General features: G+C 51.8%; 37 protein-coding genes, 4 tRNA genes and 2 rRNA genes. 18 read left to right on the top strand and 25 right to left on the bottom strand.

Annotated features, from left to right (window positions below):
• Nucleotides 1-303: 303 nt before the first annotated feature.
• On the top strand, nucleotides 304-954 hold the full coding sequence (gene elbB / locus BZG74_RS14145) for an isoprenoid biosynthesis glyoxalase ElbB (RefSeq protein WP_077773182.1): 651 nt from the start codon (nucleotides 304-306) through the stop codon (nucleotides 952-954).
• Between the two features lie 542 nt (nucleotides 955-1496).
• Here the strand turns inward: elbB and BZG74_RS14140 are convergent.
• From BZG74_RS14140 to recQ, 4 genes are all read right to left on the bottom strand, one after another.
• Nucleotides 1497-1949 carry a GNAT family N-acetyltransferase gene (locus tag BZG74_RS14140; RefSeq protein ID WP_077773181.1) on the bottom strand — a complete coding sequence of 151 codons (453 nt, stop codon included), beginning with the start codon at nucleotides 1947-1949 and terminating at the stop codon, nucleotides 1497-1499.
• 58 nt (nucleotides 1950-2007) lie between these two features.
• Entirely contained in the window at nucleotides 2008-2676 is a 669-nt protein-coding gene (locus BZG74_RS14135; protein ID WP_077773180.1) for a 7-cyano-7-deazaguanine/7-aminomethyl-7-deazaguanine transporter, read from the bottom strand.
• Nucleotides 2677-2788: 112 nt separating this feature from the next.
• Complete coding sequence (locus BZG74_RS14130; protein ID WP_077773179.1) at nucleotides 2789-3091, bottom strand: DUF3630 family protein; 303 nt, start codon at nucleotides 3089-3091, stop codon at nucleotides 2789-2791.
• Nucleotides 3078-4958, bottom strand: a complete 1881-nt coding sequence (recQ, locus tag BZG74_RS14125; RefSeq protein ID WP_077773178.1) for an ATP-dependent DNA helicase RecQ — start codon at nucleotides 4956-4958, stop codon at nucleotides 3078-3080. Before recQ ends, BZG74_RS14130 begins: the two co-directional genes overlap by 14 nt.
• Before the next feature lie 171 nt (nucleotides 4959-5129).
• Here recQ and rarD point away from each other — a divergent pair, with 171 nt between their 5' ends.
• The gene (gene rarD / locus BZG74_RS14120) at nucleotides 5130-6062 is read left to right on the top strand and encodes an EamA family transporter RarD (protein WP_077773183.1); all 933 of its coding nucleotides are present in this window, start codon (nucleotides 5130-5132) and stop codon (nucleotides 6060-6062) included.
• Entirely contained in the window at nucleotides 6059-6703 is a 645-nt protein-coding gene (locus tag BZG74_RS14115) for a LysE family translocator (RefSeq protein WP_077773177.1), read from the top strand. The genes rarD and BZG74_RS14115 overlap by 4 nt, the downstream gene beginning before the upstream one ends.
• A gap of 96 nt (nucleotides 6704-6799) precedes the next feature.
• Here the strand turns inward: BZG74_RS14115 and uvrD are convergent, their stop codons facing one another.
• Nucleotides 6800-8980, bottom strand: coding sequence for a DNA helicase II (gene uvrD, locus BZG74_RS14110; RefSeq protein ID WP_077773176.1), 2181 nt, complete (start codon nucleotides 8978-8980; stop codon nucleotides 6800-6802).
• Nucleotides 8981-9222: 242 nt separating this feature from the next.
• On the opposite strand from uvrD, the gene BZG74_RS14105 reads away from it, so the two are divergent.
• The 4 genes from BZG74_RS14105 to BZG74_RS14090 are packed head-to-tail and all read left to right on the top strand — an operon-like array spanning nucleotide 9223 to nucleotide 11561.
• Nucleotides 9223-9483, top strand: a complete 261-nt coding sequence (locus BZG74_RS14105; protein ID WP_077455769.1) for a BufA1 family periplasmic bufferin-type metallophore — start codon at nucleotides 9223-9225, stop codon at nucleotides 9481-9483.
• Between the two features lie 54 nt (nucleotides 9484-9537).
• Nucleotides 9538-10377, top strand: coding sequence for an MNIO family bufferin maturase (gene bufB / locus BZG74_RS14100; RefSeq protein ID WP_077773175.1), 840 nt, complete (start codon nucleotides 9538-9540; stop codon nucleotides 10375-10377).
• A complete protein-coding gene (locus BZG74_RS14095; RefSeq protein WP_077773174.1) occupies nucleotides 10374-11114 on the top strand; it encodes an HvfC/BufC N-terminal domain-containing protein in 741 nt (246 codons plus the stop codon). Before bufB ends, BZG74_RS14095 begins: the two co-directional genes overlap by 4 nt.
• A gap of 3 nt (nucleotides 11115-11117) precedes the next feature.
• Nucleotides 11118-11561 (top strand): DoxX family protein, encoded by a 444-nt coding sequence (locus tag BZG74_RS14090; RefSeq protein ID WP_077773173.1) that lies wholly within the window; start codon nucleotides 11118-11120, stop codon nucleotides 11559-11561.
• Here the strand turns inward: BZG74_RS14090 and BZG74_RS14085 are convergent.
• The 6 genes from BZG74_RS14085 to lptM are packed head-to-tail and all read right to left on the bottom strand — an operon-like array spanning nucleotide 11558 to nucleotide 16173.
• Entirely contained in the window at nucleotides 11558-12286 is a 729-nt protein-coding gene (locus BZG74_RS14085; RefSeq protein WP_158020665.1) for an HAD-IA family hydrolase, read from the bottom strand. The two genes, BZG74_RS14090 and BZG74_RS14085, sit on opposite strands and share 4 nt — an antisense overlap.
• A 1-nt stretch (nucleotide 12287) precedes the next feature.
• Nucleotides 12288-13259 carry a tyrosine recombinase XerC gene (gene xerC, locus BZG74_RS14080; protein ID WP_077773171.1) on the bottom strand — a complete coding sequence of 324 codons (972 nt, stop codon included), beginning with the start codon at nucleotides 13257-13259 and terminating at the stop codon, nucleotides 12288-12290.
• A complete protein-coding gene (locus BZG74_RS14075) occupies nucleotides 13256-13948 on the bottom strand; it encodes a DUF484 family protein (protein ID WP_077773170.1) in 693 nt (230 codons plus the stop codon). The genes xerC and BZG74_RS14075 overlap by 4 nt, the downstream gene beginning before the upstream one ends.
• Nucleotides 13945-14775 carry a diaminopimelate epimerase gene (dapF, locus tag BZG74_RS14070; protein ID WP_077773169.1) on the bottom strand — a complete coding sequence of 277 codons (831 nt, stop codon included), beginning with the start codon at nucleotides 14773-14775 and terminating at the stop codon, nucleotides 13945-13947. Before dapF ends, BZG74_RS14075 begins: the two co-directional genes overlap by 4 nt.
• A gap of 8 nt (nucleotides 14776-14783) precedes the next feature.
• A complete protein-coding gene (gene lysA, locus BZG74_RS14065) occupies nucleotides 14784-16037 on the bottom strand; it encodes a diaminopimelate decarboxylase (RefSeq protein WP_077773168.1) in 1254 nt (417 codons plus the stop codon).
• Between the two features lie 25 nt (nucleotides 16038-16062).
• A complete protein-coding gene (lptM, locus tag BZG74_RS15875) occupies nucleotides 16063-16173 on the bottom strand; it encodes an LPS translocon maturation chaperone LptM (RefSeq protein ID WP_235605775.1) in 111 nt (36 codons plus the stop codon).
• A 77-nt stretch (nucleotides 16174-16250) separates the two neighbouring features.
• On the opposite strand from lptM, the gene cyaY reads away from it, so the two are divergent.
• Nucleotides 16251-16562 (top strand): iron donor protein CyaY, encoded by a 312-nt coding sequence (gene cyaY / locus BZG74_RS14055; RefSeq protein WP_077773167.1) that lies wholly within the window; start codon nucleotides 16251-16253, stop codon nucleotides 16560-16562.
• A 50-nt stretch (nucleotides 16563-16612) separates the two neighbouring features.
• On the opposite strand, the gene BZG74_RS14050 is transcribed toward cyaY, so the two are convergent.
• Nucleotides 16613-19198, bottom strand: coding sequence for a class I adenylate cyclase (locus tag BZG74_RS14050; protein ID WP_077773166.1), 2586 nt, complete (start codon nucleotides 19196-19198; stop codon nucleotides 16613-16615).
• 389 nt (nucleotides 19199-19587) lie between these two features.
• Between BZG74_RS14050 and hemC the strand changes: the two genes are divergently transcribed.
• From hemC to BZG74_RS14030, 4 genes are read left to right on the top strand one after another with little or no spacing between them, the layout of a single operon-like run.
• Nucleotides 19588-20523: a hydroxymethylbilane synthase gene (hemC, locus tag BZG74_RS14045; protein WP_077773165.1), complete on the top strand. Its 936-nt coding sequence runs from the start codon at nucleotides 19588-19590 to the stop codon at nucleotides 20521-20523.
• Nucleotides 20520-21284: a uroporphyrinogen-III synthase gene (locus BZG74_RS14040; RefSeq protein ID WP_077773164.1), complete on the top strand. Its 765-nt coding sequence runs from the start codon at nucleotides 20520-20522 to the stop codon at nucleotides 21282-21284. Before hemC ends, BZG74_RS14040 begins: the two co-directional genes overlap by 4 nt.
• Nucleotides 21277-22407 (top strand): uroporphyrinogen-III C-methyltransferase, encoded by a 1131-nt coding sequence (locus tag BZG74_RS14035; RefSeq protein WP_077773163.1) that lies wholly within the window; start codon nucleotides 21277-21279, stop codon nucleotides 22405-22407. Before BZG74_RS14040 ends, BZG74_RS14035 begins: the two co-directional genes overlap by 8 nt.
• The gene (locus BZG74_RS14030) at nucleotides 22404-23600 is read left to right on the top strand and encodes a heme biosynthesis HemY N-terminal domain-containing protein (RefSeq protein ID WP_077773162.1); all 1197 of its coding nucleotides are present in this window, start codon (nucleotides 22404-22406) and stop codon (nucleotides 23598-23600) included. Before BZG74_RS14035 ends, BZG74_RS14030 begins: the two co-directional genes overlap by 4 nt.
• Nucleotides 23601-23692: 92 nt before the next feature.
• Here the strand turns inward: BZG74_RS14030 and BZG74_RS14025 are convergent, their stop codons facing one another.
• The 8 genes from BZG74_RS14025 to BZG74_RS13990 all read right to left on the bottom strand — a co-directional run bounded on the left by BZG74_RS14025 (nucleotide 23693) and on the right by BZG74_RS13990 (nucleotide 31022).
• Entirely contained in the window at nucleotides 23693-24490 is a 798-nt protein-coding gene (locus tag BZG74_RS14025; protein ID WP_077773161.1) for an SPOR domain-containing protein, read from the bottom strand.
• A 122-nt stretch (nucleotides 24491-24612) separates the two neighbouring features.
• Nucleotides 24613-25551, bottom strand: a complete 939-nt coding sequence (locus tag BZG74_RS14020) for an ABC transporter permease (protein WP_077773160.1) — start codon at nucleotides 25549-25551, stop codon at nucleotides 24613-24615.
• A 3-nt stretch (nucleotides 25552-25554) separates the two neighbouring features.
• Nucleotides 25555-26532 (bottom strand): ABC transporter permease, encoded by a 978-nt coding sequence (locus tag BZG74_RS14015; RefSeq protein WP_077773159.1) that lies wholly within the window; start codon nucleotides 26530-26532, stop codon nucleotides 25555-25557.
• Between the two features lie 61 nt (nucleotides 26533-26593).
• Nucleotides 26594-28147 carry an ABC transporter substrate-binding protein gene (locus BZG74_RS14010; RefSeq protein WP_077773158.1) on the bottom strand — a complete coding sequence of 518 codons (1554 nt, stop codon included), beginning with the start codon at nucleotides 28145-28147 and terminating at the stop codon, nucleotides 26594-26596.
• Nucleotides 28148-28236: 89 nt separating this feature from the next.
• The gene (locus BZG74_RS14005) at nucleotides 28237-29955 is read right to left on the bottom strand and encodes an ABC transporter ATP-binding protein (RefSeq protein ID WP_077773157.1); all 1719 of its coding nucleotides are present in this window, start codon (nucleotides 29953-29955) and stop codon (nucleotides 28237-28239) included.
• 777 nt (nucleotides 29956-30732) lie between these two features.
• Nucleotides 30733-30809 (bottom strand) — tRNA-Pro (locus tag BZG74_RS14000).
• A 25-nt stretch (nucleotides 30810-30834) separates the two neighbouring features.
• Nucleotides 30835-30910 (bottom strand) — tRNA-His (locus BZG74_RS13995).
• A gap of 35 nt (nucleotides 30911-30945) precedes the next feature.
• A tRNA-Arg gene (locus tag BZG74_RS13990) sits at nucleotides 30946-31022 on the bottom strand.
• A gap of 356 nt (nucleotides 31023-31378) precedes the next feature.
• Between BZG74_RS13990 and BZG74_RS13985 the strand changes: the two genes are divergently transcribed.
• Nucleotides 31379-31780, top strand: a complete 402-nt coding sequence (locus BZG74_RS13985) for a c-type cytochrome (protein ID WP_316243047.1) — start codon at nucleotides 31379-31381, stop codon at nucleotides 31778-31780.
• 47 nt (nucleotides 31781-31827) lie between these two features.
• Here the strand turns inward: BZG74_RS13985 and rep are convergent, their stop codons facing one another.
• Nucleotides 31828-33849: a DNA helicase Rep gene (rep, locus tag BZG74_RS13980; RefSeq protein WP_077773155.1), complete on the bottom strand. Its 2022-nt coding sequence runs from the start codon at nucleotides 33847-33849 to the stop codon at nucleotides 31828-31830.
• A gap of 168 nt (nucleotides 33850-34017) precedes the next feature.
• Between rep and BZG74_RS13975 the strand changes: the two genes are divergently transcribed.
• The 4 genes from BZG74_RS13975 to ubiK all read left to right on the top strand — a co-directional run bounded on the left by BZG74_RS13975 (nucleotide 34018) and on the right by ubiK (nucleotide 39171).
• Complete coding sequence (locus BZG74_RS13975) at nucleotides 34018-34578, top strand: TetR/AcrR family transcriptional regulator (protein ID WP_077773154.1); 561 nt, start codon at nucleotides 34018-34020, stop codon at nucleotides 34576-34578.
• A 21-nt stretch (nucleotides 34579-34599) separates the two neighbouring features.
• The gene (locus BZG74_RS13970; protein WP_077773153.1) at nucleotides 34600-35706 is read left to right on the top strand and encodes an efflux RND transporter periplasmic adaptor subunit; all 1107 of its coding nucleotides are present in this window, start codon (nucleotides 34600-34602) and stop codon (nucleotides 35704-35706) included.
• Between the two features lie 12 nt (nucleotides 35707-35718).
• Nucleotides 35719-38811 carry a multidrug efflux RND transporter permease subunit gene (locus BZG74_RS13965; protein ID WP_077773152.1) on the top strand — a complete coding sequence of 1031 codons (3093 nt, stop codon included), beginning with the start codon at nucleotides 35719-35721 and terminating at the stop codon, nucleotides 38809-38811.
• A 93-nt stretch (nucleotides 38812-38904) separates the two neighbouring features.
• Nucleotides 38905-39171: a ubiquinone biosynthesis accessory factor UbiK gene (gene ubiK / locus BZG74_RS13960; protein ID WP_077773151.1), complete on the top strand. Its 267-nt coding sequence runs from the start codon at nucleotides 38905-38907 to the stop codon at nucleotides 39169-39171.
• A gap of 64 nt (nucleotides 39172-39235) precedes the next feature.
• On the opposite strand, the gene ilvC is transcribed toward ubiK, so the two are convergent.
• The gene (gene ilvC / locus BZG74_RS13955) at nucleotides 39236-40723 is read right to left on the bottom strand and encodes a ketol-acid reductoisomerase (protein ID WP_077773150.1); all 1488 of its coding nucleotides are present in this window, start codon (nucleotides 40721-40723) and stop codon (nucleotides 39236-39238) included.
• Nucleotides 40724-40854: 131 nt separating this feature from the next.
• On the opposite strand from ilvC, the gene ilvY reads away from it, so the two are divergent.
• Nucleotides 40855-41718 carry an HTH-type transcriptional activator IlvY gene (ilvY, locus tag BZG74_RS13950; protein WP_077773149.1) on the top strand — a complete coding sequence of 288 codons (864 nt, stop codon included), beginning with the start codon at nucleotides 40855-40857 and terminating at the stop codon, nucleotides 41716-41718.
• Between the two features lie 77 nt (nucleotides 41719-41795).
• On the opposite strand, the gene BZG74_RS13945 is transcribed toward ilvY, so the two are convergent.
• The 3 genes from BZG74_RS13945 to BZG74_RS13935 all read right to left on the bottom strand — a co-directional run.
• A tRNA-Asp gene (locus BZG74_RS13945) sits at nucleotides 41796-41872 on the bottom strand.
• A gap of 201 nt (nucleotides 41873-42073) precedes the next feature.
• A 5S ribosomal RNA gene (gene rrf, locus BZG74_RS13940) occupies nucleotides 42074-42189 on the bottom strand.
• A gap of 115 nt (nucleotides 42190-42304) precedes the next feature.
• Nucleotides 42305-42472: ribosomal RNA gene (locus BZG74_RS13935) — 23S ribosomal RNA — on the bottom strand; the annotation flags it as partial.

Here is a 42472-nt window from a genome sequence, read left to right as displayed (position 1 = left end):
AACCTAAGAAATGGATTTTTTATTAAATAAAAACATCAACTTAAACAAGAACCCAGGATCTAGATCTTGATCGAAAAAGGATCCTGTGGTGTGGAAAAAGAAATCGCTATCGGTGTCAAAGGTTGCAGAGAAAGTCATCACAAACTGCGGAGATAATCACCAATTTATCTTGCGATCTTGACTACTATTTCGCATAAGCCCTTGGCCAATGCGACACTGTCAAACGCCATTAAGCGTAGACGATGCTTTATGCATTGCCCACTCTGATTGCAATATTGTAAATGCCGATACAAGGAGAGCGTCATGAAAAAGGTTGCTGTGATCTTATCTGGCTGCGGCGTGTTTGACGGTGCCGAGATCCAAGAAACTGTGTTATCCCTGCTTGCCCTTGAGCAAAACGATGCCCAATGGCAGTGCTTTGCCCCAGATATCGATCAGCACCATGTCATTAATCATCGTACTGGCGAGGCGATGAGCGAAACACGTAATGTGCTCACTGAAGCCAGCCGCATTGTACGTGGAGATATTCTTCCGCTGACCGATCTGAACGCCGATGACTTCGACGCCTTACTGGTTCCCGGGGGCTTTGGGGCAGCGAAAAACTTGTCGGATTTTGCCTACAATGGCGATCCGGTTCAGGTGCACCAAGATATGTTTGCGGTGTGTCAGGCCTTTGCCCGTTCCGAGAAGCCTGCTGGCTATATGTGTATTGCCCCTATCATGATCCCGCAGATCTACCCGAAAGGCGTCAAAGGCACCATTGGTAATGAGCCCGATATCGCCGCCGCCTTTAACCGGATGGGCGGTGAGCATATCGAGTGTCCGGTATCGGATTATGTGTTAGACCAACGTCACCATCTGCTTTCCACCCCAGCCTATATGCTCGCGACATCTGTCACTGATGCAGCCGTTGGCATCAATCGGTTGGTAAAAAAATTGGTGGAGCTCGCCTAAGCCACCCTAATCCACAAAGAGACAAAGAAGAGAAAAGAAAAAAGCGACGCCGAGATGGGCGTCGCTATAACAAGTGAGCACAAAATCAAAGCTGTCTTAGTAACAGTTTGCTGGCCCCAATACACTGGAAGCAATGTGAGCAATGTCGTGCCTTCAGCGCTGAGCATGTGGGCTTGGCCCTGAAGACGAGTTAACAATAACCATTCTCATTACCGTTTTCAATACTTAATTGAGAATCTTTTTCATTTGTTGATCTTGTGCGCAGACTCTCTCACTGTCATCAAACTGTCATTGCACCCACAGCCATCACACCAACAACTCGGGTTCGAAAAGCCCTTGCCCAGAAAAGAAAAAAGCGACACCCCAAGAGGTGTCGCCTAGCAAAAATAGGCTAACTTAATCACTGTTTGATAAGCGCCCCGCTAATACACTGGAAGCAATGTGAGCAATGTCGTGCCTTCAGGGTTGAGCATGTGAGCTTGACCCTGAGCGCAAGTTAATAATAACCATTCTCATTATCGCTTATCAAGAAAAAAATACGCTTATTTTCCACTCGCTGTACATTTATTGATCTGCTTCTCAAAATAAAGCCGGTAATCGGCAGGCTGACCTTTTTGCTCCAACGCAACCATCTGATAGCCATGCCGCATCAGCATGCACACCATCGCGGTAAAGCGGTTGCGTGATTTGACCGCAAGCGTTTGATAGCCAGAAGCCGCTACCCACGCTTCTTGAGCCTTGAGTAGCGCTTTCGCCACTCCTTGACCTCGGGCCGCTTTGGTCACCCCGCCCAGCCAGCTATAAAACTGCGTCTTACTGGTGGCATAGCCTATTTTGGCACCGACAGGCTCACCGTTTTGATACGCCACCAATACCAATGCAGTACGTCCCGCTAATCGCGCGTGGCATTGCTCCAAGGATACACCTGCATCCAACTCGGGCACGCTGTTAAGCACCGTTACCGCTTCCTCTAAGTGCCCAGCACGAATTTCCATCTGACCTCCCGCTGACGTAAAAAAAGAGCCGCGATGCGACTCTTTATTCTGCTATTGATTAGGACGTTTGCTGCACCGTCGCCGACGGGGTCACCTGTGTGATACGCCGGATAATCAGGTTGAGCAACACTCCATACATAGGAATAAACAGCCCCAAGCTAATAATCAGCTTAAAGGCATAGTCTACCAAGGCGATTTCGACCCAGTGCTCGGCCATAAAGGCATCTTGGCTTTGGTAAAACGCAATCGCGAAAAAGGCGAGCGTGTCTGACGCATTGCCAAACAGGGTAGAACAACTCGGCGCGACCCACCATTGGCGCTGCTGGCGTAACCGATTAAACACATGAATATCTAAGATCTGGCCGAGCAGATAAGCCATAAAGCTGGCAATCGCAATCCGTGCGACGGTGAGATTAAACGTGCCCATCTCCGCTAACCCTTGATAGCTGCCCTGATAAAACAAGACGGATAACACGTAGGAAATCAGCAGTGAGGGCACCATCACCAGCAATATAATGCGGCGTGCCAATGCCGGACCATAGATCCTGACGGTTAAATCAGTGGCCAAGAAAATAAACGGAAAGGTAAACGCCCCCCAGGTGGTGTGAAAACCCCATACCGTAAAGGGGATCTGCACCAAGTAGTTGCTGGAGGCAATGATCAGTAAGTGAAAAATCACGAGGTAGCCCAGCGCTTTACGCTGCTGAGCAAGAGAAAAGTGGCTCATAGTGCACCTTTTTGTTATTGGGGGCGAGGGAACCCAAAATACTTAGCTACCCGTCTACAGGCAGCGCGAGGTGGCGAATTATACAGCAATCAAGCGACGATGCCAGCGCAATTTAAAGAGGCGGATGACGCGTCCACCAGCGGCGCAAAAAGGTAATCACCTCATCGCCCTCCTCATCCAGCGCTTCTAACCACACGCTCTGGGTGTAATGCGCCGCTTTAAGCATCAAACGCGTGCCTTCAAAATCAATCAGCCAGGTCATAATATCCGCGTCTTGTTGCCACTCCAGCACAGAGGCTTCGAGGGCTTGCAGCAATGGCTGACAGACTTCTTTGCCATTATCCGCATCCAGCTGCGGCTGATAAAACGCCAAGGTGTTGTCGGACGCTATCAATTGCCAATTACTCGGTGCCATAGCCGTACTCGCTCAAACTCAAGTGATCGTCAATCAAGTCCAAAAACGCATCGCCAAATTTTTCGAGCTTACGCTGCCCAACGCCACTGACCGCCAAGAGCTCCGCTTGCGATGACGGCAGCATCTCGGCCATTTCCATTAAGGTTGCGTCGTTAAACACCACATAAGGTGGAATATCTTCTTCGTCAGCAATGGCTTTACGTAACTTACGCAGCTTGGCGAACAGCTTTTTATCGTAATGGCGCTGGCTCAGCTTGTTGGCCTTGGTGCGAGGGCTGAGGCCAATACGCGGTACCGCCAGCTCAAGGGCAATCTCGCTGCGCAGTAATGGTCGCGCTTGTTCAGTTAACTGCAGCACCGAGCTACGGGCAATGTTTTGCACCAGATAACCGAGATGGATCAATTGGCGAATAATGCTTACCCAGTATTCATGGCTCCACTCTCGCCCGATGCCGTAGGTAGAGAGCTTGTCATGGCCATGATCTTTAATGCGCTGATTTTGCATCCCACGCAACACTTCCACCACGTATCCAACCCCGAAGCTTTGGTTAACACGGTACACGCACGACAGCGCTTTTTGTGCTTGTTCGGTGCCATCAAAATGGGTAGGCGGGTCGAGACAAATATCACAGTTGCCACAAGGGGTTTGCCGATGCTCGCCAAAGTAGTTTAGGAGCACCAAACGACGACAGGTTTGTGCCTCGGCAAATGCGCCCATCGCGGTCAGTTTATGGCTTTCGACCTGCTTTTGGGGCCCATCCGGCTTTTCTTCCAAGCAACGATGGAGCCACCCCATGTCGGAGGGGTCATACAACAACACCGCTTCAGCCGGCAGTCCATCTCGCCCTGCTCGGCCGGTTTCTTGGTAGTAAGATTCAATATTGCGCGGCACATCATAGTGCACCACAAAACGGACATTGGGCTTGTTGATCCCCATCCCAAACGCCACGGTCGCCACCACAATGTTGACATCATCACGTTGGAACGCCTCTTGGACTGATCCGCGCGCTTCTGTGGTCATCCCTGCATGGTAAGCGGCGGCGAGCATATTGTTATCACACAGTTTTTGCGTGACTTGCTCAACCCGCTTGCGGCTATTGCAATAGACAATCCCTGATTGGCCGCGTTGACCGCTCAGAAACTGCACCAATTGGGCCAAAGGTTTGTGCTTTTCCAGCAAGGTGTAACGAATGTTAGGACGGTCAAAGCTACCCAGATGCACCAGCGGATCGTGCAGGGCCAGGCGGGATAAAATATCCTCACGCGTGGTGGCATCCGCAGTGGCTGTCAGCGCCATCACCGGCACGTCAGGAAAGTGCTGTTTAAGCTGGCCTAAAGAGGCATATTCGCGACGAAAATCATGGCCCCACTGGGAAATACAGTGCGCTTCGTCGACCGCAACCAACGCCAGTTGCCACTCGGTTAAGCGATGGATAAAGTCACGCCCTAGCGCGCGCTCAGGCGACACATAGAGTAGTTTCACCTCCCCCTGATTTAGCGCACGCAAAGTATCCGCTTGCGCCTCAGGCGTCATCGCTGAGTTTAAGCACGCCGCCGCAACCCCATTGGCATTAAGCTGGTCAACCTGATCTTTCATCAATGAAATCAAAGGTGAAATCACCACAGTCAAGCCGGTGCGCACCAACGCGGGGATCTGATAGCACAGTGACTTCCCTCCCCCAGTCGGCATAATCACCAAGGCATCACGCCCCGCAATCGCCGCATCGATGACCGCTTGCTGACCCTCGCGGAACTGGTGATAACCAAACACCGCTTTGAGTACCTGATGGGCAGGACTCACAGCTGGATCAGCGGTAGCGACGTCAGTCGCGGTTGACGCATCGGTATGGGCGGGGGTGGCGGACATAATCAAGCTCGTTATTCAAACTGGCGCTCATTCTACCGACACCCTGTAGGCGATGAAACCCTGAGCACAGAGAAAGGTGCTTGCGCCCATCCTTACAACTTGTTACATCTAGACAACATGCACACGTTGGTGTTCATCCCTGACCGACACTTATAACGAGACTGCGCTGTGATTCCTGATCCCAAACGCACACGCCAAGGCGTGTTATTGGCCCTGGCGGCCTACATTATGTGGGGTATCGCCCCCATGTACTTTAAAACGGTCAACCATATTCCGGCGCCCGAAATTTTAGCGCACCGGGTATTGTGGTCGTTTGTCTTTTTAGCATTGCTGCTTTTTTTCACCCGCCGCTTTTATCAGCTCAAACCGATTATCCGCGAGCCGAAAAAGCTGTTGATGTTGATGCTCACCTCTTGCTTTATTGGCTGTAATTGGCTGATTTTTATCTGGGCGATTGTCAATAACCGCATGTTGGATGCCAGCCTTGGCTACTACATTAATCCACTAGTGAACGTGGCGCTGGGGATGATCTTTCTTGGTGAGCGTTTCCGCCGTCTACAGTGGCTTGCGGCCACGCTGGCGTTGGTGGGGGTATTAGTACAACTGATCACCTTTGGTTCACTGCCTTGGATTGCGTTGGTGCTGGCCACCAGTTTTGCGATTTACGGCTTACTGCGCAAAAAAATAAACCTCCCTGCGGTGCCGGGGTTGTTTGTGGAAACCTGCACACTCTTGCCCGTTGCGCTGATTTATCTTTGGCAGTTTGCCGATACCCCCAGCGCCAACCTGCTCGATAATCCCGTCAGCCTCAATATGCTACTGGCCGCTGCCGGTTTGATCACCACGGTGCCTTTACTGTGCTTTACGGGTGCCGCCACCCGCTTACCCTTAACGGTATTAGGCTTTTTCCAATATATTGGCCCTAGCTTAATGTTTTTACTCGCCGTCGGCTTGTATGACGAACCCTTTACCCCAGATAAAGCCACCACCTTTGCCTTTATTTGGGCCGCCTTGGCGATATTTAGCTTTGATGCCTATCGGGCAAAACGACAGCAAGAGGCCAAGATAGAGACCACGCCTTTGTCAGCAGGAAAATCAGGATGAATGAGCTCGCTATTCTCGCCACGCTGGCGGGGGTACATATGATTGCGCTACTCAGCCCCGGGCCCGACTTTGCCTTGGTGCTTCAAAATGCGACCCGTTATGGCCGTGCTACTGGCTTGGCGATTGCGCTAGGGTTATCGCTCAGTATTTTGGCACACACAATATTGAGCATTACCGGCATCAGTCTGTTGGTGCATCAGCACCCGCAACTGTTTATGTGGGTACAGGTGGCAGGGGGCAGTGTGCTGATGTATTTAGGCCTTAGCGCGATTAAAGGCTTGCTCGCCGCCACCACAGCGCCGGCGCAAACCACCAATGATGCGCCTGCGGTACGCGGCCAAAAACAGGCCTTTTGGAAAGGGGTACTGACCAACCTTTTCAACCCGAAAGCCTTGGTGTTTTTTATTTCGTTGATGAGTACCTTGGTGCCGGCCAGCATGTCTGCCAGCGGCAAAGCCATGGCCGTGGCGGTGGTGTTCCTACTCTCATTAGGCTGGTTTTCTTCGCTCGCCTGGCTGCTATCAGGGAGTCGCGTACAGCAAGTGCTCACCAAGGTCACCCCAGTTATCGATGGCCTGTGTGCGTTGTTGTTTTTGCTGTTAGGTGGCGCGGTCGTTTGGCAAGCCGGCGTGTTCGGCTAACGCTGCGGCTGAAAAAGTGCAGGCAATGGAGTTAATACCAATACGCCCAGCCAAGGCTGGGCGTATGTGACGTTTTTTGGCGTTAAGCGGCCGGAATTACAGCGCTTCCAGTTTGGCGTACTGAGTCACCAACCACTTAATCCCTTCCCCATTAAAGGCAACTTGCACGCGGCTTTGTCCGCCACTGCCTTCAAAGTTGATGATGGTGCCTTCACCAAATTTAGGGTGTTGAACCCGCTGACCCAAACTAAATCCGGTTTGGTTAAAGTTCTCCTGAGTCTGCGTTTTGGAAAAACGGCCACCGCTCGTAGCAGGGCGTGAAACATTGGCACGCATGCGCACTTCTTCCAAGCAGGCCTCGGGCAGCTCACGAATAAAGCGCGAGATCTTATGGAACATGTCTTTGCCGTACACACGGCGCATTTCTGCGTAGGTCAGATAGAGTTTTTCCATCGCTCGCGTCATACCGACATAGCAAAGGCGACGCTCTTCTTCTAAGCGACCCGCTTCTTCGGCTGACATCTGGCTGGGGAACATGCCCTCTTCCACCCCGACCATAAAGACTAAGGGGAACTCGAGGCCTTTGGCACTGTGTAAGGTCATCAATTGGACCGCATCATCAAACTCATCCGCTTGCCCTTCACCGGCCTCAAGGGCGGCGTGGGCCAAGAATGCCGACAGCGGTGTCATGCCTTCCGCTTCCGCCTCTTCGGGAGGCGTAAACTGACGCGTGGCCGTCACCAACTCTTCCAAGTTATCGACGCGCGCTTGCGCTTTTTCGCCTTTTTCTTGCTCGTACATGGCGCGCAAGCCGGAGTGACGGATCACTGCATCGGTTTGTTGATACAGCGCCATGTCACGGGTGTCATCTTCTAGCGCATTGACCAACTCGATAAACCGGCCCAATGCATTGGCCGCGCGTCCTGCCAGCGCTTTTTCTGCCAAGATTTGCTCGGCAGTGTGCCATAAGGTTTGGCCGCGATCGCGCGCCGCGCCGCGAAGCGTCTCAAGGGTACGATCACCAATCCCACGAGTGGGCGTGTTTACCACCCGTTCGAACGCCGCATCGTCATTACGGTTGGCCATCAAACGTAAATACGCCAGTGCATCTTTGATTTCCTGACGTTCGAAAAAGCGCATGCCACCGTAAATACGATAAGGCAGGCCGGCTTGAATTAAGGCTTCTTCCAGCACCCGAGATTGGGCGTTGTTGCGGTATAAAATCGCGCTATCAGTGAGTGCGCCGCCTTCGTCTTGCCAGGTTTTGATTTTCCCGACCACAAAACGCGCTTCATCCAGCTCATTAAAACCGGCATACACAGAGATGGGCTCACCCTCTTTGCCCTCGGTCCACAGGCTCTTGCCCATCCGGTCGGCGTTGTTTTCAATTAGGGTGTTCGCCGCTTGCAAAATCGTACTGGTTGAGCGGTAGTTTTGCTCCAAGCGAATGGTCTGCGGGGTGGTGAAATCGTCCAGAAAACGCTGAATATTCTCGACTTTCGCGCCACGCCAGCCGTAAATGGATTGGTCGTCGTCCCCCACAATCATCACACGCGCCTGTTGGCCGGCCATCATACGCAGCCACGCATATTGGATGTTGTTGGTATCTTGGAACTCATCCACCAAAATGTGCTGGAAACGTGCTTGATAGTGTTCGCGGATCACCGCTTTATCGCGCAATAACTCTAAGGTTCGCAGCAAGATCTCGGCAAAATCCACCAAACCGGCGCGGTCACAGGCTTCTTGATAAGCCTGATAAATCCGCAGCCAAGTGCTTTCGACCGGATCATGGCGGGTATCAATGTGCTTGGGACGCAAGCCTTCGTCTTTTTTGCCATTGATGTACCAACTCGCTTGCTTGGCGGGCCAGTGTTTTTCATCCAAGTTTTGCGCTTTAATTAACCGGCGTAGCAAGCGCTGCTGGTCGTCTGAATCAAGAATTTGGAAGTCTTGTGGCAGGTTGGCATCCAAATAGTGGGCACGGAGAATACGATGGCAAATGCCGTGGAAGGTGCCGCACCACATGCCAGAGGCGGTGCCTTGCATCAATTGCTCGATACGGCCGCGCATTTCCGCTGCCGCTTTGTTGGTGAAGGTGACCGCCATCACCGAGAACGGCGACGCCTCTTCCACCCGCATTAGCCAAGCCATACGATGAACCAGCACTCGGGTTTTACCACTGCCAGCACCTGCCAGCACCAAATGGTTGCCGAGCGGCGCGGCCACGGCTTCACGCTGTTTGTCGTTGAGTCCGTCAAGAAGAGTTGATACGTCCATCGCCACCTGCCATTTTACTGGGTATTTATACACTGGTTAGCGATTATACCAGCTCGCCACTAAATTGCGCGCCCGATCCCGACGCAACTTTTTTAAACAAACATTCAACAAGTTAGCCCTCACCATGCAAAAAAACCGCTTAAGTGGTGAAAGATTGCGCAGCGTTTTCCTATCTTGGTTTATATGCCCACCACGAATCAGTGGGCTGATAACACCAATACGGAACAAGAAGAGGAAGCATGATGAAACACACTAACCTAGCGGTTGCCGCTGCTGTGACAGGATTACTGGCTGTAGGCGCGACCACACTCACTAGCGCACCGGCCCACGCGGCAGAAAAAGAAAAATGCTATGGCGTCGCCAAAGCCGGACAAAATGACTGCGCCACCAACACCAGCTCCTGCGCGGGCACCTCCACCGAAGACGGCCAAAAAGATGCGTTTGTCATGGTGCCTGAAGGCTTGTGCGATCGCTTAGCTGGCGGCAGTACCTCGTCATCCTGATATGGCGCGCCCGGGCTTGCCCCGGGCTTTGTCACTTGATCACAAGGAGCGACCATGGATGAGGCAACCGTTTTGACCGGCGTGGGGCTCAGACAACCCCATCTCGCCTACTTCGACCAATATCGCCCAAAGCTTGGCTGGTTAGAAATTCACAGTGAAAACTATTTCCGCCCTCACCGTCCTGCTTTTTCAACCCTGATGCAGTTACGTGAGGATTACGCCATCAGCTGTCATGGCGTGGGGCTGTCGCTGGGGAGCGACGAGCCGCTTGATCGGGCCCATTTAGACAAACTGTGTACACTGGTCAAACACGTCGAGCCACTGTTTGTGTCTGACCATTTAAGTTGGAGCCGGATAGACGGGCAGCACTTTCACGATTTACTCCCCCTCCCCTATACCGAGCAGGCATTGCGAGTATTTTGCGCCAATGTGCAACAGGTTCAAGATGCGCTACAGCGCCCCCTGCTGATTGAGAATCCATCGAGCTATTTATGTTTTGCTCAGGGTGACTACCACGAATGGGAATTTATCGCCGAAGTGCACGCTCGCACGGGCTGCGATTTGCTGCTCGATTTAAATAACGTTCATGTCAGCGCGTTTAACCATGATTTTAGCGCCAGTACCTACCTTGACGCGATTCCCGCCCATGCGGTGAAAGAAATTCACCTTGCTGGGTTTACCGTCAAACACACCCCCGCAGGAGAAATTTGGATAGACACCCATAACCAGCCAGTTAGCGAGGCAGTGTGGACGCTCTATCAACAGTGGATTGACCGCCACGGCCCTCGCCACACCCTCATAGAGTGGGATAGCGACTTGCCTGCGCCCGAGCGATTGTTGGCAGAAGCGGCCAAAGCCCACCACCGACTGGCTCGACACAAGGAGGCAGTATGACACTAGCCACCCTGCAGCAGGCCTTTGCGGCCACATTGCGAGACGACCCTCAGCCGCTGCCGATAAAAGACGGTCGCCTTGCCGCTGACAAGCGAGTGCAGATTTATCGTAACCATTATGTGGTCACCCTCACTGACACCTTAAAATGCGTGTATCCCAAGACCTGTGCACTACTGGGTGAGGCGTGTTTTGATGCGGTAGCGCGTCATCATGCGATGATGCATCCCCCGCAAACCGGGGTGATGGAAGACTATGGCGCACAGTTCGATGCGACCTTGCGCGCCCTGCCCAATATTATCGAGCCGGTGCCGTGTTGCGCCGAGCTTGCCCGTTTTGAGTGGGCGCAAGTGGCGCTCACTCTCGCCCCTCCCTCTCCGGCGTTTGAAGGCAGCGCGCTCGCGTTGCTAAGCCCTGAGCAACAAACGCAGGTTTGTTTACCGCTCAACCAGCAAGCCCGTTTATTTGAAAGCGACTACGCGGTCAGTGACGTATGGCAAGCGATCGCCACCGAGCAGTTCGAAGGCTTGGTGGTCGAGAAGCCGCAATCTTTGTTACTGGTTGCTCACCAAGACAAGGTGCATTGGTATGCGCTCAATACCCATCATGTCAGTGTGCTCAAAACCTGCCCACACACACCATTAGGCGCCCTGTCAGAGGCGCAACTGGCGTGTGTGTCTGAGCTCGCGGCCATGAACGCGTTTACCACCCCAACGACTGTCTGCAATGCTAAGGAGTAAACCATGTGGCTAACCACAATCAATCACACCTTCGCCCGCGCGCTTACCCCACTGCAACCGCTACTGCTGTTGGTGGGTCGCGTCTATGTGGCGTGGATTTTTTTTCAATCCGGGCTAATCAAATACCAAAATTGGGACAGCACCTTATACCTGTTCGAGTTTGAGTATCAGGTGCCTTTGCTGCCCTGGCAGCTGGCCGCATATTTAGGGACCGCGGCGGAGCTGATTTTGCCGGTATTTGTTGCTTTGGGCCTGCTCGCGCGTCCCATGACGTTGGCGTTATTTGTATTCAACATTGTCGCGGTCGCTTCCTACCCACTGCTATGGGAGCGTGGCTATGATGACCACATTATGTGGGGCGTGATCTTATTAGTGGTCAGTGTGTGGGGGCCGGGTTGGCTTAACCTCGATAACTGGCTAGCCCGCAAACAAAGCGGCACCGATTAGCGGTGCCACTGCTGAATAAGGGTATCGAGCTCAGATAAATCGTCGATCGCCACATCCGGTAAGGTGCGTCCTTTGCGCATCATCGGAGATTGGCGCTCTGGGCGGATCCAACAGGCTTGCATGCCCGCTTGGCGCGCGCCAGCCACATCCGAACTTAAGTGATCGCCTACATGTAAAATACGCGCCGGGGCGATGCCCAAGGCCTGCGCCGCCTTATCAAACATCTCGGGACTCGGCTTGGCCGCACCGTGTTCACCGGCCCGGAAAATATGCTGGAAAAACGGCGTCAGGCCAATCGCATCGGTGTCGACGTTACCGTTAGTAATAGCCACCAATGGCAGTTTCTCGGACCAGGCTTTTAAGTAAGCCACACTTTGCGCCGGCGGAGTAAAGTCACTGCGATATCCGCAAAAGAAGGTGGTCGCCGCTTGGGCTTGTGCGCGCGCCTTCTCCGCGGTTAAACCCACATGTTCACCGGCAAGCGTCAGCTGGGCAACCCGCATCGCGGTAACATCAAAGCGTTGGGCAGGGTTCTCATCACGGGCTTGGCGGCGAAATCCCGCAAGGGTGGCTTTATCAAGCGCGGCGAGCGGTGGGCAGTGCTCACTCAAATAGTCGCTTAGCGCCGCCTCCGCACGTGCGATCACCGGCCAGTTATCGTACAAGGTATCATCCAAGTCAAAACTCACCGCATCAAACGCGTTTAAGCGACGATAAAATTTCATATCACGACTCCGAGTTGTTTTTTTTACCTGCGCTGGGTTTACGAGCCCCTGTACTGCGGGCACGAGGATGCGCCGCGTCATACACTTTCGCCAAGTGTTGAAAATCTAAGTGGGTATAAATTTGTGTGGTGCTTAAATCGGCATGGCCAAGCAGCTCTTGCACCGCCCGCAAATCCCCAGACGACTCCAACATGTGAGTGGCAAAGCTGTGGCGCAGTTTGTGAGGATTAATATGGCTGTTCACCGCCTGCTTTTGTCCCCACTCCGCCATACGTTTTTGCACGCTACGGTGCGAAATTCGCTGCCCAAGTTTAGAAATAAACAGTGCCTCTTCTGGCCCTTTGAGGAGCTGGTTGCGCACTTTTAACCAGTTCATCACCCAGGTTTTGGCCATGCCGGAAAAAGGCACAATGCGCTCCTTTTCCCCTTTACCGGTGACACGCAAATCCCCTTTACGCACCGAGACATCACGCACGTTGAGATCCACCAGCTCGGCTAAACGCAACCCTGCGCCATACATCAGCTCCATCATCGCCCGATCCCGTACCGACAGTGGGTCGTCTTGATCCACCTCGAGCAGCTGATTCATTTCATCCACATCGAGGTTTTTCGGCAACTGGCGCCCTTGCTTGGGCGCGGCGACCCCTTTGGCTGGGTTGGCGGCAAGCTGTTCGGTTTGCACGAGATAGTCGAAAAAGCTGCGCAGTGCGGACAGCCGCAATGCAATACTGCCCGGTTTGAGGCCATCGCGTTTGGCTTGGCTCGAAATTTGTCGCACCCAGTCGGCATCCACGTCTTGCCAATGAGCGATGCCCCGCGCGGTCAGAAAGTCGACAATCTTATCTAACTGGCGCTGATAATTACGTTGCGTATGGGCACTGAGACCCCGTTCGCTGAGCTGATATTGATAAAACCGATCAAGAGGGACCGTCAGTGAACGGGGAGCCGCTTGGTCAGGCGTTACCGCTGTCACTGACGCTCACCCTTGTTCGTCCACTGGCTACATAAGATGGCCAAGTGTGCCGCCAGCTGTTCGATAAAAAGGGTGTCCATTTCTGGCTGAAAGTGCCCGCCATCTGCGCTCGCAAAGCTCAACAGTCCCCACTCTTTGCCTTCCCCTTTAATCGGTACCAGCGCAAAAGAGCCTAGCTCCGGTGGCGTTGCCATCACCACTTCCGCATCCACACGGCGTAAGCGCCCGAGATAACAACGACGTCCGGCAAAATGATGACTCTTTAATTGATCCACCGCTTGACGCGAGATGGTCTGCAGCCCGTCGATAGGCGCGTACACCCGTAAGCTGACGCTCAGTTGCAGTTGCTCACTGAGTGCCATTAGCGCGGTTTGCACCGCCTGCGGCGTGTCGGCACGCAACAGCGTTTGATGCGCCTCGGCAAAGGCACGAAACAGGGCATCGTTTTTCGCCCCTAGGCTCATTAGTTGGGTAATGTCTTCTTCCAGCTCCGCCACCCGCTCACGCAGGCGCTTGAGTTGAATTTCCACCAGCGATACTGCACCTTGCTCGCCATGTGGCACGGTCAGCTGCGTCAGTAAATCGCGATGGCGAATAAAAAAATCTGGATTGTCTTTTAAATACGCTGCCACCGCCTCGTCGCTCAGTGGCATGGTTTCCAACGTCGAGGCTTGTACCCCATCATTCATAATTGCAATTGTCCATCAAATACATGTGTCGCTGGGCCTGTCATTGATAAGGGATGACCCGGGCCACGCCAGCGAATGCGTAAATCTCCACCGGGTAAACTCACCGTCACTTGCTCATCAAGCACGCCTTGTATAATCCCGACCGCAACCGCGGCACACGCGCCACTGCCACAGGCTTGGGTTTCACCAGCACCGCGCTCGTACACTCTAAGCTTAATCGCATTGCGGGAAAGGATCTGCATAAAGCCGGCATTGACCCGTTCGGGGAAGCGTTCGTGACTTTCAAGTAGCGGCCCCAAGGTGTCCACGTCGGCATGGTCGACATCCTCGACCACAGTCACCACATGCGGGTTGCCCATGCTCACGGCACCCACAAACAAGGTCTGCTCCGCCACCCGCATCAAGTAGGTTTTTTCTTGTGAGTTGGCACGAAACGGAATTTTCCCCGGTGTGAATTCAGGCTCGCCCATGTTCACGCGTACCTGACTGTCGTTTTCAATGTGCAGCAGCATTTTACCGGCTTGGGTGCTCACACTGATCTGATGCTTATTGGTCAGCCCTTTCATTCGCACGAAACGCGCAAAGCAGCGCGCACCATTGCCGCATTGCGACACTTCCGACGCGTCAGGGTTAAAAATGCGATAGTGGAAATCCGTCTCGGGATCGTAAGGCGGTTCAACCACGAGTAACTGGTCAAACCCGACGCCACGCTGGCGATCGGCTAAACGCCGAATCAGATCCGGCGAAAAGAACGCGTTCTGCGTGACACAGTCAACCACCATGAAGTCGTTGCCCAGCCCGTGCATTTTTGCAAACTGTACCTGCATGCCAATCCTTATTCTGGTAGGTGCTGTTCAAGCTGCCATAGCGACGCCAAGTTTTCGCGCTCGCGCACAAGATGCGCTTGGTCACCGTCGACCATCACTTCGGCGGGGCGGCAGCGTGAGTTGTAGTTTGACGCCATCACAAAGCCATACGCGCCAGCTGAGCGCACCGCCAGCAAATCGCCTGCTTCTAACACCAGCGAACGGTTTTTACCCAAGTAATCGCCGGTTTCACACACTGGGCCTACTAAATCATAGGTTTGTGGCTCACCTTGGCGCGGTACCACAGGGATGATCTCTTGATAAGCTTGATACAGTGACGGACGAATTAAATCGTTCATCCCCGCATCGATAATGGCAAAGTTTTTGTGCTCACTGTGCTTGAGGAACTCAACCTTGGTTAGCAATACCCCTGCATTGGCGGCAATCGCGCGGCCCGGCTCAAAAATCAGCTCAAGATGACGATGATTGTCCAAACGCGCCAGCAGCGCTTTGGCATACTCGGATGGCTGAGGCGGTTTTTCGTCACTGTAGGTCACGCCTAAGCCGCCACCCACATCGAGATGGCGAATCGCAATGCCTTCATCGCCTAAGGTATCAATCAGCGCCAACAAACGGTCAGTGGATTCAATAAACGGTGCCAGTTCAGTTAGCTGCGAGCCAATGTGACAATCAATGCCTTCTACCTTCAAATGTGGCAGGCTGGCGGCATAACGGAAGCTGCTCAATGCTTGGTCGAACGCAATACCAAACTTATTGTCTTTCAACCCGGTAGAAATATAAGGGTGAGTATTGGCATCCACATCGGGGTTAATACGCAGCGATATCGGTGCTTGCACACCCAATTCGCCCGCTACTTGGTTTAAGCGATCAAGCTCAGAGTGTGATTCTACGTTAAAGCATTTGATACCTACTTCCAACGCACGACGCATCTCTGCGGCCGTTTTCCCCACGCCAGAAAACACCACTTTCGCGGGATCACCACCGGCGACGAGCACCCGCTCGAGTTCACCTTGAGAGACAATATCAAACCCTGAGCCCAAGCGTGCCAGCACATTTAATACACCGATATTGGCGTTCGCTTTGACGGCATAACACACCAAATGCGGGTGAGTGCCTACGGCATGATCAAACGCATGCCAATGACGCTCAAAAGTGGCGCGCGAGTAGACATACAAAGGCGTGCCGTGATCATCGGCAAGCTGGGTCAAGGGCAGTGATTCGGCCCACAGTTGGCCGTCTTCCTGATAATTGAAATAGTCCAAAGGTGTTCTTCCCTGTTGTGGTTGATTATTGGTTTTGCGTCGGTTGTTCGTCCGGATAGTACAGGGGCCCTTGTTGGCCACAGCCGGTCAGTGTCATGATGCCAGTGAACATCAGTAAAATGATGAGTTTTCGCATAGTGAATGCCAGTGATTATCGAGTCAATGCCCTCTATAATCGCATCACAACCATGAAAAGCAATAGGATGTAACGGGATGAACACAACGGAATATCATCAGTTGGTCGATTTACAAATGCAGGCCATTGAAGAAGGTATCGATGACTCAGGCGCCGACATCGATTATGAGAGCGTTGGCAACGTGATGACGCTGGAATTTGATGATGGCAGCCAAATCATCATTAACCGCCAAGAGCCCATGCAAGAAATTTGGGTGGCATCAAAAAGTGGTGGGTTCCACTTTGGCCTCAAAGACGGTGAATGGACTTGCAGCAAAACAGGCCTGGTGTTGATGGATTTAGTGCAACAAGAGTGCAGCAAGCACGCGGGTGAGCCTGTTTCTTGGTAAGTGTTTACAGGGAAAGCACACATGGGATCCCGAGCATCGGGATCTCATATTTACTTAAATGAAGCGACTTGTCCGGTAAACCCACCCTGAGACGGTGGCCGTGGCGGCTGCATCTGGCCATCACACTTAAAGGGCAGCGCATGTGTATCGCCACCATCATCGGTAACGATTTGATAAAACTGTGGCAAGTTAAAGTTGATAAAGTTAGCACTGTAACTATAACGGTCATGTGAGGAGGTATAGAAGCGGTTCACGCCCTGTACCATCTCGGTTTTATCGCCGCTACATTGGCGATACACTTCCACCCGGTTGTTCTCATCAAGAATGTACAGGTTGTAGCCATTAGTACAATCTTCAAAGAAAAACTGCACCAAGCCCTCGCTGGCATACGCATCAACCACTTCAGGCGGATGCACATCTTGTGGGTTGTCGACCACCATCACTGGCGTGCCATTGACTTTGTTGGTGGAAATACAGCGATAAAAATCGACTGAGTTTTCTAACCGCTGTACTGATACGCCCCGACGCTCAAAGAACAAACCATGGGTTTGCTTGCCAATTCGCAACGCCTTAAAGCGGCGGCGTTTTTCTTTCTCAACCGGCTTAAGACGCAACTCAATACATTCTGCGACCAATTGGTAAACCAAGTTACGAATTAAACCACGCATTTTGCTGGAATAGCAGAATACATCCACTGATTCAGGCGGCACTGCATCTTGGTGCATTTTGCCCAACATGGTTTTCAATGCCTCCAAAATGGCATCGTCGCCGCGGTAATTCAGGGTTCGAACTTCATTCCACGAGTTACGATAAACGAGATCAACACTCCCCACCAAACACGTTTGCTCAGCGCCATAGCTGAATATGTCACTGTTTTTGAAGTCAAAACGCATCGACGGTTTCTTGTACGCCGACGTTGGATCGTGCTCAAGGTTAACAAATAAGGCGAGCTGGCGAATTTCACACGGGCTCGACAACGCATCCAGCGTCGGACGTGGAGGGTTGAGCGAGAAGGTATTACGAATATCACTGACCAGCTGATACAAGGTATCAAGGTCAACATCGGCGTCGCGTACCACGGTATCCAGGCGGGTTGACTCTGTTAGCAGCCCATTGAAAAATGCCCAAGCGACCAGCTTGGAGAGGTAGCTGTTGTGCTCAAGTGGGGCGCGACCGATTATATCAACCGGATCAAGCGAGTGCTTATACAAATACCACCCCGGCGCATTGGTACGCCCCTCCGGCACTTGAATAAAGGTGAGATCCGGCTCGTGGAGATCCGGTGAAATCTGCGGATTCAACAGAGTGACCTTACCCGGCAATTCTTCGAACGCCGCGTACAGTTTTCGGGCCAGAATGCTGATGTCTTGTGGGCTGATCGCCGAGGTGATGTCGTTACGACGAGCAAAGCGGATCAGGTTCCGATAGCTTTGCATCAAGGCATCAAGCAGCTCATTGTGCGCGTACTGTACTTCCTCGACTTTCCAATGGCGACGGTTATCGAGGTACGCCAATGCTTGTTCATCCCAGCCCCACTCACGCGCTAATAAGCGTAGCACTTCTCGGCGCCAAGCGACCGAGCCAGTTGCAGGGGACTGTGTTAATTTCTCATGGGTTTTCAGATAAAAACAACGACGAACCAAATCTAGGCGGCGGGTATCACCAATCGACTCCAAATAGCGGGTGACTTTTTCCAGCATCAGATAATAAGCATCAGATTGATACACATCGACCCAGCCTGCATAGAAGCGGCGCTTGCCATCCACACTCAAAAGCTGGGTGCCGGGATACTGCCACGAGTAGGCCTCGAGCAAAATCGCTTTGAGTACCGACTTATACGGTGAATCTATGCTTTTATACAGCTGCCACAAACTCGAGCCAAAATACTCTTCGGCCGGGATGGTCGGCAAACCGCCAAAATCGACCCAATCTCGACGGTCAAGGCCATGTTCGGCCACCAGTGTATCAACATATTCCTCGTAGCAGCCTTCCATTTCTGGCGGCACCATGTACCACAACAGTTTTTGCCCGGCGAGTCGCATGGAGGAACGATAAAACTCGTCCAGCAGCAGGAAATGCTGACTGGTGCCACAGTTATCGCTGGTCATTGCCTGGCTGAGATGGTGACGAAAACGCCCTTCACAAACCACAAAAAAATTGGCTTCTATCCCTTGGCTTAACGCCCATTCAGAGATCGCCATGCATTTGGCATCAAGCTTATCGCGCTGCGCCGCTGTCACTGAGCCGTCAATACAGACCCAGATATCCAGATCACTGGTAAGGCTTTGTCCCATCGAGCCGGTACTGCCCATGGTATACATGCCTTTGATCGGATGGCGCTCAAGGCCCTCCACACAGGCGGTTAAAGAAGAAAAGCGGGTGTCTGAGTGGATCAGGCAATCAGAGACAAACTCGCGTTGCGCCTCATCGAGCTCGTAATCAGCAATACCGAAAGGTACGCTGTCACCACAAAACCCGGGTAATGCGGGGTGATTTAGATGTAAAAGCACTGGCAGCACATCAAAGATAGCTTGCGCCTGACGGCTCATCGCGGACCGCGCGCGATCCATTCTCACGCGGTTAAACGCCTCGATGCGCTCAGTTTGCTGTTCTACGTATGTTTGCAAGGCAATCATCCAGATTCGTTGACATCCTGGTCAACAGGTCGACGTTACTGTCTTCACCGTATCCGCCCAATTGCAGATAACAAAACGTGATCAATGTAACACTCTCGACAACTCGGGTAAAGCCAATAACCCCGATGCCCGTGTGGTGGTATCAACATCGCACTATAGGTGCTTTTTGAGATCAATATCAACTTTTTTGCTCTACTACCTTAGTCGTAAGTCAGCCATATTGCCGCCTTCAGATCTCATTATTTGCGCAAATAATATGCGATTGATCACATATTTTCACCTATATGACCATAACGCCGTCATAAATCGCCAAACGGCATGGCAGAGATTACGAGTCGTCCAGCGCCAATGTTACGATGGGCGTTATGAACCAAGAAGGAAAACACACCATGTACTCAACGCCTGTACGCATTGCCACGCGCAAAAGCCCTTTGGCTCTCTGGCAAGCTGAATTTGTTAAAGACGCATTAGAGCGCGCTCACCCGGGGCTAACGGTTGAACTGGTACCGATGGTCACGAAAGGTGACGTGATTCTGGACACGCCTTTGGCGAAAATCGGTGGTAAGGGCTTGTTTATTAAAGAGCTTGAACAAGCGATGCTCGACGGCCGCGCAGACATTGCGGTGCACTCAATGAAAGATGTCCCGGTTGAATTCCCCGAAGGATTAGGGCTGGTCACCATCTGTGAACGCGGTGACCCACGAGATGCGTTTGTCTCAAACCATTACCAAAGCATTGACGATTTACCTAAAGGGGCCGTCGTCGGCACATCCAGCCTGCGTCGTGAATGCCAGTTACGCGAGCGCCGGCCTGATCTAGTCATTAACACGTTACGGGGCAATGTCGGCACGCGCCTTGGCAAACTCGATGACGGTCAGTACGACGCGATTGTCCTCGCTGCCGCCGGCTTAAAACGATTAGGCTTGAATGAGCGGATCCGTAGCGAAATCCCACCAGAAGTCATTCTCCCTGCCGTCGGCCAAGGTGCTGTGGGGATTGAATGCCGATTGGATGATGAGCGCATTCGCACCTTACTCGCGCCTTTGTCTGACGCCAGCACCACCGAGCGCGTATTGTGTGAACGTGCAATGAATAACCGACTCGAAGGCGGCTGTCAGGTGCCGATTGGCAGCTATTCAGAAATTCAAGGCGATAAAGTCTGGCTACGTGCGTTAGTCGGCGAGCCCGACGGTTCGACCATTTTACGCGCCGAAGTGACAGGGCCTTTGGAAAAAGGTGAGCAGCTCGGTACGGATTTAGCAGAGCAACTTCTCGCCCAAGGCGCGCGGCAAATCCTGGATAAACTTTACCAAGACGACGCATGACCATTGTTGTTGTTCGCCCCGAACCAGACTGCAGTCAGTTAGTCGATCAGCTGGCACAGCAAGGGCTGTCCGCGATCCCCTGTCCACTGTTAAGTTTTGCGCCGGGGCGAGACTTGCCCACCCTCGCGACTTTGCTCCCCTCCCTGCCTACCGGCAGTATCCTGGTCGCCGTGAGCCCACGCGCCGTGGCATTCGCCCATCACGCCTTACAGCAAAAAGGCGTGTCATGGCCAAACAATAGCGGCTATGTCGCGGTGGGGCAGCGTACGGCGAGCGAATGGCGCGCGGTGTCAAAGCAGTCAGTACAGTTGCCGCACCGAGAAGACAGCGAGGGCATGCTCTCACTCCCCCTTTTCTCTGACGTGACTGACGCGCAGGTGGTGATCCTGCGCGGGGAAAGCGGACGCGATATGATGGGGCAAACGTTGCAGGCGCGAGGCGCGCAAGTTCACTATTGCGAGACCTATCGGCGACAATGGGCCATTGAGCCTTTAATATCGCAAGTAGTAAGCTGGCCTAAACACACGATAACGACAGTAGTGGTCACCAGTGGCCAACAATTAGCCTACTTTGATCAACTTATCACACTGAGCGAACAGCACTGGCTGCGCCAATGCCGTATACTGGTGCCCAGTAAAAGGATTCAAGATCAAGCCACTGCGCTGGGTTTTGACACGATTACGACCGTTGACAGCGTGGCCAATGATGCACTGGTCAACACGCTGCTCAGGTTAAGTAAAACGGGACTTTCGGATGACTGACAACAAAAATACCGACACCAAACAACGCCAGGCCAACACGCCATCTTCACCCAAGGCCCACGCCACAGATGCGTCGGCGCCTGAAAAAGCCAGCAAAACCTCATCGGGGGGACGTGGCGGCATATTACTCGGCGCTATCGCCATCGCCTTGGCCCTCGGCTCCAGTGGCTGGGTGTTTTACCATGGTCACCAGCAAGCGACCGTGCTACAAAACACCGTCGCCGCGCAACAATCGCACATTTCACGCCTTGAGCAAGACCTTAACCAACAACAACAAGCCGCAGAAAAAGCGCGTGAACAACTGAAAGACACCACCCAAACACGTTTAAACCAACAAGACAGTAGTCTCGCCAGCTTGCAAAAAGCCGTGGCGGAAGTGAAAGGTCGACGCCCTAACGACTGGTTATTGGCTGAAGCCGATTACCTGATCCGGATGGCAGGACGTAAAATTTGGCTTGAACACGATGCCCAAAGCGCTACGGCGCTGATGGAAGCGGCCGATCATCGCATTGCTCAGCTTAACGACCCGTCCTTAATGCCTATTCGTCAGGCAATGGCTGACGATATCACCGCATTAAAAGCCGTGAAGCGCGTCGATAGAGATGGGATTGTCTTGCGCTTAACCAGCATGCAGCAACGGGTTGAAAATCTCCCGCTTGCCAGCGCCGTGATCCCAGAAGCTGAAGAAGTGGAAAAACCCGTGGTGTCTGAATCCGTCAATGACTGGAAGCACAACCTCACCACGTCGGTTACCGACTTTGTCGATAACTTTATTACTTACCGAAAACGCGACGGTAATGTAGTACCGCTGTTATCACCCACCCAAAGTTATTACCTGCAAGAAAACCTCAAGAACAAGCTCGATCAAGCGATGCGTGCGGTCTATCAAGGAAACGATGCCTTATACCATGAAGCACTAGGCATGGCCAAAGACTGGGCGCTGCGCTTTTATAATCAAGATGCCAATGCCACGCGCCGCTTTGTTGAGCAACTTGACGATTTAAATCAACAAACCATCGGCGTCGATATGCCGCAAAAGCTAAAAAGCCAATCGCTGGTCAGTGATGAGATCGACACCCGACTGCGCCGAGACATTGCACCGCTGACAGGAGGCCAATCATGATTAGATTGCTGTTACTTGTCCTTGTGTTGGCGGCCGGACTGGTGGTGGGCCCGCAACTGGCCGGGCAACAAGGTTATGTGCTGATTTCTGCTGCCGAGCAGACACTGGAAATGAGTGTCACTACCTTGCTAGTGCTGATTGGCATTTTAATTGCCGCCCTCTGGGTGCTTGAATGGTTACTGAGAAAACTGCTATCCATCAGTAGTACCGCAACAGGCTGGCTCTCGGGGCGCAAACAACGTAAAGCGCGCCAACAAACCCAAACCGGCTTAATGAAGTTACGTGAAGGGGAGTGGAAAAAAGCCGAAAAACTTCTCGCCAAAGCGCGCGCACATAGTGATGCCCCCATGCACAACCTATTGGCGGCCGCTGAGGCGGCACAACAACGACAAAACCTGCAGGCTCGCGACCAATACCTGCAGCAAGCCGCTGATCTGAATGCCAATAGCTTGGCTCTCGCCCTGACACGTGCCCAGCTCCATAGCCAAAGCGGTCAGCACGAGGAAGCCCTCGCTTCGTTGCGTGCGATTAAACGCCAGCACCCGCGTAACCCGGTGATGCTGTCGCTGCTTAAAGAAACCTATATCCAACTGGAAGATTGGTCAGCGCTTCTTAACCTACTACCTACGTTGAAAAAAGCCCAGTTACTCGATAGCGACCAGTTTAATGCTCTGCACGAGCGTGCCGAGCTGGGCGTGATGGCGCATGTTGCCAGTCAACAAGGGACAGAAGGTCTGCTAACGCATTGGAACCAATTACCAAAAGCCAAACGCAACCAGCCTTCGTTATTAGCTGGGTTAGTCAAGCATCTGGCAGCACGTAATGCAGACTCAGAAGCCTACATTCTGCTACGCGAGGCCTTGAAAAAGCGCACCGATGATCGCTTGATTGCCCTAATCCCGACGCTAAACTTGCCAGATAACTACCCTGCTGTGGTGATGCTGGAAGAGTTGCTCACGCAGGATAGCCGCAACCCTGTACTTCACAGCGCCCTTGGGCAACTGCTTATGCAGTCGGGAAAATGGCAAGATGCGCGCAGCCACTTTGAGAAAGCCCTGGAGTATCGTGCCGACGTCACCGACTATGCGTATTTGGCGGATGTGTTGGATAAGCTTGATCAGGGTAAAGCGGCCAGTGATGTCTCACGTACTGCACTGAAGTTAGCGCTGCCTGAACAACCTCCCGCGGCATAGTATTTCCGCCAGCCGAAAAGGCAGTCAGTCAATTGCCTTCGAATGAGAAAAAACGCCCCGCACTGCGGGGCGTCTTATTATGCGGATAGCGACTACCGCTTTTTACACAGGACATTGAGCGCCGCATCGGCGTTACGTGTCACCACTTTGCCACTTCGAGCATCTACCCCCTTGGCACCTTGCACCCAGTACGGTAAGCGCATGGGGAGCTGATCCGTTGCTTTTGCCACTTGCACCAACTCCTGCTGGGAGGCCAACACCATCCCTTCGCGTTGACAACGGGGCGCCGCCTGCGCATAAGGGACACGTAACCAACTCATGGATTTTTCGGTATATTGCTTATCGCCAGCTTCTGGTTCAGGTAAACCAAAATGGCTCAAGGTGATCGCTGTCTCCATCGACGTCGACTTCTCGCCATTGTGCGAAGGCGATGTCGTTTGTGATAGCGGCGGCAAGCGGATCACGGCCGGTTGAGACAATGGCTGACGAGTTTGTCTTAACACCGCCTGCTTGGTGGGTCCAAATTGACGAACCCGCTTTAGCACCAACTGGGCCACGTCCAAGTTAGGGTAAGGACCAATCAAGCAGCGCCCTCGACCTTCTCGCACCTGTACTTGAAACGGTAAGTCCGGCAAGCCTTGACGCAGAGACTGATAAAATTGACGTGATGGCACGCCTTGCGTGGCACCGCATTGCACCCAAAACGCCGTGCTCTGCGGATCCGGAGCTTGGTTGCCCCACAACCCTTGTCCGATATCACATGTCTCGCCAATGATTGGCCAGCCTTGCTGGCGGTCAACAATGGCGCAAGGGCTCTGTTCTGCGCGCACTGGCGCACTGATTGCCCACATTGCTACCACACTGACAGCCAAACCTCGCCACCGCCCCATGAGTCGCTCCCTTGATAATCTAATCTGCTCAGCTTAAGCAAAGAGACACATCGACTCAAGCCACTGATCACCAAGCTGTCAGACAGCTATCAAAAAAATGGCTGCATTCGCAGCCATTTTCCTTACCCTTTGTAGATTTTGGGGTTAAAGACATCCCGCAACCAGTCGCCGAGCAAGTTGATCACCAGTACCAGTAAAACCAACACGATGCCAGGGAAAGCAGTGATCCACCATGCCCCTGAGAAAATGTAGTTAAAACCGATACTGATCAACGAGCCCAATGATGGCTGATCGACAGGCATCCCCAGCCCTAGGAAAGACAGTGCCGCTTCCGACATGATTGCGTTAGCCACCTGCACGGTCGAAATGACCAAAATGGGCGACAAGCAGTTGGGAAGAATGTGACGGAACATGATCCGAGGCGAGCGGAAACCCATCACCCGCGCCGCTTCTACATATTCCTTTTTCTTTTCTGCCAGGACAGACGCACGAATGGTTCGGGCATACTGTGGCCACTCGGCAATCCCGATAATCACCACCAGCATTAAAATGGCATATTGGCTGTAAAACTCACTGCCAAAGCTGGCCTTAAAAATCGCTGAAACAATGATAGCGACCATCATGGTCGAGAAAGACAGCTGAATATCGGCGATACGCATAAAAAAGCTATCAATGCGGCCACCAAAATAGCCGGCACTTAATCCAATCACTGTCCCCAGAATCAACTGTAGGCCGACGGCACACAAACCAATGGTCAAAGATATACGCAGACCATAAATAATGGTCGACAAAATATCTCGCCCTTGGTTATCAGTACCGAGCAAAAAGCGCGGATCGCTCCACTCCATCCAGACGGGCGGGATCTCAGAGTCCATGATATCAATCGCCATTAAATCATAGGGATTGGTCGGGGACACTAAGGGCGCAAAGAGCGCCAGCAATAAGAACACCATAAAAATGGTGAAACTTGCGATCGCTACTTTATCGCGCTTGAAGTGATAAAAGAAATCCGAGTCTAAGAAGCGCTGCCAGCGACTTGGTGTCGTATTCGTTTGTGTCATCGCTTACGCCTCCTTGCCGGTTAAGTTAACCGTTGGGTTAATCAAGCCATAAAGCAGATCGACAATGGTATTAGTCACCACAAAGATAAGCCCGACGAAAATCACGTAAGCGGTAATCAACGGCGTATCTACTCGGTTAATCGCTTCAAGGAACAAAAAGCCCGTCCCCGGCCACTGGAAGACAGTCTCGGTCAAAATGGTATACGCAATCATGGTACCGATTTGCACCCCGCCAACCGTTACCACCGGCAGCATGGTGTTTTTCAACGCGTGTTGATAATAAACTTTGTTTTCGGGTAACCCTTTAGCACGTGCAAATTTCACATACTCAGTACCTAACGCTTCCAGCATTTCAGAGCGCACCAAGCGAATAAACAAAGGCAACATGATGGACGCCAGTGACACCGAAGGCAGCACCAAGTGTGCTAAACCATCCAGGGTGAAAAAGCCGGACTCCCAACCGAGCCAATTGGCGGTTTCTCCGCGTCCATAGGAAGGCAACCAGCCTAATTCAATCGAGAAGACATACATGAGCATGATCGCGGTTAAGAAGACAGGTATCGAAATACCCACGATGCTAAAGCCCATGATTATCTTGGTGAGAATGCTATTGGGGTGAATCGCCGAGTACACGCCGAGTGGTATCGACACCACGACAATGATCAGGGCCGCCCCCGCCACGAGTTCTAGCGTTGCCACCAATTTATCTAAAATGACGTCCACCACTGGACGCTTAAAGAAATACGAATTGCCTAAATCCCCTTGTAGGGCCTTGCCTACAAAGCGGGTATATTTGGTCAAGAAGGGATCGTTAAGCCCCATTTCATCACGCAGCGCATCACGCTCTGCTTCTGATACTGATTGCCCCACCAGCTCCCGCAAGGGGTCGCCGAGGTTGTCTTGGATAGCAAACGCCACCAGACTGATGACAAACATCACAATCAGTGCCTGTACCAGACGTTTGACTAAAAACGTTACCATGTGTGCCTCTAAGCGATTGGATAATCAGGGGCCCCAGTGGTTGGGGCCCTGTTTTAGTCCATTACTCGACCACTAGATCGCCGAAGTAAGGGAAGTTCATACCGTTAACGATCGGCTCGATGTTAACGTTATTTTTGGCTGCCCATGATGGGTCTTGCCAGTGCAAAGGTAAGAAGGCCGCTTCGTCATACAGGATCTTCTCAACCTTTTGCAGCATGGCACTACGCTTTTCCAGATCCGTTTCTGAGTTGGCTTCCATCACCAGCTTATCCACTTCGCTGTTCGAGTAGTGACCACAGTTGTATTGGCCCTTACCTGTGTCAGCGTCACGGGTCATGGTGAGGAACTCAGTGAAGTTGGCAGAATCTTCTGTATCTGGGTGCCAGCCAATCATCTGCATGCCGGCTTCGCACTTATCGAACTCAGGCCAGTACTGCGCTTTTGGCATGGTTTGCAAATCAACCTTAATACCAATTTTCGCCATCATTGCCGCCACCGCTTGAGCGATTTTTTCATCGTTCACATAACGGTTGTTGGGCGCAATCATGGTGATCGAGAAGCCATCAGGGTAACCGGCCTCTTCCATCAGCTTTTTCGCTTTCGCCAGGTCATAACGCGGCTCTAAATCTGCGTTATAGCCTGCGTAACCAACCGGGCTTTGCTGGCTCGCTGGCGTGGCCGCCCCTTTCATGATCTTCTGCGCAATACCTTCATTGTTGACCGCATAAGCCACCGCTTGACGGACACGTGGATCTTTAAACTCATCCACCACGCTCTGATTCATTTGGAAGGTGATCACGCGCGTCCCTGGCATGGTAACCAGCTGCAGCTCGTCGGCACGTTCGATACGGCGATAATCGTTTGGCGAGACAGGGGCAATCATATCGACGTCACCAGACAGCAGTGCTGCAACACGGGTGGCATCTTCTTTGATCGGACGCAGTGTGATGTTATCCACGTTGCCTTCACTGTCTTTGTCCCAGTAATTCTCATTACGGTCAAACTCTACAACCACGCCTTGTTCACGCTCGTCGACCACATAAGGGCCTGTACCTGACAGGTGTGTTGACGCATAGGTTGAGCCATTTTTCTTCAGCTCAGACTTATCACGGCCGTCTTCTGTTTTACCGCTGTAGAACTTGCTGTCCATCGGGAACACGTAGGTCATGACGTTCTCTACCAGCGGGTAGGTACCGTCTGTGACCACATCAACGGTGTGCTCGTCGACTTTTTTGATGTCAACGATGGGGGTGAAAATCCCTTTAAAATCTGGTGATGATTTCAAGCGGTCAAAGGTCCAGACGACATCGTCAGCAGTAAACGCGTTACCGGAATGGAACGTCACGCCTTCGCGAAGATTGAAACGCACGGTTTCATTATCGATACGCTCCCAAGACGTCGCGAGACGTGGCTCAAAGTCCATTTCTTGGGTAAAACGGACCAAGGGGTCGAAGACCATGTGTGATAGCTGTAGCGTACCACCGGAAAGCTGCTCATGAGGGTCCAGTGAGACCGGATCCGCATCATACGCGACGGTGATATCCGCAGCCGCGGCACTAAAGCTCAGGCCGGCGGCCATAAGCGCCACGGCAATCTTGCTCTTCATTGTTTTCATTGCATAGCTCCTTTATGCGTAGGGGGTTGCCCCCTGCTGTGTTTGCATCATGGATGAGGTGCGGCGCATTGCCGCGTCGACATAGCGTGCTATGCCGGTTGCAAACCTTCCGTGCTCATTCCCTTAAACTCTGGCATCAATGAGATAAGCTGACGGCTATATTCGTGTTGTGGGTTAGTAAACAGTTGCTCTGTCGGCGCCACTTCTAACAGCTGGCCTTTGCGCATCACACCAATACGGTCACACATTTGTCGAATCACCGGCAAATCATGACTGATAAACAACATGGTGAGATTGAGCTCGTCCTGCAGATCTTTAAGCAGGTTCAAAATCTGTGCTTGTACCGACACATCCAGCGCGGATGTCGGCTCATCGCAAATCAGCAACCGCGGGCGCGTCGCCAATGCACGAGCAATTGATATGCGCTGACGTTGTCCTCCAGAGAACTCGTGCGGATATTTAATCCCCGCTCCGCGACCCAGGCCAACGTGATCGAGTAAATCGCCGACGATTTGGCGGATTTGTGACTCACCCTCGGCTAAACGGTGAAAGCGAATCGGCTCAGCGATAATGTCATAGATTTTCATCCGCGGGTTCATGGACGAATACGGGTTTTGAAACACCATCTGCATCTGGCGACGGATTGGGCGCCGGGCGCGTTCGCTTTTAATCGCGGTCAGATCAATGTCTTCAAAGATGATTTGCCCCGTATTAGGCGGATAAAGCCCGGTGATCGCCCGTGCAATAGTCGATTTGCCTGAGCCTGACTCACCGACAAGGCCAAAAGTTTCCCCTTCAACCACGTCAAAGCTCACATGATCCGAGGCTTGGACGTATTCGCGACGGCTGGCAAAGAGAGAATCTTTAGTAATAAAGCGCAAAGACACATCTTTCACCTGCAGCAAGGGCCCACTGTAAGCGCGCTGATCTTGGCTTTGTCCCAGCCAGTGGTTCTTGACATCAAGCTCTAGAGTTTCACCGGCTTCTTCGATGTAATTGACCAACGGGAAGCGGTCTAACTTTATGTCAGAGCGTGGCACCGCTGAAATAAGACTTTGCGTGTAAGGATGCTGAGGCTCACCTAACACTTGCTGGGTGGTGCCCAGCTCAACCAAATCACCACGATACATCACCGCAACACGGTCAGTCACGTTGGCGACGACGCCCATATCATGGGTGACCAGCATACAGCCGACATTTTTCTTTTGGCATAAGTCGCGGATGAGGTTAAGAATCTGATCTTGGATAGACACATCCAGCGCCGTGGTCGGCTCATCGGCAATGATTAAATCTGGCTCACCAGCCAGTGCGACCGCGATCACCACGCGCTGGCGCATCCCACCAGAGAATTGGTGAGGGTATTGTTTGATGCGCAGCTCTGGCTCTGGGATCCCCACCTGCTCCATTAAATTAAGCGCGCGCTGATAAGCCTGTTGCTGCGTGACATTCAAATTAGTCAAAATGGTTTCGGTCAGCTGTTGCTCGACCGTAAACAGCGGGTTCAGGGAGGTCATCGGGTCTTGAAAGATAAACCCGATTTTGTCGCCACGCACTTTGCGCATTTGATTAGGGCTAAGGCCCGATATTTTTTTACCATCAAGGTACACATCGCCACTGGCAATGCGCCCTGGCGGGCTGAGCAAATCAATCACGGCATTACCCACCGTTGACTTACCCGCTCCAGACTCACCCACCACGCCAACAATCTCACCGCGCTCAATCGTTAATGACAACGACGTCACAGCAGCATGAACGCCATGGCGAGACGGATACTCAATTCGTAGGTTATTTACTTCTAGCAGTGACATTTTTCATCCTTGATATCGTCTTAGGTGACGATCGACTTCCTGACCAAAACAAGGTGATATGATCTTGCCTCGGAGAGATGCGGATTTAATCTGGCAAACATTTCACAAAAAATCAACATCACAGCAGAAAATGCCATAATGACACAGTCGGCTCGAATATTCATTCACTTAGCTACGATTTCGCACCCAAGTGTCAAACAAAAAATACACTTCATATCATAAAGATATAAGGTATTACGCTGTCCCCTGTTTTAAAGCAAATCGCGCATAGAATAAAGCAAAGTTATTTAACAGCGCATAAACAATGGCAGCGATAAGCTCCAAAAAAATAGCAGTTAACAACTCAATTAATTAGTTAGTCAATTAAAGGTAGATTTTTAAACCACTCAACAACAGGTATAGCAGTCACATCAAAAGGTGTGGTTTTTATTGCTAATTGGTGACTTTTTATCTATCAGAATCTTGATAGAGCTCTAATTTCTGCATTTTATCCTCTCTCAACGTCGCCACGTAGAGAAAAGACTCACCAACACGTACTCAGCAAAGCGATATAAAACCGCCCGACAGCAGTGGAAATTTGGGGGAAGAGAAATGTCCAGAGGGGTGTGTGAAACGAAAAAACCCCAGCCGTTAGGCTAGGGTTCATAATGGTGGTCGGTGAAGAGGGATTCGATGGGGCGGCCTTCCGCGCGACCGGGCTTCCGGCCCCCGACCCTCTATCTTCAACGAACAGGTATAAACAAAAAACCCCAGCCATTTGGCTAGGGTTCGTAATGGTGGTCGGTGAAGAGGGATTCGAACCCCCGACCCTCTGGTCCCAAACCAGATGCGCTACCAAACTGCGCTATTCACCGACATATTCGCTTTCAGCGAAAATAATGGGGTGGCTGACGGGACTTGAACCCGCGACAACTGGAATCACAATCCAGGGCTCTACCAACTGAGCTACAGCCACCACTGATTTTTTGCCATTTCCCTTTATCCCCGGAATGGCGCGCCCGACAGGATTTGAACCTGTGACCTTTGGCTTCGGAGGCCAACACTCTATCCAACTGAGCTACGGGCGCTTGCCCCGTTGGCGGTGACGAATATTACGGATATCACCACCAGCCGTCTAGCACTTTTTTTAATTTTTTTACTGACTGGTCTCTTTTTCAACAAATTGCGTAGAAAACGTCAGTAAGGTCTCTACTATAACGGTTTAACGTAACAATCTAAAGCGCTATAATCACCTAATCTTTACACGGAGTTAACCCAGCAACGTTGGCAAATCCGTTAAGACGAGACTGACAGGCCGCAACCGAATCACTCTTTATTGATTCGCCCCCTTAGGTTGACGGCAAATAAGATAAAAAAGGCGTTAAGCCACCAGTAATGTGGGAGTGTCATTGTGAGCGCAAAGGGAAAAAGTCTAGGTCATATTATGGTTGCCACTGTGGCGGCCCTTTTATTTGCTTCTGCTGCGCAAGCACTAGAAGTGTCTGAGCAAGAAAAAGCCGCCATCGCTGAGCGCATTGCCCCGGTTGGTGATGTTTACATTGACGGCGAAGCGCCAACGCAAACCGCCGCCGCAGAGCCGAGTGGCCCACGCAGTGGCGAACAGGTCTACAACACCTACTGCACCGCCTGTCATGGCACAGGTGCAGCCGGCGCGCCCAAAACAGGTGATGCTGCGGCATGGGGGCCACGTGTCGATAAAGGCATGGAAACGCTAACCAAGCACGCTATCAACGGCTTTAATGCGATGCCTGCCAAAGGGACCTGCATGGATTGCTCGGACGATGAGATAGTGGCGGCCATCGAGCACATGCTCGACGCCCTCTAATCGCGCTGCTCAATGTCTATGTAACGATAACGCCGCCTTCCGCGGCGTTATTTGTTTTTATCCAGCATGGCTTTTAGGTTGGCGATCGCCGCTTGCCCTTTCTCCATTCGCTCTTCTTGCGATACCGGTTTCTTTTGCGACTCCCATTCCACATCGTCAAATGGCAATTCATCTAAGAAGCGACTTTGCTGTGGCTTAATCACTTCGCCAAATTGGCGTCGCTCTTTACAAACCACGAACGTCAACGCCTTTTGCGCTCGCGTCAGCCCTACATAAGCCAAACGCCGCTCTTCATCGATGTTGTCTTCATCGATGCTCGATTGGTGGGGTAATAACCCCTCTTCCATACCAATCAAGTAGACGTAAGGAAACTCAAGTCCTTTGGAGGCATGCAAGGTCATCAACTGGACTTGGTCTGCGTCATCATCATCTTCACCCCGCTCCATCATGTCACGCAGTGTAAGCCGCTGAACCACTTCTCTTAGCGTTCGTTCAACCTGATCGGGGTTGTCACCTTCTAAATCAGCCACAATCCAACTATAAAGCTGTGAGACGTTTTTCATCCGCATCTCGGCGACTTTGGGGCTGGAAGAGCTTTCGTACAGCCACTCCTCGTAGTGAATATCACGCAAAAGCGCTCTAACCGCCGCCACGGTGTCGCCTCGTTCGGCTTGATCGGATAATTCCACCACCCAACGGGTAAACGCTTGTAACGACGCCAAACCACGGCCCGATAAATGTTGGCTGAGCCCGAGTTCAAAGCTTGCCGCAAACAAGCTTTTACCTCGCTGGTTGGCATAACTACCGAGTTTTTCTAACGTCACCGGGCCAATTTCACGTCGTGGCGTGTTAACCACCCGCAAGAATGCATTGTCATCATCGGGGTTAGTGAGAAGGCGCAGATAGGCCATGATGTCCTTAATTTCTGCACGTGAGAAAAACGAGGTACCGCCGGAGATTTTATAAGGAATGCGGTTTTGCATCAGCGCTTTTTCGATCAAGCGTGATTGGTGGTTTCCGCGATAAAGGATGGCGTAATCTTTGTATTGGGTACGCCCCAAAAAGCGATGGCCAATCAGCTCGCCAACCACGCGCTCCGCCTCATGCTCTTCATTGTTGGCGGTCAGTACTTTGAGCATGTCGCCATCAGGCAAGGCTGAAAATAAGGTTTTTTCGAATACATGCGGGTTATTGGCAATCAAGATATTCGCAGCACGCAGAATGCGGCTGGTTGAGCGGTAGTTTTGCTCCAACTTCACCACGTGCAAACGCGGAAAGTCTTTCTGCAGGTAAACCAGGTTTTTCGGCTGGGCCCCTCGCCATGAGTAAATAGACTGATCGTCATCGCCCACCACGGTAAAGCGCGCGCGCTCACCCACTAGCAGTTTTACCAGCTGATATTGACTGGTGTTGGTATCTTGGTATTCATCCACGAGCAGGTAACGAATGCGCGCTTGCCAGCGCTCTCTTACGGCTTGATTCTGGCTAAGCAGCGCCACTGGCATCAAAATCAAGTCATCAAAATCTAGCGCATTGTACGCACGCATTTGTTTTTGATAACGCGCATAGCAGGCGGCAAACAGCTGATCCCGTTCGCCTTGCGCCTGAGCAAGGGCTTCATCCGGCCCCAGCATGGCATTTTTCCAGTTGGAAATGGTGTGTACCAGCTGACGCAATAGATCTTTGTCGTTATCCAGCTCTTGCTCGGTCAACGCTTTTAACAACGCCAGTTGATCTTGATCGTCAAATAGCGAAAAGCCCGCCTTGAGCCCCAAGGTTTTGTACTCGCGACGAATGATATTCAGTCCCAAGGTGTGAAAGGTCGATACCATCAAGCCTCGGGATTCTTGCTTGCCTAGGCTTTGTGCCACTCGCTCTTTCATTTCGCGCGCGGCTTTATTGGTAAAGGTGACTGCGGCGATATGACGTGCTTTGTAGCCACACTGCTGAACCAAATAGGCGATTTTGTGCGTAATGACCCGTGTTTTGCCCGACCCTGCCCCGGCCAAAACCAGGCACGGCCCAGAGATATGTCGAACGGCATCTGATTGCGCGGGGTTAAGCTTCATGGTGAACAACACCTCGTTAGTGGCTGAATGAGCATTGTAGAGCGAATCCGACTGATGTCTATCTCACCGCAGCAGAGTGCATTTTGCTTGCTACACTTTATGCTTGTCATTTGCGCGAAAAACGCTCTAAAATGAATGAACGTTCATTCATTGCTTGGTGCATTACCTATGGACAAACGTACGCAAATATTTGCCGCGACCGAGCAATTAATCGCGACGGTCGGGCTCGATAAAGTCTCAATGCAACAAGTGGCGACACAAGCACACGTCGCGGCAGGGACCATTTATCGCTATTTTAAAGACAAGGATGATTTGCTTCGCCAACTGTCTTCACACCTGATGATGCAGTGTGCGACCCATATCCAGCAAGGGGTCAAGGATGAACCGACACTCAAACGTCAGTTTGAACGCTTATGGCGCAATACTTGGACCATGATGCTACATCGCGATCATCTGCTATTGTCTCGTGACCAGTTTGATGCCCTACCACGCGATGATCAGTCTCATACTCAGCAAGAGCGAGAGGCCTTCTCCGACCTTTATCGAGTCTTTCAAGAAGGTAAGCAACAAGGCGTGCTCAAGCCCCTAGATGATGAGGTGTTAATCACCTTGGGACTCGAACCCGCTTTTTGTTTAGCTCGCAAACAGGTTCGGGGTGTTATAACCCTGAACGATGATGCTATCGCAGATGCGATCCACGCTTGCTGGGATGCAATTTCTCTTCACTAACGACGTTCGGAGCTTACTTCGATGAAAAAATGGTTTTTCTTTATGGTTATCCTCGCGCTGCTGCTGTTTGGCAGTGTGATTGGCTTTAACCTGTTCAAGCAGCAAAAGGTTGCAGAGTATATGGCAAACATGCCAGAGCCTACCCACCCAGTCACCGCGGTGACGGTTGAGGCTGTGCCTTGGACACCAACGCTTGACGCCATTGGGTTTGTTGAGCCTAACCAAGGGATCACCTTAACCACTCAAATTGCCGGTGTCGTCGATGTGATTAATTTTGAGTCAGGCCAAACCGTTGAGCGTGGACAAAACCTGGTCGAGCTCGACTCGAGTGTTGAAAAAGCCAATTTAGCCAGCACGCAAGCGCGCCTACCAGCGGCGGAAGCCAAGTTTAAACGCTACCAAGGACTGTTTGCTAAAGGCTCTATCTCTAAAGAAGCGCTGGATGAAGCCGAGGCCAATTATCGTTCGCTACAAGCTGACATTAACGCACTGAAAGCCACCATTGCCCGTCGTAATATCCAAGCCCCCTTCGATGGTGTGATTGGCCTGCGTGATGTTTTCTTAGGTGAATACTTGCAGCCAGGTACGGATATTGCTCGCCTCGAGGATACCTCGGTGATGAAGCTGCGCTTTACCGTGCCACAAACAGATATTTCTAAAATCCGTTTAAGCCAGCCGTTGCGCATTACTGTCGACGCGTATCCTGAAAAGGAATTCATCGGCTCTATCAGTGCCATTGAGCCTGCGGTCAACAGCCAGAGTGGTCTTATCAAGGTGGAAGCGAACATTCCGAATAACGATGGTCAGTTGCGCTCAGGTATGTTTGCCCGCGCCGATATCGTCTTACCGACCATTGAAGACCAAATCGTGATTGATCAAACCGCGATTAACTTCAATTTGTACGGAGAAAGCGTCTACGTTATCCGCGAAGAAGAAGGGGAAAAACGCGCTTATCAGCAAGTGCTCAAAGTCGGTGAACGTCGTGGCCATCAAGCACGCATTATCGAAGGTCTGCAACCTGGCGATCAGGTCGTCACCTCCGGCCAAGTGCGGTTAAGCAATGGCTCCAAAGTGAAAATCGTCGAAAACGACGCTCTCACACCACCAGAACAATTACCTCAATTGTAAGACGAGGATGTGATGCGCTTTACTGATATTTTTATCCGGCGCCCCGTACTAGCCGCGTCAATCAGTATCCTGATTGCGCTGCTTGGCTTGCAATCTTTATTCAAGATGCAGGTTCGGGAATACCCGGAGATGACCAATACCGTGGTCACCATCACAACCAGCTATTATGGTGCCAGCGCCGACTTGATTCAGGGCTTCATCACGACGCCACTCGAACAAGCCGTGGCCCAAGCTGATAATATTGATTTTATGACCTCAGAGTCGGTGCTTGGCTCCTCGACCATTACGGTCAACATGAAGCTTAATACCGACCCAAATGCTGCCTTGGCCGATATTCTTGCCAAGGTAAACTCGGTGCGTGCTCAGCTTCCTGCCGAGTCCGAAGACCCCTCGGTATCGATGTCGACAGGGTCAACCACCGCGGTAATGTATATTGGCTTTACCTCACCCGAGCTCGATTCTAGCCAGATCACTGACTACCTCGAGCGCGTGGTCAAGCCTCAGCTGTTTACCGTGGATGGCGTCTCCAAAATTGACCTGTACGGCGGGGTGAAGTATGGCCTGCGTGTGTGGCTCGACCCTGAGAAAATGGCGGCATTTAAATTAGCGGCCACCGACGTGATGTCCGTGCTTGATGCCAACAACTACCAGTCGGCCACCGGTCAGGCGATTGGTACCTTTATGATCTATAACGGTAGCGCCGATACCCAGGTATCTACGCCCGAAGAGCTGCGTAATTTGGTGGTAGATACTCAAGATGGCCGCGTCGTGCGTCTTGGGGATATCGCTAAAGTCTCGCTCGAGAAAAGCCACGATCGGGTACGTGCACTGGCCAATGGCTCTGAAGCGGTTGTCGCCGCGATCAATGCTACCCCGTCGGCCAACCCCATCAATATTGCTGCTGACGTCATGGATATGTTGCCGGAAGTTGAGCGCAACATGCCAAGCAATATCGAGATGAATGTGCTGTATGACTCATCCAATGCAATCAATGAGTCCATCAATGAGGTAATCAAAACCATCATTGAAGCGGCACTGATCGTGTTGGTGGTGATTACCCTGTTCTTAGGCTCGTTCCGCGCGGTGATTATCCCCATTATTACCATCCCACTGTCCCTGATTGGTGTGGCACTAGTGATGGAAATGATTGGCTTCTCGCTCAACTTGATGACCCTGTTGGCGATGGTATTGGCCATCGGCTTGGTGGTCGACGATGCAATCGTAGTACTCGAGAACATCGACAGACACATAAAACTGGGAGAGTCCCCTTTCCGCGCCGCCATTATAGGGACACGCGAAATTGCTGTCCCCGTGATTTCCATGACCCTGACGCTGGCGGCCGTGTATGCCCCTATCGCGATGATGGGCGGGATCACCGGCTCGCTGTTTAAGGAGTTTGCGTTAACCCTTGCCGGGGCGGTGTTTGTTTCTGGGATTGTCGCGTTGACACTCTCACCGGTGATGTGTTCAACCATGCTGAAAGCCAACGCCAAGCCAAGTCGCTTTGAGCTTGCCGTGCACCGCTTCTTGGATGGCATGACCGACAAGTATGCGCGCATCCTCAGTAAGGTGATGCAACGCCGTCCTGTGGTGGTGTCCTTTGCGGTGATCGTCTTTGCTTCTTTGCCTGTGCTATTTAACTTTATCCCCAGTGAGCTTGCGCCATCGGAAGATAAAGGCGTGGTAGTAATGATGGGGACGGCGCCCTCGACGGCTAACCTGGATTACATCCAAAACAGCATGGCGGAAGTGAACCAAAAGCTCGACGAACAACCAGAAGTGGCTTTTTCACAGGTCTTTTCTGGGGTGCCGAAGTCGAATCAAGCGTTTGGTATCGCCTCGCTGGTACCTTGGAGTGAACGGGAAGCCAGTCAGTCCGAAGTGGTAAAACGCATGGCTAACGAAGTGAAAGACATCCCTGGTATGAAGGTCACTACCTTTGAAATGCCAGAGCTCCCCGGAGCTTCGTCTGGCTTGCCAATCCAGTTTGTGGTGACGACACCGAACAATTTCGAAAGTCTCTATCAAGTGACCGCCGAAATTATGTCAGAGGTACAATCTAGCCCGAATTTCGTTTATTCGGAGCTTAACCTCAACTTTGACTCGGCCACCATGAACATCAGCATTGATAAAGACAAAGCTGGGTCATATGGCGTGACCATGCGTGATATTGGCGCCACCATTGGCACCATGATGGCCGATGGCTACGTCAACCGTATCGACTTTGATGGCCGCTCATATGAGGTGATCCCGCAAGTGGAGCGTAAATATCGCCTCAACCCTGAATCGATCGAGAACTACTACGTGCGTGCGGCCAACGGTGAGTCCATCCCGCTGGGCTCGCTGATTGACATTGAAGTGACAGCGGAGCCTCGCTCACTCCCGCACTTTAATCAGCTAAATGCTGCGACCATCAGTGCGGTATCTGCGCCCGGTGTCACCATGGGTACCGCGGTGGATTGGTTTGAGAGCAAGGCGGCAGAGTTGCCTAAAGGCTATCAGCACGATTACCTCGGTGAGTCGCGCCAATACGTGACAGAAGGCAGCGCGCTGTATGCCACCTTCTTGTTCGCGTTGGCGATCATTTATCTGGTCCTTGCGATTCAGTTTGAATCCTTGCTCGACCCACTGGTGATCTTGGTCTCTGTGCCGCTCGCCATTTGTGGTGCTTTGATTGCGCTAGCATGGGGGCTGTCATCAATGAATATCTACTCGCAAGTTGGGTTGATAACCTTGATAGGCCTGATTACCAAACACGGTATTCTGATCTGTGAGGTCGCCAAAGAGCAGCAACTGCATCATCAAGCCAGCCGAATGGACGCAGTGAAAGAAGCGGCCAAGATTCGTCTGCGTCCGATCTTGATGACCACTGCCGCGATGATTGCAGGCCTAATCCCGCTAATGTTCGCCACCGGCGCAGGCGCCGAGCAACGCTTTAGCATTGGGATTGTGATCGTAGCGGGTCTCGCTATCGGTACGTTATTCACGCTATTCGTTCTGCCAGTGATTTATACYTATCTGGCCAGCAAGCACAAACCACTGCCTGTGTTTGTCGAAGACGATGAACTTGATAAGCTCGATGAGGACTATCGCGCATCGCACTAACCCAAAGGGCCTTCGGGCCCTTTTCTTTTATCATCCTTTCGACAAGCTGTGCGTATTTACATAGAATAAAGACAGTTAATGAAGGAGTATTCCATGTTTGACCCCAAAAAACTTGAGCAAATGGCCAAGCAAATTCACGATGCCATGCCTCAACCTGTCAAAGAGTTAGGCACGGATATGGAAAGCCGTGTGCGCCAAGCTATTCAAGGCCAGCTCACCAAGCTCGACGTGGTAAGCCGTGAAGAGTTTGATGTGCAAACTCAGGTGTTGCTACGCACCCGTCAAAAGCTCACCGAGCTCGAAGCCAAGCTTGAAGCCATGGAAGCAAAAGTGGACCAGTCGGCAGATAATCAAGAGTAAACTGCACATACACAAAAAAGCCTGACCCTCAGGCCAGGCTTCTCTTTCCACTTTGTGTCGAACGTTAGGCGTTATCGAGCGCAATCTGCTTCATATCGGTCATATAGCCGCGCAATTCCTCACCGATATACTCAATCGGGTGATTGCGGATACGGTCGTTAACCTCGATTAAGGTGGCGTTGTCGACCTGATTAGAGGTTTCTCCGAGTCCTTTACCAATCACATCTGCACCCACTGTTGGCATAAAGTGCTCACGCAGCAGTGGTGTCGCGACGTTTGCGAATAAGTAGTTGCCGTACTCAGCCGTGTCTGAAATGACCACGTTCATTTCGTACAGGCGCTTACGCGCGATGGTGTTGGCAATCAAAGGCAATTCATGCAATGACTCGTAATACGCTGACTCTTCGATAATGCCGGATGACACCATCACTTCAAAGGCAAGCTCGACCCCTGCTCGCACCATAGCAACCATCAAAATGCCATTATCAAAGAACGCTTGTTCACTGATAGTCACATCTGATTCAGGATAGTTTTCAAAAGCGGTCTGTGCCGTTTCTTCACGCCAAGTGAAAAGGTTTTTATCGTCGTTATCCCAATCGGCCATCATGGTTGCAGAGAAATGACCAGAAATGATGTCATCCATGTGCTTGTTGTAAAGGGGACGCATCAGTTCTTTAAGCGACTCCGACAGCTCAAAAGCTTTAACTTTTGCTGGGTTAGACAAGCGATCCATCATATGGGTAATACCCCCAAACTTCAGCGCTTCCGTAATGGTTTCCCAGCCGTACTGAATAAGCTTACCCGCATAACCTGGCTCAACACCCTCTGCGATCATTTTCTCGTAGCAAACGATGGATCCGGCCTGCAGCATGCCACACAAAATAGTTTGCTCACCCATCAGATCGGATTTCACTTCTGCTACGAATGAGGAGGCGAGTACGCCAGCACGGTGACCACCGGTTGCAGCGGCCCATGCTTTCGCAATCTCAAAGCCTTCACCTTTAGGATCATTTTCTGGGTGAACGGCAATTAGCGTCGGAACACCAAAGCCGCGTTTGTATTCTTCACGCACCTCGGTACCTGGGCACTTTGGCGCAACCATAACCACAGTAATGTCTTCACGGATGCGCTGACCGACCTCAACGATATTAAAGCCATGCGAGTAACCGAGTGCGGCGCCCTCTTTCATCAGTGGCATCACGGTTTCAACCACGTTGGAGTGCTGCTTATCTGGCGTGAGGTTAATCACCAAGTCTGCCTGTGGGATCAGATCTTGGTAGCTACCCACTTCAAATCCATTCTCGACCGCGTTCTGATAAGAAGGACGCTTTTCATCAATGGCAGCCTGACGTAGCGCATAAGCCACATCAAGACCCGAGTCGCGCATGTTTAAACCTTGGTTCAGCCCTTGCGCACCACAGCCGACAATCACCACTTTTTTACCTTTGAGAAATTCAGCCTCGGTGGCAAATTCGTCACGATCCATAAATCGGCATACGCCTAATTGTTCCAATTGTTGACGTAAATTCAGGGTATTAAAGTAGTTCGCCATGGGGTGCTCCGTTGATTCAAATCCGTGATTGGGTGTGTTTTCACCGCGTATTTTTGATACTACCCTAACCACTATATTGCCTAAAGTGATATATTCACAACATAACATTGCAGTTACAGCAACAATAAATTATGAATGCAAAGCAACTCACAGGCTTTCTCCACCTCTGTGACACCAAAAGCTATACCCGAGCCGCACAAGCCATGTACGTCAGCCCTTCTGCGCTGAGCCGAATCATCCAACGTCTCGAAGAAGATATTGGTCAGCCGCTGTTTATTCGTACCAATAAAGCGGTCGATCTCACCCCGGCAGGTAAAACGCTGCTTCCTGTTGCACGCGATATCCTGCAGCTTTGGCACACCACTAAGGCCAGTATCAATGAACATGCCTCTTTGCTCGGCGGTAAGCTCACGCTCTTTTGTTCAGTCACGGCAAGCTATAGCCATTTACCTGAGCTCCTCGCGCGGTTTCGTCAGCAATACCCAAATATCGAGCTACAACTGCTGACCGGCGACCCCGCTCAAGCAGAAGAGAAGGTGCAAGACAACAGCGCCGACATTGCTATTGCCGCTAAACCCAAGCGCTTGTCATCCAGCTTGGTGTTTCAACCGATTGATACAGTCAGTTTGTCAGTTATCGCACCGGCAATGGCCAGTAGCGGCATTGACCTACAAGCCATTGACTGGCAGCACACACCGTTAATCTTGCCCGAAGCAGGGACAGCGCGCGAACTCGCTGATCAATGGTTGACCAGTAAAGGTAGCGAGCCCAACGTCTACGCACAAATAGCAGGCCACGAGGCGATTGTCAGTATGGTGGCATTGGGCTGTGGTATTGGTGTCGCGCCAGATGTGGTGATTGATAACAGCCCCGTAAAAGATAAGGTTGAGCGTTTACGCCAAGAAATTGTGCAGCCTCTCGAACTAGGCCTTTGTTGTAAAGCCTCCCGTGCTAAAGAGCCTTTACTCAACGCCCTTCTCGATGTCATGCGATAAACACAAAAGCCCCAACACAATGATGCTGGGGCTTAAACGCAAAAAACCCCAGCTTTTCAGCTAGGGTTTCTAAGTAGTGGCGGAGTGGACGGGACTCGAACCCGCGACCCCCGGCGTGACAGGCCGGTATTCTAACCAACTGAACTACCACTCCGCACCAATTCTGTCTCATCAAAGTCTTACGTCAGTCTGCTTTGATGTTTAAATTTTTGCTAACTAAAGCCAACATTAAGCTCTAATTAGATTATCTTGTTTGATGCGATGAGGATTTTGAATCGAGACGCGCAGTGTATGCCAATACATGAGCATCGCAGATATCAAAAGCATCGAGCTATCAACAAGATAAGCAATGAGAGCCTGGCGATGTCCTACTCTCACATGGGGAGACCCCACACTACCATCGGCGCTGCTTCGTTTCACTACTGAGTTCGGCATGGAGTCAGGTGGGTCCAAAGCGCTATGGTCGCCAAGCAAAATTTGGTGTGTCTTCACTTTTTAGTCAAAACACTTAATCTAGAAAGCTGTTCGTTCTCGCCACAATCAACTGGCTTATTTCAAGTCCAACCCAAAACCTCTTGGGTGTTGTATGGTTAAGCCTCACGGGCAATTAGTACAGGTTAGCTCAACGCCTCACAGCGCTTACACACCCTGCCTATCAACGTTCTAGTCTAGAACAACCCTTTAGAGAGCTCGAAGCTCTAGGGATGACTCATCTCGGGGCCAGCTTCGCGCTTAGATGCTTTCAGCGCTTATC

It is taken from the genome of Salinivibrio sharmensis (genome assembly GCF_001995985.1).
Classification (GTDB): Bacteria; Pseudomonadota; Gammaproteobacteria; order Enterobacterales; family Vibrionaceae; genus Salinivibrio; species Salinivibrio sharmensis.
This window is presented reverse-complemented; position numbering and strand designations above follow the sequence as displayed.

Excerpts from the sequence above, each read along its gene's own strand:
- ilvC (WP_077773150.1), bottom strand. The coding sequence starts at position 40,723 with ATGGCGAACTACTTTAATACCCTGAATTTACGTCAACAATTGGAACAA.
- BZG74_RS14035 (WP_077773163.1), top strand. The coding sequence starts at position 21,277 with ATGACTGACAACAAAAATACCGACACCAAACAACGCCAGGCCAACACG.
- recQ (WP_077773178.1), bottom strand. The coding sequence starts at position 4,958 with ATGTCCGCCACCCCCGCCCATACCGATGCGTCAACCGCGACTGACGTC.
- uvrD (WP_077773176.1), bottom strand. The coding sequence starts at position 8,980 with ATGGACGTATCAACTCTTCTTGACGGACTCAACGACAAACAGCGTGAA.
- BZG74_RS14050 (WP_077773166.1), bottom strand. The coding sequence starts at position 19,198 with ATGATTGCCTTGCAAACATACGTAGAACAGCAAACTGAGCGCATCGAG.
- BZG74_RS14030 (WP_077773162.1), top strand. The coding sequence starts at position 22,404 with ATGATTAGATTGCTGTTACTTGTCCTTGTGTTGGCGGCCGGACTGGTG.
- hemC (WP_077773165.1), top strand. The coding sequence starts at position 19,588 with ATGTACTCAACGCCTGTACGCATTGCCACGCGCAAAAGCCCTTTGGCT.
- BZG74_RS14130 (WP_077773179.1), bottom strand. The coding sequence starts at position 3,091 with ATGGCACCGAGTAATTGGCAATTGATAGCGTCCGACAACACCTTGGCG.
- BZG74_RS14015 (WP_077773159.1), bottom strand. The coding sequence starts at position 26,532 with ATGGTAACGTTTTTAGTCAAACGTCTGGTACAGGCACTGATTGTGATG.
- BZG74_RS14020 (WP_077773160.1), bottom strand. The coding sequence starts at position 25,551 with ATGACACAAACGAATACGACACCAAGTCGCTGGCAGCGCTTCTTAGAC.
- BZG74_RS14140 (WP_077773181.1), bottom strand. The coding sequence starts at position 1,949 with ATGGAAATTCGTGCTGGGCACTTAGAGGAAGCGGTAACGGTGCTTAAC.
- ilvY (WP_077773149.1), top strand. The coding sequence starts at position 40,855 with ATGAATGCAAAGCAACTCACAGGCTTTCTCCACCTCTGTGACACCAAA.
- rep (WP_077773155.1), bottom strand. The coding sequence starts at position 33,849 with ATGAAGCTTAACCCCGCGCAATCAGATGCCGTTCGACATATCTCTGGG.
- BZG74_RS14090 (WP_077773173.1), top strand. The coding sequence starts at position 11,118 with ATGTGGCTAACCACAATCAATCACACCTTCGCCCGCGCGCTTACCCCA.
- ubiK (WP_077773151.1), top strand. The coding sequence starts at position 38,905 with ATGTTTGACCCCAAAAAACTTGAGCAAATGGCCAAGCAAATTCACGAT.
- bufB (WP_077773175.1), top strand. The coding sequence starts at position 9,538 with ATGGATGAGGCAACCGTTTTGACCGGCGTGGGGCTCAGACAACCCCAT.
- BZG74_RS14095 (WP_077773174.1), top strand. The coding sequence starts at position 10,374 with ATGACACTAGCCACCCTGCAGCAGGCCTTTGCGGCCACATTGCGAGAC.
- BZG74_RS14040 (WP_077773164.1), top strand. The coding sequence starts at position 20,520 with ATGACCATTGTTGTTGTTCGCCCCGAACCAGACTGCAGTCAGTTAGTC.
- BZG74_RS14105 (WP_077455769.1), top strand. The coding sequence starts at position 9,223 with ATGAAACACACTAACCTAGCGGTTGCCGCTGCTGTGACAGGATTACTG.
- cyaY (WP_077773167.1), top strand. The coding sequence starts at position 16,251 with ATGAACACAACGGAATATCATCAGTTGGTCGATTTACAAATGCAGGCC.
- BZG74_RS14005 (WP_077773157.1), bottom strand. The coding sequence starts at position 29,955 with ATGTCACTGCTAGAAGTAAATAACCTACGAATTGAGTATCCGTCTCGC.
- BZG74_RS14135 (WP_077773180.1), bottom strand. The coding sequence starts at position 2,676 with ATGAGCCACTTTTCTCTTGCTCAGCAGCGTAAAGCGCTGGGCTACCTC.
- dapF (WP_077773169.1), bottom strand. The coding sequence starts at position 14,775 with ATGCAGGTACAGTTTGCAAAAATGCACGGGCTGGGCAACGACTTCATG.
- BZG74_RS14010 (WP_077773158.1), bottom strand. The coding sequence starts at position 28,147 with ATGAAAACAATGAAGAGCAAGATTGCCGTGGCGCTTATGGCCGCCGGC.
- lptM (WP_235605775.1), bottom strand. The coding sequence starts at position 16,173 with ATGCGAAAACTCATCATTTTACTGATGTTCACTGGCATCATGACACTG.
- BZG74_RS14085 (WP_158020665.1), bottom strand. The coding sequence starts at position 12,286 with ATGAAATTTTATCGTCGCTTAAACGCGTTTGATGCGGTGAGTTTTGAC.
- BZG74_RS13970 (WP_077773153.1), top strand. The coding sequence starts at position 34,600 with ATGAAAAAATGGTTTTTCTTTATGGTTATCCTCGCGCTGCTGCTGTTT.
- BZG74_RS14075 (WP_077773170.1), bottom strand. The coding sequence starts at position 13,948 with ATGAATGATGGGGTACAAGCCTCGACGTTGGAAACCATGCCACTGAGC.
- BZG74_RS14025 (WP_077773161.1), bottom strand. The coding sequence starts at position 24,490 with ATGGGGCGGTGGCGAGGTTTGGCTGTCAGTGTGGTAGCAATGTGGGCA.
- BZG74_RS13975 (WP_077773154.1), top strand. The coding sequence starts at position 34,018 with ATGGACAAACGTACGCAAATATTTGCCGCGACCGAGCAATTAATCGCG.
- BZG74_RS14115 (WP_077773177.1), top strand. The coding sequence starts at position 6,059 with ATGAATGAGCTCGCTATTCTCGCCACGCTGGCGGGGGTACATATGATT.
- elbB (WP_077773182.1), top strand. The coding sequence starts at position 304 with ATGAAAAAGGTTGCTGTGATCTTATCTGGCTGCGGCGTGTTTGACGGT.
- BZG74_RS13985 (WP_316243047.1), top strand. The coding sequence starts at position 31,379 with ATGGTTGCCACTGTGGCGGCCCTTTTATTTGCTTCTGCTGCGCAAGCA.